Source organism: Limnohabitans sp. TS-CS-82, assembly GCF_002943475.1.
Genome location: NZ_PTQX01000008.1, coordinates 113,145 through 167,172, shown reverse-complemented (window position 1 = coordinate 167,172; position 54,028 = coordinate 113,145). Strand labels below are relative to the sequence as shown.

Sequence of the window (54,028 nt, the reverse complement as noted above, 5' to 3'; positions counted from 1 at the left end):
GTCTTGACAGGCGCCGTGCATGCGGCTGACAGCGTGTGTTGTGCGGAATATTTGGCTTTGCCTGAGGGCTGCGTGACGCAGGGTCAACTGGTGCAACCTCAGGTTTTGGGGCTTTGGTTCAAAGACTGGCTGCATGGGCGAGACCTTCACATAGACGCCTTGTATGTGGCCGTTCCCGATGCCGAAGTGGTCCGCGGTACTTTGCGCCTGTCGTCTGATTTACAAGCCGACGACGTGGCGTTTCAGATGGCCGCAGAGCTGCAAGCGGCACCTGACGCCCCTGCGGTGTGTTGGGATTACGCGGCAGACGACCGCGTGCTTCATGCCTCCCCCGTCATGCCCGCCCCCGAGCCCGACATCACGTCGGCATCTGATCCGCGCATGTATGCGTGGGCAACTGCGCCGCGTGCGCGTGTGGACGCTTGGCAGCAATTCGCCTTGGCGGCGGGGTTGCGCGTGTCGGCTGTGATGCCGCGTGACGATGCGCAGGCCTTGACCCAGCACAGTGCGCTGATGGCGCAGTTGTCGCCCGCGCATGCCGGTCTAGCGCTCCAATACGACGTGGCGCTGGGTTTGGCCTTGGGCGCTTGGCATGGCGCTGGTTTTAATTTTTTGCCCCATCGCGCCATGCAGCAGCAGGCGCTGCGTCGTCATTGGTGGCAGCGTATGACGGTGGGCACGCTGTCGGGGGCGCTTGTGGCGGTGGGGGTTGCTGTGTGGATGTCTCACATGGCCGCCAGCCTTCGCGACGAGATCGGCGACATGGCTGCCGCTGAGCAAGTCTTGAAGCAAGCGCGCAGCGCACAAAAAGAAGCACAGGCCGAGCTGGCCGATGCCCAAGCCCTTGGGCAATGGCTGCATGGCCAAGCCTTGGTGCAACCCCACACGCTTCAATGGAGCCGCGTGCTGGCGCAGCACAGCCAAGGGCTGTGGGTGTCTGAGGTCAACCAGCAGCAAGCGCATTGGCAGTTGAAAGGGGAGGCCTTGTCGGCAGCGCAAGCTCAGCATTTGGCGCAGCAACTCAAGGGATTGGACATTTGGGCCCAAGCGCCCGAGTTGCGTCATCTGGAGCTGACCGCGCCCAAATCCGCCGTGGGCCTCTCGGTGTGGCATTTCCGAATTGAAGCAGACCTGAAAGTGGGCGTTTGATGCCCGGGGCGCGTTGGCCCAAACTGAACCCGCGCCAACCTTGGGGGTGGCCCGTGTTTTGGCAACGTGTGAGTTTGGCGCTTGCCATCGTCATCGGTGCGTTGCTGGTCGCGCCGTGGTGGCTGAGTGCGTGGGACGCCTTCACCGACGCGCAAGCGTCGGCCCAAGCCCTGGCGCGCACGCAGGCTGACATCCGCAACGCGCAGCAGCGTCGCGCGCAATTGGCGCAAGACTTGGCGCAACGCCTCGTGGAAACCTCGGTGCTTGTCCAAACGGTGTCGGCCGAGTTGCCCGCCGTTTCTCAAGCCTTGACCCATTTGGCCGAACGCGAAAGTTTGTCTCTGACTTTGGTCGATTGGTCGACGGCCGTACCCGTGTCAGCCCTGAAAAAAGGCCCTTTGCAACAAGTGCCAGTGCATGTGCAGCTCCACGGCACATGGTCGGCATGGATGCGCTGGTGGACGCAATTGCCCGAGGTTGCGCCACTGGCCACGTTGTCGCGCTTAGATTTGCAAGCGCAACCCCACGGCGGCTGGCGCGCTCAAGTGGTGCTGCATCTTGTTCAGCGCTTGCCTGCGCCTGTCACGCAGCAGGGGTCTTCCGGTTGGCAATTGGCCGGCGTGCCTTCGCCGCCAGAGGGCGAGGTCGGCCTAGTCGACCCCGTCGATGCGCGTGCTTGGCAACACACGCAAAGCCAGCACGCCCAGCAACACCCCAGTTACGCACGCTGGATTGCGCCAGAACTCCAGCGCACGCGCACGCCCTTGGAAGCGCTGCGGCGTGAGCGCTTGCGTTACGTGGGGCAGATTTCGCAAGCGGGCGTTCAGCAGGCTTTGTTGCGCGAATCCGAGGTGACGGGCGCTGCCTCGCACGCCCCGATTTACCGTGTCGCGGTGGGTGATTACGTGGGCCAAGACTTTGGCCGCGTGCAAACCATCACCGCCGACCAACTGACCCTGCGTGAGTTGGTGCGTGACGCCCACGGCGTTTGGCAACCCCGCGATGTGACCCTGCCTTTGGAGGATGGTGCGAAATGACACACAGACACGTCAAGTTGGGCCCGTCACTTGGATCGCACGGGCCATGCGCGTGGCGGCGTGTTTGGGCGTGCGCGCTCGGCATCGTGATGCTTTTTGGCCTGCCTTGTGTGATGGCGCAAAGCAGCGCCCCAAACAATTCCCAGCACAACCCCCAAGGCAGCAGGCCAAATGGTGCTGCTATCAGCGCTCCCATTAGTGCCCCAGGCAGCGTCGCCACCCCAATCGATGCGCCTGCGTTCACCGGCAAGCCCATGTCGCTGAATTTTCAAAACATCGAGGTGCGAACCGCCTTGCAAATCTTGGCCGATTTTACGGGGCTCAACATCGTCACCTCCGACAGCGTGACGGGTTCGCTCACCCTGCGTTTGCACCAAGTTCCTTGGGATCAGGTGCTCGACATCATGGTGCAAGCCAAGGGCCTGAGTCAGCGCCGCCAAGGCAATGTCATTTGGGTGGCCCCGCGCGCGGAGGTGGCTGCACGCGACAAGTTGGCGTTTGAAACCCAAGCGGCGATGCAAAATTTGGAGCCCTTGCAAACCCGCAGTTTCTTGCTGAATTACGCCAAGGCCTTGGATGTGATGGCGCAAATTCAAGGCAACAGCGCCATGTCCAGTGCCGTCGGCGCTTTCCCCGGTGCGACGTGGGGCAGCAGCTTGAGCCCCGGCAGCGCCTATGGCGGTTCGAGCGGCTTGGGTGGTTTAAGTCTTGGAGGATTTGGTAGCCCCTCGGCTTGGGGCAACCCCTCTGCCACAGGCAGCAGCTTGGCGGGCGGTCTGCCGTTCGCATCCAGCGGCACGCGTTTATTGAGCGCACGCGGTGGCGTGATGGCCGAGCCGCGTACCAACCAATTGTTTGTCACCGACGTGGCCTCGCGTTTGACTCAAGTGGCCGAGATGCTGGCCAAGATCGACGTGCCCTTGCGTCAAGTGATGATCGAAGCGCGCATCGTGCAAGCCAGCGACACCTTTGGTCAAACCCTCGGGGTGCGTTTGGGCGGTCTGGGCCAGGTGGGGCCGCAAGCGGTGTGGGGCCCCACCAATGCCAATGTGATGGCCAATGCCAACCCCGTGGCGCAGCAAGCTAACAGCTTCAACATCGCCGACAAAGCCTTAGACACCACCGGCCAATTCGTCAACTTGCCTGCGGCCAGCTTGAACGGGTTTGCGGCTGGAAGTTTTGCCGTGTCGATCTTCAATTCGGCCAAGAACCGGTTTCTCAATTTAGAACTCTCGGCTTTGGAGGCCGATGGCAAAGGCAAGGTCGTGTCTAGCCCGCGCGTGGTCACGGCAGACCAAGCCAAAGCGGTGATTGAGCAAGGTACTGAATTGCCCTACCAAGTGGCTTCCGCCAGTGGCGCGACCACCTTGGCGTTTCGCAAGGCCAACCTCAAGTTGGAGGTCACGCCGCAAATCACGCCCGAGGGCAGCATCGTTTTGGAGCTCGATATTTCCAAAGACAACGTGGGGCAAATCACCCCTGCGGGTTTCGCCATCGACACCAAGCACGTCAAAACCCAGGTGCTGGTGGACAACGGCGGCACGGTCATGATTGGCGGCATTTACGAGACCAGCGAACAAGATGACGAGTACAAAGTGCCGTTCTTGGGCGATTTGCCGGTTTTGGGCTACTTGTTCAAAAACCGCCGACGCGCCACGGCCAAGCAAGAGTTACTCGTTTTCATAACCCCTAAAATGCTGGTCCAAAGTGCACTTGCACGTTAAGAAAGCATATTTTGTTGGTTTTGGTGGGTCTGCCGGGTTCCGGCAAAACAACTGTGGGTCGTCAGCTTGCCAGACGGCTTCGCATCCCTTTCGTGGATTCCGATCACGCGATTGAGCATCGCCTCGGCTGCTCGGTGCGCGAGTATTTCGAGCGCGAAGGGGAAGACCGTTTCCGTGACCTAGAGTCCGAGGTGCTCGACGACCTGAGCCTGCACCACACGGGCGTGTTGTCCACCGGCGGCGGCTCGGTGCTGCGCCCCATCAACCGTGAACGTTTGCGCGAACGCGGCCATGTGTTTTATTTGCGCTCCAGCCCCGAAGAGGTGTTTCGCCGTTTGCGCAACGACCAAAATCGCCCGCTGCTGCAAGTGGCCGACCCGCAAGCGCGTTTGCGCGAACTGTTTGAAAAGCGCGATCCGCTGTACCGCGACTGCGCACATTACGTCATTGAAACGGGGCGACCCAGCGTGTCGACCTTGGTCAACATGATCGTGTCGCAGCTGGAGCTGGCGGGGCATTTGCCCGAGCAGCCCGCCGCGTCCTGAACTTCTCTCTAAGGCAACCATGTCAGACACCCCCCACATCGCGCGCGTGGCCATTGATTTGGGCGATCGCAGCTACCCCATTTTGATTGGCGGCCAGTTGCTCGATGCGCCCAGTACTTGGGCCGATTTGCCCAAGGCCAGCGCCGCCTTCATCGTCACCAACGACACGGTGGGCCCGCTCTACGCGCAGCGTTTGGCCACGGCTTTGGCGGGGCGCTACAGCCACGTGCACACCGTGGTCTTGCCCGACGGCGAAAGCCACAAAGACTGGCAAACGCTCAACCTCATTTTTGACGCCCTGCTGGGCCAAGGCGCTGACCGCAAAACCGTGCTGTTCGCTTTGGGCGGCGGCGTGGTGGGCGACATGACCGGGTTTGCCGCTGCTTGCTACATGCGCGGCGTGCCGTTTGTGCAAGTGCCCACCACCTTGCTGGCGCAGGTGGACTCGTCGGTGGGCGGCAAAACGGCGATCAACCATCCCATTGGCAAGAACATGATTGGCGCGTTTTACCAACCGCACCGCGTGGTCTGCGACCTCGACACCTTGCAAACTTTGCCCCAGCGCGAAATGAGCGCGGGCTTGGCCGAGGTCATCAAATACGGCCCGATTGCGGACATGGCGTTTCTCGACTGGATCGACGATCACCTCGACGCGCTGATGGCGCGCGACCCGCAAGCGTTGGCGCACGCCGTCAAACGCAGCTGCGAAATCAAAGCGTGGGTGGTGAGCCAAGACGAGCGCGAAGGCGGCATCCGCGCCATTTTGAATTTTGGCCACACCTTTGGTCACGCCATCGAAGCCGGTTTGGGTTTTGGCGAATGGCTGCACGGCGAAGCCGTGGGCTGCGGCATGGTGATGGCCTCGCACCTGTCGCAGCGTTTGGGCTTGGTGGACGAGGCGTTTGTCTCGCGCTTCACCGCGCTCATCGCACGCGCAGGCTTGCCCACCGTGGGCCCCAAGTTGGGCGCGGAGGTGTATTTGCACCACATGCGTGTGGATAAAAAAGCCGAGGCGGGCGACATCCGTTTTGTGCTGATCGACAAACCGGGCAGCGCCATCGTGCGCGGGGCGCCTGACGCCTTGGTGTCGCAGGTGATTGACGATTGCTGCGTGGCTTGACTGATTTAGCCGCCTACGCCTGTCAGCCCGAGCGCTCGCGTGGGCGTCTCCACGCTGAGCCCGAGGCGCCCGCTCACGCTGCGAGTTTTCGCAACCCGCATCAGCGGGACCGCGACCGCATCGTGCACTCCACCGCGTTTCGCCGCTTGGTTTACAAAACCCAAGTGTTTTTGAACCACGAAGGCGACTTGTTTCGCACGCGCATGACGCATTCGTTGGAGGTGGCGCAACTCGGTCGTTCTATCGCACGCGCCTTGGGTTTGAACGAAGACTTGGTGGAGGCGGTGGCCTTGGCCCATGACCTTGGGCACACGCCGTTTGGCCACGCCGGTCAAGATGCCTTGAACGAATGCATGACGCCCTACGGCGGCTTCGAGCACAACCTGCAAAGCCTGCGCGTGGTCGATGAGTTGGAGGAGCGCTACCCGAATTTCAACGGTCTGAACCTCAGCTTCGAAACCCGCGAAGGCATCTTGAAGCACTGCGCCCGTCGCAACGCCCAAGCCATTGAGGCCCACGAACCCAATGGCGTGGCCGCTCGGTTTTTGACGGGCACGCAGCCCAGCTTAGAGGCGCAGTTGTGCAACTTGGCCGACGCCATTGCCTACAACGCCCACGACATCGACGACGGCGTGCGCTCCGGTTTGTTGACCCTGGCGCAGTTGCAAGACGTGTCGCTGTTTGCTCGCTACCACGCGCAAACCTTGAGCGAGCACCCGCAGTTGCAAGGGCGTCGCGTGTTGTTTGAAACCATTCGCCGCATGTTGAGCGATCAGGTGTACGACGTGATTCACACCACCCGCGCGGCTTTGGCGCAGCACGCGCCCAACAGCGTGGAGGACGTGCGTCAGTGTCCGCCGCTGGTGCAGTTCAGCGCGGCCATGTTTGAGGAGTCCAAAGCCCTCAAGTCGTTCTTGTTTCACAACTTGTACCGTCACCCGCAAGTGATGCAAACCACCGATTGGGCCCGCGAGGTGGTGCGCGAGTTGTTTGCTGCCTACCTCGCCAAGCCCGAAGAAATGCCTGCGTCCTACGCGCAACGCCACGACTTGCCGCGCGCGGTGGCCGACTATTTGTCGGGCATGACCGACCGCTTCGCCACCCGCGAACACGCACGCCTCACGACCTGAAAGCTGCCATGACACACCACCGCTTTGGCATTCACCCCTCTTGGGTCATCGTCTTGGCGGGTGTGTGCGCTGCGCTGCACATTGGCAAATTGCCGCCCGCGTTGCCGGTGTTGCAAACGGCGTTGAACATCACCTTGGTGCAAGCGGGCTTTTTGCTCTCGGCCGTGCAAGTGGCCAGCATGACCCTCGGGTTGGCGGTGGGCTTGAGTTCCGACAGTTTGGGCCTGCGCCGCAGCATGTTGACGGGCTTATTGCTGCTGTCGTGCGCCAGTTTGGCCGGTGGTTTTGCGGCTGACGCCACCACCTTGCTGGTGCTGCGCGCTTTCGAAGGCTTGGGATTTTTGCTGGTGGTGATGCCCGCGCCTGCGTTGATTCGCCGTACCGTGGCTGCCGATCAACTCAATGGCCGCATGGGTTGGTGGGGCACGTACATGCCCATTGGCAACGCGCTGGCCTTGTTGGCGGGGCCCTTGGTGATGGCGGTGTTGAGTTGGTCTGTGTGGTGGTGGGGCTTGAGCGTTGTGTCGCTGTTGGCCTTGCTTGCCGTGTGGTGCTGCGTGCCTGATGTGGCACCGCCTGCACAAACCCCGCAGCAAGCCGCCAGCGTGGACAACGCATGGCCCAAGCGCTTGGCGCTGACCTTGCGCAGTGCGGGCCCGTGGTGGGTGTCTTTGAGCTTTGCGGTGTACGCCTCGCAATGGATGGCGGTGGTCGGCTTCTTGCCCACCGTCTATGCCGAGATGGGCTTGGCGGCTCGTTTGACGGGCGTGTTGACCGCGTGTGTGGCCGTGGCCAACGTCAGCGGCAACGTCATGTCGGGGCGCTTGCTGCAACGCGGCTGGCAGCCGCAGCGTTTGCTGCAAATCGGTTTTGGCTGCATGGCCCTTGGCGCGGTGGGCGCCTATGCGCAGTGGCAAGGTGTGGGCCTGCCCATGCCTTGGCGGTTTTTCAGCGTGGTGATGTTTTCTGCCGTGGGCGGTTTGATTCCGGGCACCTTATTCTCGATGGCGGTGCGCTTGGCGCCCAGCGAAGGCACGGTGTCGACCACCGTGGGGTACATGCAGCAATGGTCGGCCTTTGGCCAATTTGCAGGGCCTCCGTTGGTCGCATGGGTCGCCGCGGCCGTGGGCGGGTGGCAGTGGACGTGGGTTGTCACCGTCAGCCTGAGCGCTGTCGGTGTGGTGTTGTCGCTCTGCATTGGCCGCGCTTTGGTACAACGCAACGAGGCTGAACATGCGGGATGACGACGCGATGGAGGTGGTCCGCACCGCCATTGAAGACACCCAAACCTGGCTGCTCCAAGCTGTGGTGGGCTTGAACCTGTGCCCCTTTGCCAAAGCCGTGGTCGTGAAAGACATGGTGCGCTATCGCGTGTGCCTCTCCACCGACCCTGCCGATTGGCTGGCGCTGCTGCGCGACGAGTTGCAGCACTTGGCCGAGGCCGATCCTGACACGCTAGACACCACGCTGCTCATCGCCCCCCACCTCTTGCCCGATTTTTTAGACTTCAATGACTTTCTGGCCGACTGCGACGATGTGCTGATGGACCTAGAACTAGACGGCGTGCTGCAAGTCGCCGACTTTCACCCGCGCTACCAATTCGGTGGCACGGCCGAAGATGACATCGAGAACTTCACCAATCGCACGCCATACCCTACGCTGCACTTGTTGCGCGAAGCCAGCCTCGACAAAGCGGTGGAGGCTTATCCCGATGCATCGCTCATCTTTGAACGCAACATCGAGGTGTTGAACACGTTGGGTCATGCGGGGTGGGACAAATTAGGCATCACCTCTCGCCTGCACAATTGAGCCATGTCCAAACAAAAACAAGCTGCTGCGGCCAAGCCCCAAGATCCAAGTTCTCAGCTCGACCTGCGCCCCGGCCAGTCCATCGAGTTGCTCAAAGAGCTGCACATCCTCACCCGCGACGGCAAGCTCAACCAAGATTCACGCCGCAAGTTGAAGCAGGTGTATCACCTGTTTCAGTTCATCGAAAAGCTGCTCAAAGAGCTTCCCCCCAATGACCAAGGCCCCACCTTGGCTGACCACGGTGCAGGCAAGTCGTATTTGGGCTTCATCATTTACGACCTGTTTTTCAAGGCCTTGGGCCAAGGCGCGATTTACGGCATTGAGACGCGCAGCGAACTGGTTGAATCGTCCAAAGCACTCGCGCAGCGTTTGGGCTTTGACCGCATGCACTTTCTCAACCTGAGCGTGGCCGAGTCAGCCCAGAGCGATGCCTTGCCTGCGCAGATCGACGTGGTCACCGCGCTGCACGCCTGCGACACCGCCACCGACGACGCCATTGCCTTTGGCTTGCAAAAGAAAGCCAAATTCATGGTACTGGTGCCTTGCTGCCAAGCCGAACTGGCGCGCGCGCTCAACCAAAACAAAGCGATCAACTTGCAACGCACGCCGCTGGCCGAGTTGTGGCGCCACCCGCTGCACACCCGCGAAGTGGGCAGCCAACTCACCAACGTGCTGCGCTGCTTGTACTTGGAATCGCAGGGCTACCAAGTGACCGTGACCGAGCTGGTTGGCTGGGAGCACAGCATGAAAAACGAGCTGATCTTGGCCAAATACACGGGCCAGAAAAAACGCGCAGCGGGCGAGCGTTTGCAAACCTTGCTCACTGAGTTTGGCGTGGCCGAGTTGATGGGCGAGCGCTACCCGTTGGTGGCGCTTTGACCGCGAAGCATCTGCCCGCGCGATAGGTTTTTTCTACCTTACTGCGCCTCAATCTTCGCGTCGCGAATGGCCTTCGCCCACTTGGCGGTTTCAGCTTTGGAGCGCTGTGCCAGTGCCTCGGGCGAGGCGGGGGCAGTTTCAAAGCCTAGGGCTGCGAAGCGTTCCAGAATGCCCTTATCGGCGGCGGCTGTGTTGATGGCGGCGTTGAGTTTTTGAATGATCTCGTGCGGCGTGCCTGCGGGCGCAAAGATGGCGAAGTAGGCGATCAGCTCATAGTCTTTCAGGCCTAAGGCTTCGTTGACGGTGGGCAACTCAGGGATGGCTTTGGAGCGCTGGGTGGACGTGACAGCCAAGCCGCGGATCTTGCCCGCTTTGACCTGCGGCAAGGTGACGGCAAAGTCGGCGGTGAACAGGTTGACTTGGCCGCCGATCAAATCGGTCATGGCCGCGGGCCCGCTTTTGTAGGGCACATGCGTCATTTGAATACCGGCCATGTTGGCTAGCACTTCGGTGGACACCAGTTGCGAGGTGCTGGCGCTGGCAAAGGTGACATGCGTGGGTTTGGCTTTGGCCAGCTCGACCAGTTCTTTCAGGTTTTTGGCAGGCACGTCGTTATTGACGGCGACGATCAAGGGCACCGACCCCAAGTAGCCCACGGGCGCAAAGGCGGTGTCTTGGTCGTAGGGCAGCTTTTTCATCAGGCTTTTCAGCGCGGCGTTGGTGCTGTTGGTGCCGATGAGCAGGGTGTAGCCGTCGGGGGCGGACTTGGCAACGGCGTCAGCGCCCAGCATGCCGTTCACGCCCGCCTTGTTGTCGACCACGATGGGTTGGCCAAGAATTTCAGACATCTTTTGGGCAAAGGCACGACCAATTTGGTCGGTGGCGCTGCCCGCGGCAAAGGGCACGATGGCTTTGATGGGCTTGTTGGGGTAGGCCTGCGCTTGGGCTGTTGAGGTGACGAGGCCTAGGCCAAGCAAGGCGGCCAGCAGGCCAACGATACGGATGTTTTTCATGGTGTCTCCAAAAAGTAGGCCTATTCGATCACAAGGCTGAGCAGGTGCGCACTCAGGCATTTCCCGTGGGCGTCGAGTGCCAATGAGCGGGTCACGCCGCCGCCCAAGGCCTTGTGCATGACAAAGTTGAGCGCGCCCAATTGCGGCAGTACATAGCGCTCGACGGGGCCGTGGACGATGCCCGCGTAATGCGCCTGCACGCGTTCGGATGTGAGTTGTTGTTCGAGCAGCGCAAAGTCTTTTTTGTCGTAGGCGATGACCGACAGGGTGGACCGGTTGCCTTTGTCGCCAGTGCGGGTGTGGGCGATGTCGCGCAGCAGCATGTCAGTGTCCTTCGGCGTTGAGTAGCACGGTGGATGTGTGAACCGCGCTGCGTGGCATGAGTACGGCGGCCGCGGCGATGACTTCGCGCACCGAACGTGTGGCACCGCCGCCACCTGCTGGGCCATTGAGGTAAAGCGCTTCGACTTCGTGCGCCACATGCTGGGCGTGTTGCAAGGTCGGCACGCGCAGGGTCACGCGGGCTCGGACTTCGGTGGTTGCGTTGCTGCCTTCCGCTGTTCGATGGGGGCTAAGCTCTGTCGACAAGTAGGGCGCTTTAGGTTCGATGGTGTTCTGCGAGCCACCCCCAAAAATGGCGTTCACGCCAATCAAGTCGTAGCGGCCTTCAAACTCGGCGTAACCCGCTTGCGCCAAGCGTTCACGTACCAGGTCCAGCGCCAATTGGCCACGAGCTGGTGCGCCCAGTCCGGCGTAGCTCATCTGGCCTTCGCCGATGAAGCCGTCGCGGTAGCCCAACGTCACCTTCAGCGTGTCGGTGCGCGGATGGCCGTTGCCGTCCGTGATTTGCACGCGATCTGGGCCCACTTGCGTGAGTTGAACCTGAGAAAAATCAGCCACCACATCGGGTTGCAGGTAGCGCGCTGGGTTTTCGATTTCGTACAGCAGCTGTTCGGTGCAGGTGGCCACCGTCACGCAGCCGCCCGAGCCGGCCACTTTGGTGATGACGGCATCGCCCGAGGCGCTGACTTCGGCCAGCGGAAAGCCCAATTGCGCCATGTGCGGCACATCTTTGTAACCGGGGTCGGCAAAGTAGCCGCCTGTGATTTGCGCTGCGCATTCCAGCAAATGCCCAACCAACACGCCTTTGCCCAAGCGCGTCCAGTCGTCGTGTGTCCAGCCGAAGTGGTGCATCAAGGGCGCCAAAAACAGCGCGGGGTCGGCCACTCGGCCGGTGATGATGACGTGGGCGTCGGTTTGCAAGGCGGGCAGCAAAGCATCGGCGCCCAGATAAGCGTTGGCCGAAATCAGTTGGGGTTGCAGGTCTGCCAGCGTTTGGTTGGATTCCAGCACGGGCAGCGACAAACCATCTGCGCAAAGCGTGGTCAGCACATCGTCGCCCAGCACCACGGCTACTTTGACTTGTGGCAGTCCCAACGCTTCGGCCACAGCCAGCACCGCGTAGCCCGCTTGCAGTGGGTTGGCCGCGCCCATGTTGCTGATGATGCGGGTGCCTTGACGTATGCAGGCTGGCAGCACAGCGCGCATGCGGGCCGTGAGCAAGGGGTCAAACCCTGCGTCGGGGTGGTGGCTGCGTTCGAGCTGCGCCAGTGCGATCGTGCGCTCGGCCAAGCACTCGAACACCAGGTAGTCCAGCTGGCCTTTCTCGGCCAGTTCGACGGCGGGCGGGATGCGGTCGCCCGCGTAACCCGCGCCTGCGCCGATGCGAAGCGTTGATGTGTTCATGCGCAGAGCGTAAACCAATTTAATGGGGGTCAGATCCCAATTAAACTGGCGCTTTAGCACTTGCTTTCCACGCATGGCCCGCCAACCTCGCCTCACCCTTACCGGCTATCCGCACCACGTCATCTTGCGCGGTAACAACCGACAAGACATTTTTCGCACGCCTGCAGATTTCCAGCGGATGTTGGATTTGCTGTTTGAGCATGCGCGCGCGCAAGGTGTGGACGTGCATGCGTATGTGTTGATGAGCAACCATTTGCACCTGCTGCTCACGCCACAAAAAGACCAAGCCTTGCCCAAAATGATGCAGGCCGTCGGGCGCAGTTACGTGCAGGTGTTCAACAAAGTGCATGGCCGCACGGGCACCTTGTGGGAAGGGCGCTATCGCTCCACGCTGATTCAAACAGATCGCTACTTGCTGGCGTGCATGGTCTACATCGACCTCAACCCTGTGCGGGCGCACATGGTGGCGCTGCCTGAAGATTACCCGTGGTCCAGCTACGCGCATTACACGGGCAGGCGGACGGACCGGCTGATCACGCCGCACCCCTTGTATTGGGGCTTGGGCAACACCCCGTTTGCGCGTGAAGCGGCCTACGCCGAATTGGTGCAAGCGGGCATTGGCGCGGACCAACAAGGTGCATTGACCGATGCCACGCTCAGCGGTTGGGCATTGGGCGATGCCTCCTTTGTGGCGGGTTTGCAGCCGCTCACGCAGCGGCGCTTGAGCAAAGGCAAGGCGGGCAGGCCTTTTGCTGCGCGTCAAGAGCCACCAGACGCGGCGGTGTGAGCCTTTTTGCGTGCGAGGGTGATGAAAAAGCGCTGGGTGGGGGCTTTTTTTGATGTGTCCCCAATTAATTTTGTCACTCAGCTTTTTCTGAATTAATTGGGATCTGACCCTGATTAATTTTCTTGGCACAGATGCTGCAGTGCAGTATGCTTCCAGTCCCGCTGATTTTTGAGGAATGCGCCATGACCACGGCTGCCGACAAAGCACACATGCAACTCCAGGGTTTGTACGACCCATCCAATGAACACGACGCCTGTGGCGTGGGCTTTGTCGCTCACATCAAGGGCCAAAAGAGCCACGCCATCGTGGGTCAAGCGCTCAAAATTTTGGAAAACCTCGACCACCGGGGCGCTGTGGGTGCTGACGCACTCATGGGTGACGGCGCAGGTATCTTGATTCAGCTGCCTGATGCGCTGTACCGCGAAGAGATGGCCAAGCAAGGCGTGACTTTGCCCCCGATGGGCGAGTACGGCGTGGGTATGGTGTTTTTGCCCAAAGAAAGCGCATCGCGTTTGGCTTGCGAGCAAGAGCTCAACCGTGCTGTGTTGGCCGAAGGCCAAGTGCTGTTGGGCTGGCGCGATGTGCCGGTCAACCTCGATATGCCGATGTCGCCCACCGTGCGCGCCAAAGAGCCGGTCATGCGTCAAATCTTCATTGGTCGCGGCAATGACGTGATCGTGCAAGACGCGCTGGAGCGCAAGCTGTACGTCATCCGTAAGACAGCCAGTGCCGCCATTCAGCATCTGAATTTGAAGCACGGCAAAGAGTATTACGTGCCCAGCATGTCCAGCCGCACGGTCATTTACAAAGGCCTGTTGTTGGCCGATCAAGTGGGCACTTATTTCACCGATTTGACTGACGAGCGCTGCGTGTCCGCACTCGGCTTGGTGCACCAACGCTTCTCGACCAACACCTTCCCCGAGTGGCCCTTGGCTCACCCTTACCGCTATGTGGCGCACAACGGCGAGATCAACACCGTCAAAGGCAACTACAACTGGATGAAGGCCCGCGAAGGCGTGATGTCTTCCCCCGTGTTGGGCGACGACCTCAAAAAGCTCTACCCCATCAGCTTCCCTGACCAGTCAGACACAGCCACGTTCGACAACTGCTTGGAATTGATGACGATGGCGGGTTACCCCATCAGCCAAGCCGTGATGATGATGATTCCTGAGCCATGGGAAAACCACAACACCATGGACGAGCGCCGCAAGGCCTTCTACGAATACCACGCTGCGATGTTGGAGCCATGGGACGGCCCAGCTTCTATCGTGTTCACCGACGGTCGCCAAATCGGCGCCACGCTGGACCGCAACGGCTTGCGTCCTTCGCGCTACTGCATCACCGACGACGACATGGTCATCATGGGTTCTGAGTCGGGTGTGTTGCCCGTGCCCGAGAGCAAGATCGTGCGCAAGTGGCGTCTACAGCCCGGCAAGATGTTCTTGATCGACCTCGAACAAGGTCGCATGATCGACGACGACGAACTCAAAGCGGGCCTGACCAACACCAAGCCTTACAAACAGTGGATTGAAAACGTCCGCGTCAAGCTCGACGACGTCAAAGCCCATGAAGGCGAAACCGCGCAAGCCAGCGACGTGTCGTTGCTCGACCGTCAACAAGCGTTCGGCTACAGCCAAGAAGACATCAAGTTCTTGATGGCGCCGATGGCCATCAACGGCGAAGAGGGCATTGGCTCGATGGGCAACGACAGCCCTCTGGCTGTGTTGTCTGGCAAAAACAAACCGCTGTACAACTACTTCAAGCAGTTGTTCGCGCAAGTGACCAACCCACCGATCGACCCGATCCGTGAAGCCATCGTGATGTCGCTGGTGTCGTTCGTGGGCCCTAAGCCCAACTTGCTCGACATCAACCAAGTCAACCCACCCATGCGTTTGGAAGTCAGCCAGCCCGTGCTGGACTTCGCCGACATGGCCAAGTTGCGTGACATTGAGCAGTACACCCACGGCAAGTTCAAGAGCGCCACGCTCGACATGACTTACCCACTGGCTTGGGGCCACGACGGCGTGGAAGCCAAGTTGGCGTCGTTGTGCGCTGAAGCCGTGGATGCCATCAAAGGCGGCCACAACATCCTCATCATCAGCGACCGCGCTGTGGGCCCCACGCAAGTGGCAATCCCCGCAGTGTTGGCTTTGTCTGCGATTCACCAACACTTGGTGCGCGAAGGCTTGCGCACCACCGCTGGTTTGGTGGTCGAAACAGGCAGCGCCCGCGAAGTGCACCACTTCGCCGTGTTGGCTGGCTACGGCGCAGAAGCTGTGCATCCCTACCTCGCGCTCGAAACCTTGGCCAACTTGCACAAAGAGTTGCCCGCTGATTTGTCGACCGACAAAGCGATCTACAACTACATCAAAGCCATCGGCAAAGGCTTGTCGAAGATCATGTCCAAAATGGGCGTGTCGACCTACATGTCTTACTGCGGCGCACAGTTGTTTGAAGCCATCGGCGTCAACACCGAAACCGTACAAAAGTACTTCACTGGCACACCAAGCCGCGTGGAAGGCATCGGCATTTTCGAAATGGCCGAAGAAGGCATTCGCATGCACAAGGCCGCCTTTGGCGAAGACCCCGTGCTTGCCAACATGCTCGACGCTGGCGGTGAATACGCTTGGCGCGCACGTGGCGAAGAGCACATGTGGACGCCTGATGCGATTGCCAAGTTGCAGCACAGCACACGCTCGAACAACTTCAACACGTACAAAGAGTACGCACAAATCGTCAACGACCAAAACAAGCGTCACCTGACCTTGCGCGGTTTGTTTGAGTTCAAGATTGACCCTGCCAAAGCCATTTCGGTGGACGAGGTGGAGCCAGCCACTGAAATCGTGAAGCGTTTTGCGACTGGCGCGATGTCGCTCGGCTCCATTAGCACAGAAGCACACGCCACATTGGCCGTGGCGATGAACCGCATTGGCGGCAAGTCCAACACGGGTGAGGGCGGTGAAGACCCCGCGCGTTACCGCAACGAACTCAAAGGCATCCCCATCAAAAAGGGCGACAGCCTGAAGTCCATCATCGGTGCCGATGTGGTTGAGGTGGACATGCCTTTGGAAGCGGGTGACAGCCTGCGTTCACGCATCAAGCAAGTGGCTTCGGGTCGCTTCGGTGTGACCGCTGAGTACTTGTCGTCGTCGGATCAAATTCAGATCAAGATGGCCCAAGGTGCCAAGCCTGGTGAAGGCGGTCAGTTGCCAGGCTCGAAAGTGTCGGAGTACATCGGCAAGCTGCGTTACAGCGTGCCAGGTGTGGGCTTGATCTCGCCACCTCCTCACCACGACATTTATTCAATCGAAGACTTGGCTCAGCTGATTCACGATTTGAAGAACGTCGCCCCTCACGCGGACATCAGCGTGAAGTTGGTATCTGAAATCGGCGTGGGCACCATTGCCGCAGGCGTTGCCAAGTGCAAGGCCGATCACGTGGTGATCGCGGGCCATGACGGCGGTACAGGCGCTTCGCCTTGGTCGTCGATCAAGCATTGCGGCTCGCCTTGGGAAATCGGTTTGGCTGAAACACAACAAACCTTGGTGCTGAACGGTTTGCGTGGTCGTATCCGTGTGCAAGCTGACGGCCAAATGAAGACCGGCCGCGACGTGGCTGTGGGTGCTTTGTTGGGCGCTGACGAGTTTGGCTTCGCCACCGCACCGCTGGTGGTTGAGGGTTGCATCATGATGCGCAAGTGCCACTTGAACACCTGCCCCGTGGGCGTGGCCACGCAAGACCCCGAGTTGCGCAAGAAGTTCACCGGCAAGCCTGAGCACGTCGTCAACTACTTCTTCTTCATCGCTGAAGAAGTGCGTCAAATCATGGCGCAGTTGGGCATCCGCAAGTTTGATGATTTGATCGGTCGCGCTGATTTGCTCGACATGCGTCAAGGCATTGAGCACTGGAAGGCTTCTGGCCTCGACTTCGGTCGTTTGTTGGCCGTGCCTCAAGTGGGCAACGACGTGCCTAAGTTCCATGTGGCCCAGCAAGACCACGGTTTGGAAAAAGCACTGGACCAAAAACTCATCGAGAAATCCAAGCCTGCCATCGAGCGCGGCGAGAAGGTGCAGTTCATGGAAGTGGCCCGCAACGTGAACCGCTCAGTCGGTGCCATGTTGTCCGGCGCTGTGACCAAGGTGCACCCAGAAGGTTTGCCCGATGACAGCATCCGCATTCAACTCGAAGGCACGGGCGGTCAATCGTTCGGCGCGTTCTTGTGCAACGGCATCACGCTGTACCTCATTGGCGACGCCAACGACTACACCGGCAAAGGCTTGTCCGGTGGCCGCGTGGTGGTTCGCCCCAGCATCGATTTCCGTGGCGACGCCGTCAACAACATCATCGTGGGTAACACCGTGATGATTGGTGCGACACGCGGCGAGGCGTTCTTCTCCGGCGTGGCTGGTGAGCGTTTTGCGGTGCGTTTGTCTGGCGCGACCGCTGTGGTTGAAGGCACAGGCGACCACGGTTGCGAATACATGACCGGCGGTACGGTGGCGGTGTTGGGTAAAACCGGCCGCAACTTTGCGGCGGGTATGAGCGGCGGTGTGGCGTACGTGTACGACGAAGACGGCCAGTTCAACAAGAAGTGCAACACCGCCATGGTTTCCATGGAAAAAGTGTTGACCGCTGCCGAGCAAGAAGCCTCGTTGCCACGCGCCATTTGGCACCGTGATCAAACCGACGAAGCGCAACTCAAGAAGTTGCTCGAAGACCACCACCGTTGGACGGGCTCCAAACGCGCCCGTGACTTATTGGACAACTGGGAAACCTCGCGTGCCAAGTTCGTCAAAGTGTTCCCCAACGAATACAAGCGCGCATTGGGCGAAATCAACGGCAAAAAAGCCGACGCCGCAGCCAAGGCTAAAAAGCCTGTTGCCGCCTAAACCAACGCCCAAGCAAAAGGATTTGAAATCATGGGAAAAGTCACTGGCTTCATGGAAATTGAGCGTCTCGAAGAGGGCTACAAGCCCGTCAAAGAGCGCCTGAAAAACTACAACGAGTTTGTGATTGGTTTGGACGATGGCCAAGCCAAACAACAAGCTGCGCGTTGCATGGACTGCGGCACACCGTTTTGTAACAACGGTTGCCCTGTCAACAACATCATTCCGGACTTCAACGAGTTGGTGTACCAAAGCGATTGGAAGAACGCGATTGACGTGCTGCACAGCACCAACAACTTCCCCGAGTTCACCGGCCGCATCTGCCCCGCACCTTGCGAAGCGGCTTGCGTGGTGAACGTCAATGGCGACGCGGTGGGCATCAAGTCCATCGAGCACGCGATCATTGACAAAGCTTGGTCCGAAGGCTGGGTGGTGGCTAAACCGCCTAAGCACAAGACAGGCAAGAAGGTTGCGGTGGTGGGTTCAGGCCCCGCCGGCATGGCTGCTGCACAGCAGTTGGCACGCGTCGGTCACGACGTGACCTTGTTCGAAAAGAACGACCGCATCGGTGGTTTGTTGCGCTACGGCATTCCTGACTTCAAGATGGAAAAGTCGCACATCGACCGCCGCGCCAAGCAGCTCGAAGCTGAAGGCGTGACCATCCGCACCAACGTGATGGTGGGCGAGTTGCCTAAGGGTTCTAAGGTCACTAACTGGGCCAAGGAAACCGTCAGCCCCGCTCAACTGCAAAAAGACTTTGACGCGGTGTTGTTGACGGGGGGGGCCGAGCAGTCCCGCGACTTGCCCGCACCCGGCCGCGACTTGGCTGGCATTCACTTCGCGATGGAGTTCTTGCCCCAACAAAACAAGGTCAACGGCGGCGACAAGGTCAAAGAGCAATTGCGCGCTGACGGCAAGCATGTGGTGGTCATTGGCGGTGGCGACACCGGCTCTGACTGCGTGGGCACCAGCACACGTCACGGCGCTGCTGGCGTGGTTCAGTTCGAGGTGATGCCTATGCCACCCGAGCACGAGAACAAGCCAATGGTGTGGCCTTACTGGCCACTGAAGCTGCGCACCAGCTCTAGCCACGACGAGAGCTCTGAAAAAGGTTTGCTCAAGCGCGAATTCGCCATCTCCACCAAAGAGTTTGTCGGTGAAAACGGCAAAGTCACAGGGGTCAAAACCGTTCGCGTGGAATGGAAAGACGGCAAGATGGTCGAAGTGGCGGGCAGCGAAGAAATCATCAAAGCCGACCTCGTCTTGCTGGCGATGGGCTTTGTGAACCCTGTGGCCACCATTTTGGAAGGCTTCGGCGTCGAAAAAGACGCACGCGGCAACGCCAAGGCAACCACCGAGTTCACCGGTGGCTACGCCACCAACGTGCCCAAAGTGTTTGCCGCTGGCGACATCCGTCGTGGCCAATCGTTGGTCGTGTGGGCCATCCGCGAAGGCCGTCAGGCAGCGCGTTCAGTGGATGAGTTCTTGATGGGCGCGAGCGATCTGCCACGCTAACTTTGAGCGAAAGCCCTATCTTTACAAGCCTGTGACGGCTTGGTTCTAAAATAGCAAAAGCTGGTCTGTTTCATCAACAGGCCAGCTTTTGTTTCTATGACTATCACTTCCCCCTTAAATACAAACCCTGACGCGTTGGTCGAGCTGCGCGATATTCGCTTTGGCTATGGCGAGCGTGTCATCTTGGATGGCATCACCTTGACGGTGCCACGCGGCAAAGTCACGGCTTTGATGGGCGCCTCTGGCGGTGGCAAAACCACCGTGTTGCGCCTGATCGGTGGCCAATACCGCGCCCAGTCTGGCAGCTTGACATTTGATGGCCAAGAGATTGCCTCACTTGACCCCGCCGGTTTGTACGCCGTGCGTCGTCGCATGGGCATGCTGTTTCAGTTTGGCGCCTTGTTCACCGACTTGAGCGTGTTTGACAACGTGGCGTTCCCGCTGCGCGAGCACACCGACTTGAGCGAATCGATGATCCGTGACATCGTGTTGATGAAGCTCGAAGCCGTGGGTCTGCGTGGCGCACGCAATTTGATGCCCAGCGAGGTGTCGGGTGGCATGGCCCGTCGTGTGGCCTTGGCCCGCGCCATGGCCCTAGACCCACAACTGGTGATGTACGACGAGCCCTTTGCTGGGCTGGACCCCATTTCGCTCGGTACCGCCGCGCGTTTGATTCGCCAACTCAACGACACCTTGGGCTTGACCAGTGTGATCGTGTCGCACGATTTGGATGAAACCTTCCACATCGCCGACCAAGTGATCGTGCTGGCCAACGGCAAGATTGCCGCACAAGGCACCCCCGAGGAGGTACGTCACAGCACCGACCCGTTGGTGCATCAGTTTGTCAGCGCAGCGCCTGATGGCCCTGTGCGCTTTCATTACCCAGGTCCGTCGGTGGCACAAGACTTTGGCGTGGAGGGCAAGGCATGACATTCGTCGCTAATTTAGGCTTTGCGGTGCGCAGTTATTTGGCCGGCTTGGGCCAAGCTACGCGACTGTTCATGCGCTTGGTGGCGCTGTTTGGCAGCAATATGCGCCGCTTTGGGCTGGTGCGCGATCAGGTGCATTTTTTGGGTAACTACTCGCTGGCCATCATTGCCGTGTCGGGTTTGTTTGTGGGTTTTGTGCTCAGTTTGCAGGGCTACTACACCTTGCAGCGCTACGGTTCGTCCGAGGCTTTGGGTCTGTTGGTGGCGTTGAGCTTGGTGCGCGAACTCGGGCCCGTGGTGAGCGCTTTGCTGTTTGCTGGGCGTGCGGGTACGTCACTGACGGCTGAGATCGGTTTGATGAAAGCGGGCGAACAACTCAGCGCCATGGACTTGATGGCTGTCGACCCCGTGCAACGCATTTTGGGTCCCCGTTTTTGGGGCGGCATCATCGCTTTGCCTTTGCTCTCTGCTGTGTTCAGCGCGGTGGGCATTTTGGGCGGCTGGATGGTGGGCGTGTTGATGATTGGCGTCGATGCGGGTTCGTTCTGGAGCCAAATGCAGGGCGGCGTTGACGTTTGGAAAGACGTGGGCAACGGCGTGATCAAAAGCGTGGTGTTTGGTGTCACGGTCACGTTTGTGGCCTTGCTGCAAGGGTATGAAGCGCAGCCCACGCCCGAAGGCGTGTCGCGTGCGACCACCCGCACGGTGGTGGTGGCCTCGTTGGCCGTGTTGGGTTTGGACTTTGTCCTCACAGCCCTGATGTTCAGTATTTGAGAAAGAAGGAACGCGATGCAACGCTCCAAAAATGATGTGTGGGTCGGTCTGTTTGTGCTGTTGGGCGCCGCGGCTATTTTGTTTTTGGCCTTGAAGTCGGCCAACTTGTTGAGCTTGAATTTCCAGTCCAGCTACAACGTCAGTGCGCGCTTTGACAACATCGGTGGCTTGAAGCGTCAAGCCGCGGTCAAAAGTGCAGGCGTGGTGGTGGGGCGTGTGGAGTCGGTCACGTTTGATGACAAAACCTTCCAAGCCACGGTCAACATGGCCCTCCAAAGCCAATACCAGTTTCCCAAAGACAGCAACCTCAAAATCTTGACCAGCGGTTTGCTAGGCGAGCAGTACATTGGCATTGAAGCCGGTGCCGAGGCTGAGAATTTGGCCAATGGCGACCGCATTGCGACCACGCAATCTGCCGTGGTGTTGGAGAACTTGATCAGCCAATTCTTGTTCAGCAAAGCAGCAGAGCCGACGCCGAAAGAAGGTGGCAAATGAGCGCGGCAGTCCTCTTGCGCGGTGTGAAGGCCGTGTTGGTGCTTGCTTTGGCCGCGCTGGCTAGCGGTTGCGCCACAGGCCCCAACGCCAATCCCAAAGATCCTTTGGAGCCGATGAACCGCAGCATTTCGCGTTTCAACGACACCCTAGACGACAACGTCTTGAAGCCTGTGGCGACGGGTTATCGCGATTACACGCCGGACTTGATTCAAACGGGCGTGCACAACGTGTTCAACAACCTGTCTGACATTTCGTCGACGGTGAACAACGGCTTGCAACTGAAGGGGCGTCAGACGGCCTCCTCTTTCATGCGCGTGGTGGTGAATACGACGTTTGGCATCTATGGCATTTTTGACGTCGCGACGGCCATCAAGCTGGAGCGCTACCCCGAAGATTTTGGGCAGACCTTAGGGTTCTGGGGTGTCGGCAGTGGCCCTTATGTGGTGTTGCCGCTGTTGGGCCCTTCGACCGTGCGTGACACCGCGGGCTTGCCGGTTGACTTCGCGCTGGACCCCGTCACCAATTTGAACAATTCCAAAATTCAGACCGAAGCCCAAGGTTTGCGCATCGTAGACAAGCGTGTGAGTTACTTGGCCGCTGGCAATATGCTGGGTGAGGCGTCTATCGACAAGTACGCGTTCTTGCGCGATGCTTATTTGCAGCGTCGTCGTTCCCTCATTTACGACGGCAACCCACCCGAAGAAGACACGCCCGACCTGAGCCAAGAGCCAGCCTCGTCAGCCCAATGAGCCTGTACCGCGTTAGAGATGCCTTGAAGCCATGAATTTGATGACTATGAACCGTTTGACCCCTTTGCTGAACACGCGTCGCGCTTTTGTGCGCTTGGCGTCGTCTTGTTTGTTGGCCGCGTCGGTCGGTTTGACCACGGGCGTTGCCCAAGCGGCCACCGAGGCACCCGATGTTTTTATCAAGCGTCTGACCACCGAGTTGCTGGACATCGTGAAGGCCGATAAGACCATCCTGTCGGGCGATGTGACCAAAATCAGTGTGTTGGTGGACCAGCGCGTGATGCCGCATGTCAATTTCCAACGCATGACCTCGTCGGCGGTGGGTCCCGGCTGGCGTCAAGCCACACCTGAGCAGCAAAAGCGTTTGCAAGACGAGTTCAAGACCTTGCTGGTGCGCACCTACGCTGGCGCGGTGAGCCAAATCAATGACCAAACCATTGTGGTGAAGCCTTTGCGGGCGGCTGCCGATGACAAAGAGGTGATCGTGCGCACGGAAGTGCACGGCAAAGGTGACCCCATTCAATTGGATTACCGTGTTGAAAAATCAGCCGATGCCCCTTCCGGTTGGCGCATTTACAACCTGAACGTGATGGGCGTGTGGCTGGTCGAAAACTACCGCAGTCAATTTGCTCAAGAAATCAACGCCAAAGGTATTGACGGCTTGATCACCAGCTTGGCCGAGCGCAACAAGTCCAATGCCCGCGTGGTGTCGAAATAAACCATGTCTATCGCTTTACCCGCACGTGTGATGCAAGCCCAAGCCCAATCGGTGGCTGATGGCTTGGTGGCGGCTTTGTGCGCGCAAGTTGCCCAAGGCCGTGAGGCTGTGTTGGATGCGTCGGCGCTGCAGCAGTTCGATTCATCGGCTTTGGCGGTGGTCTTGGCCTGTCGACGCGCCGTGCTCGGACGCAACGGGGTGTTTCGTGTGACTGGGTTGCCAGAGCGTGCGCAGGCCTTGGCGAAGGTGTACGGCGTCACGGCGTTGCTCGGCTAACTGAAGGGCGCATGCCGCCTCTGCGGTCATTCCGGCGCTAACCAGTGTGGGCATTGGCGAGGCCTTAAAATCAAAGGCTACTTATGTCCGCTATTTCCTTTCAATCTGTTTCCAAGACCTTTCAAACGCCCCGAGGCCCCTTTCAGGCCTTGGATGGCGTGCGCTTTGACATTGAGTCGGGCGAATTTTTTGGTCTCTTGGGGCCTAACGGCGCGGGCAAGACCACGCTGATCAGCATCTTGGCCGGTTTGGCCCAGGCCACGTCTGGCTCGATCTTGGTGCAGGGCGTGGATGTGGCCAAGCAATCCGCCCAAGCGCGACGTTTGTTGGGTGTGGTGCCACAAGAGCTGGTGTTTGACCCATTTTTCAATGTGCGCGAGGCGCTGAAGTTTCAGTCCGGCTACTTTGGCGTCAAACACAACGACGCTTGGATTGACGAACTCTTGCACAGCCTCGGCCTCGCTGACAAGGCACACCACAACATGCGCCAACTGTCGGGCGGCATGAAACGCCGCATGTTGGTGGCGCAAGCGTTGGTGCACAAACCGCCCGTCATCGTGTTGGACGAGCCCACGGCCGGTGTCGATGTGGAGCTGCGTCAAACCCTGTGGCAATTCATCGCCAAGCTCAACCGCGAAGGCAGCACCGTGCTGCTGACCACGCACTATTTGGAAGAGGCGGAAGCACTTTGCAACCGCATCGCCATGCTTAAAAACGGCAAAGTGGTGGCGTTAGACAGCACCAGTGAGCTGCTGAAAGCCGCGTCTAGCAATGTGCTGCGCTTCAAGTTAAACGCCGAGTTGCCGCCTGAGTTGGCGGCCAAAGCCCGTGTGACGGGCCGCATTGTTCAGTTCCCAGCCAACGATGCGGCAGAAATTGAACGCTACTTGGCCGCTGTACGGCAAGCCGGCTTGACCGCCGAAGATGTCGAAATTCGCAAAGCCGACTTGGAAGATGTTTTCCTCGACGTGATGCACCAACACGAAGAGGCACGCGCATGATGACGGGTTGGACTGCTCTTTTTTACAAAGAGGTGCTGCGTTTTTGGAAAGTCAGTTTCCAAACGGTGGCTGCGCCCGTGTTGACGGCCGTGATGTATTTGATGATTTTTGGCCATGTGCTTGAGTCGCATGTGCAGGTGTATGAGGGCGTCAGCTACACCGCCTTTTTGATTCCGGGTTTGGTGATGATGAGCGTGTTGCAAAACGCGTTTGCCAACAGTTCGTCGTCCATGGTGCAAAGCAAGATCATGGGCAACTTGGTGTTTTTGTTGCTCACGCCTTTGTCGCATTGGAATTGGTTTTTTGCCTACGCGTTGTCCGCCATGGTGCGCGGCTTGGTGGTCGGTTTGGGCGTGTTGCTGGCGGGCGTGTTGTTTGTGTGGCAATCGTCGGTGCTGAACTTTTCGTTGTGGCCAAGCCAGCCTTTGTGGGTGCTGGTGTTTGCGGTAGCGGGCGCTTTCATGTTGGGCACTTTGGGGTTGATTGCAGGACTGTGGGCCGACAAGTTTGACCAAATGGCCGCTTTTCAAAACTTCATCATCATGCCGATGACGTTTTTGAGTGGCGTGTTTTATTCCATCCACTCACTGCCTAGTTTTTGGCAGGGCGTGAGCCACCTCAACCCGTTTTTCTACATGATCGACGGCTTTCGCTACGGCTTTTTTGGACACAGCGATGTGTCGCCTTGGCTGAGCTTGGGCGTGGTGGGTGTGTGCCTGTGTGGCGTGTCCGTGGTGGCGCTGCATTTGCTGCGCACGGGTTACAAGATTCGAGGATGAAGGTTTTTAAATGACAGCAGAAGAACTACAAACCATCATCGCCACAGGCTTGCCCTGCGAGCACCTGCAGGTCGAGGGCGATGGTCGCCATTGGCATGCCACGTTGGTGTCGGCTGAGTTTGAGGGCAAGCGCCTCATTCAACGTCACCAACGCGTGTACGCGACCTTGGGTGAAAAAATCAAAACCGACGAAGTGCACGCTTTGTCGATGAAAACATACTCGCCTGCCGAATGGTTGGCTTTGGGCAGCCAAGCTTCTGACACCGCGCACTGAGCCCCGTGTGGCCTGCGCTTGAAAACTAATTTATGGACAAACTTTTAATCCGTGGCGGTCGTTCTTTGAACGGCGAAGTGCTGATTTCTGGCGCTAAAAACGCGGCCTTGCCCGAGCTGTGCGCGGCCTTGTTGACCGACCAGCCTGTGACCTTGCAAAACGTGCCGCAATTGCAAGACGTGGCCACCATGCTCAAGCTCATCCGCAACATGGGTGTGACGGCCGAGCGTGCCGATGACGGCACCGTGAGTTTGGATGCGGGCGGTTTGAACAACCCCGAAGCCCCCTACGAGTTGGTGAAAACCATGCGCGCTTCGGTGCTGGCGCTGGGCCCCTTGTTGGCCCGCTTTGGTCACGCCAAGGTGTCGTTGCCCGGCGGTTGCGCCATTGGCTCACGCCCTGTGGATCAGCACTTGAAAGGCTTGCAAGCCATGGGTGCCGAAATTGAGGTGGAGCACGGCTATATGGTGGCGAAGTTGGGTGGTGGTCGCACACGCCTCAAAGGCGCACGCATTGCCACCGACATGGTGACGGTCACGGGCACAGAAAACTTCTTGATGGCTGCGGCTTTGGCTGATGGTGAAACCGTTTTAGAAAACGCTGCGCAAGAGCCAGAGATTCCAGACTTGGCCGAAATGCTCATCGCCATGGGCGCGAAGATTGAAGGCCACGGCACCAGCCGCATTCACATCCAAGGTGTGGATCGCTTGCACGGCTGCACCCACAAAGTGGTGGCTGACCGCATTGAAGCCGGCACGTTCTTGTGTGCCGTGGCAGCCACTGGCGGCGATGTGTTTTTGCGCCACGCCCGTGCCGACCATTTGGATGCGGTCATCGACAAGCTGCGCGATGCAGGTGCAATCGTCACTGCCAACGAAGACGGCATTCGCATTCAAGGCACAGCGCCTGCGTATGAATACCTCAAGGCGCAAAACTTTCGCACCACCGAATACCCAGGTTTCCCCACCGACATGCAAGCGCAGTTCATGGTGTTGAACGCGATTGCCAAGGGTGCCTCGAAGGTGACCGAAACGATTTTTGAAAACCGCTTCATGCACGTCAACGAGTTGGTGCGCTTGGGTGCACACATCCAAATCGACGGCAAAGTGGCGGTGCTTGAAGGTGTGCAAAAGCTCTCCGGTGCCACCGTCATGGCCACCGACTTGCGCGCTTCTGCCTCGCTGGTGATTGCTGGCTTGGTGGCCGACGGCGAAACCTTGGTGGACCGCATTTACCACTTGGACCGTGGTTACGACAAGATGGAAGCCAAGCTGCGCGCCATTGGTGCTGATATCGAAAGAGTGAAATGACCGGTAACGAAAAAAATACCATGCTGACCTTGGCGCTCTCCAAGGGCCGCATCTTTGACGAAACCATGCCGCTGCTCAAAGCCGCAGGCATTGAGGTGCTCGAAGATCCAGAAAAATCGCGCAAGCTCATCTTGCCGACCAACCACGCCAACGTGCGCGTGGTGCTGGTGCGTGCGTCTGACGTGCCCACGTATGTGCAATACGGTGGTGCTGATTTGGGCGTGACGGGACTCGACACATTGATTGAGCACGGTGGTGGCGTAGCAGGCGGTGTGGCTACCGCGGGCCTGTACCAACCCCTCGATTTGCAAATCGCCAAATGCCGCATGAGCGTGGCCGTGCGTTCTGATTTCGACTACGCCGCCATGGTGAAGCAAGGTGCACGCTTGAAAGTGGCGACCAAGTACACCACCATCGCGCGTGACTTCTTCGCCACCAAAGGCGTGCACGTCGATTTGGTCAAACTCTATGGCTCCATGGAATTGGCCCCGCTCACCGGCTTGGCCGATGCCATCGTCGACTTGGTGTCCACCGGCAACACGCTCAAAGCCAACCACTTGGTGGAGGTCGAGCGCATCATGGACATCAGCTCGCGCTTGGTGGTCAACCAAGCCGCGCTCAAGATGAAGCAGGCCGACATTCGCCGCATCATCGACGCCTTCTCTGCTGCTTTGTCGGCAAGCAAATAACCTCTCACCACACACGTACACAAGATGGCCAAACCGCTTCGTCTCTCGACCACCAGCCCCACCTTTGAAGCTGATTTCAAAGCGCGTCTGCATTGGTCTGCCGACACCGACGCGGCCATCGAGCAACGCGTGGCAGACATCTTGGCCGACGTGCAAAAGCGTGGCGACGCCGCTGTGCTTGAGTACACCGAGCGCTTTGACGGCCTGAAGGTCGACAACATGGCCGCGTTGGAGCTGACGCAAACCGAACTCAAAGCCGCGTTCGACGGTTTGCCCGCCGATCAACGCGACGCCTTGCAAGCTGCCGCCGCACGCGTGCGCAGCTATCACGAGGCGCAAAAGAAAGCCAGCGGCGAAAGCTGGACTTACCGCGATGCCGATGGCACGTTGCTGGGCCAAAAAGTCACGCCGCTTGACCGCGTGGGTATTTATGTGCCCGGTGGCAAAGCCGCTTATCCATCCAGCGTGTTGATGAACGCCATTCCTGCGCACGTTGCAGGCGTGGAAGAAATCATCATGGTGGTGCCCACGCCCAAGGGTGAGAAAAACCCATTGGTACTCGCTGCAGCCTATGTGGCCGGCGTGAGCCGCGCCTTCACCATCGGCGGCGCACAAGCTGTCGCTGCGTTGGCCTACGGCACAGCCACTGTGCCAGCGGTCGACAAAATCACTGGCCCCGGTAACGCCTATGTGGCCGCTGCCAAGCGCCGTGTGTTTGGCACCGTGGGCATCGACATGATTGCGGGCCCCAGCGAAATCTTGGTGTTGGCCGATGGCTCCACACCCGCCGATTGGGTGGCGATGGATTTGTTCAGCCAAGCCGAGCACGACGAGTTGGCGCAAAGCGTGTTGCTCTGCCCCGATGCCGCGTACATCGATCGCGTGCAAGCCGAGATCGAACGCTTGCTGCCGCAAATGCCGCGCAAAGACATTATCGAAAAATCACTCAATGGCCGTGGTGTGCTCATCCACACACGCAGCATGGAAGAGGCGTGCGCCATCAGCAACCGCATTGCGCCTGAACACTTAGAAGTGTCGAGCAACGAGCCGCACAAGTGGGAGCCACTGCTCAAGCACGCAGGCGCGATCTTCTTGGGCGCGTTCACCAGCGAAAGCTTGGGCGACTACTGCGCTGGCCCCAACCACGTGTTGCCCACCAGCGGCACGGCGCGTTTCAGCTCGCCCTTGGGCGTGTACGACTTTCAAAAGCGCAGCAGCTTGATCGAGGTGAGCGAGCAGGGCGCCCAAACGCTGGGCAAGATTGCCGCCGTGCTGGCCTATGGCGAAGGCTTGCAAGCCCACGCCATGGCGGCTGAGTTCCGTTTGCATCAGAAGTAAATTCAAGCAGAAATAAAAAAGGCCCCGTCAGGGGCCTTTTGCATGGTGTCGACAACGCCCTGCTGTTTAGCTTTGCACCAACGCCTTGAGCGCCTGCACCAACACCTTGCATTGCTCGGGGGTGCCCACGGTGATGCGCAAGAACGCGTCAATGCGGGGCAGCTTGAAGTGGCGCACGATGATGGCGCGCTCGCGCAAACCACTGGCCAGTGCGGCACCGTCGTGTGCGGGATGACGCGCAAAAATAAAGTTGGCGGCAGAGGGCAACACGTCGAAACCTAAGGCCTGAAGGTCTGCCACCAAGGTTTCCCGTGTGGCTATGACCGTGGCGCAGCTCTCGCGGAAATACGCATCGTCCTCGACCGATGCGATGGCACCTGCCAAAGCCAAACGGTCGAGTGGGTAAGAGTTGAAGCTGTTTTTCACACGCTCCAAACCTTCAATCAAAGCGGCCGAGCCCACGGCATAGCCCACGCGCAAGCCTGCCAGTGAGCGGCTCTTGGAGAACGTGTGGCACACCAGCAAGTTGGGGTAGCGGTCAACCAATCCCACGGCACTTTGAGCGCCAAAGTCGACATAGGCCTCATCAATCACGACCACGGCTTGCGGGTTGCCCGCCACGACGCGCTCGACATCGCTCAGAGGCATGGGGCGACCCGTGGGGGCGTTCGGGTTCGGAAAAATGATGGCACCCGCGGCCTGGCCGTTCTTGGGCAGGTAATCATCAGCACAAATGCTGAAGTCCTCGGCCAAGGGTACGGTGCGGTAGTGGATGTCGTACAAGCCGCAGTACACGGGGTAGAAGCTGTAGGTGATGTCGGGAAACAGCAGGTCACCCGAGTGCTTCAGCAGCGCCATGAACGTGTGCGCCAACACTTCGTCCGATCCGTTGCCGACAAAGATTTGAGCAGCGGAGACGTTGTGATGCGCTGCTAATGCGGCTTTGAGCGCGTCAGCGTTTGGGTCTGGGTACAGGCGCAAGCTGTCCGTGGTCGCGTTTTTGATGGCCTCCAACACGCGCGGTGATGGACCCAAAGGATGCTCGTTGGTGTTGAGTTTGACTAAGTTGTCCATTTTGGGCTGCTCGCCCGGGACATAGGGGGTCAAGCTGTGGACGGTAGCGCTCCAGTATTGGCTCATAAGGTCTCGCGTGATAAAAACGTGCAAGCCCCAATTCATGCGGGTTGCGGAGGGGCGATGGTATCATGTAAGCCTTTTTTTACCACACGGTTGAGACGCGTTTTATGCGACAAGCAGAAGTTATTCGTAACACCAATGAGACCCAAATTACCGTCAAAATTAATTTAGACGGCACCGGCCAATCCAAGCTCTCTACCGGCATTGGTTTCTTTGACCATATGCTAGATCAAATCGCACGTCATGGCTTGATCGATTTGGACATCCACGCCTTGGGCGACTTGCACATCGACGGCCACCACACCGTGGAAGACGTGGGCATCACCTTGGGTCAAGCCTTTGCCAAAGCCGTGGGCGATAAAAAAGGCATTCGCCGTTACGGCCACGCCTACGTGCCGCTCGACGAAGCGTTGAGTCGCGTGGTGGTGGACTTCTCGGGTCGCCCAGGTTTGGTCATGCACGTGCCGTTCAAGAGCGGCATGATTGGTGAATTCGACAGCCAATTGGCCTATGAGTTTTTCCAAGGCTTTGTGAATCACGCCTTCGTGACCCTGCACATCGACAACCTGCGCGGCGAAAACGCGCACCACCAAGCTGAGACTGTGTTCAAAGCCTTCGCCCGCGCTTTGCGCTCGGCGCTGGAGCTGGACCCTCGCTCTGCCGGCATGATTCCATCCACAAAGGGCTCGCTTTGAACAACAAGGTCGCAGTCGTTGATTACGGCATGGGCAACCTGCGCTCCGTGGCGCAGGCGGTGATGCATGCCGCTTCGTCGGTGGACCATGCCGAGGTGGTGGTGACGTCTGACCCGCAGGTGGTGCGTGACGCGCATCGCGTGGTCTTGCCCGGCCAAGGGGCCATGCCCGATTGCATGCGTGAATTGCGCGAGTCCGGTCTGCTCGATGCGGTGCTGGATGCCGCTGAGAAAAAGCCTTTGTTTGGCGTGTGCGTCGGCATGCAAATGATGTTGGACCACAGCGCCGAAGGCAATACGCCCGGTCTGGGCCTCATTCCTGGTGATGTGGTGAAGTTTGACCTAGCTGGCCGCACGCAAGCCGACGGCAGCCGTTTCAAAGTGCCTCAAATGGGCTGGAACCAAGTGTTGCAAACCCAAGCCCACGCCATGTGGGAAGGGGTGCCTGACGCCAGCTACTTCTACTTTGTACACAGTTTTTACGCACGACCTCAAAATTCTGCACACAGCGCGGCCCAAACCGATTACGGTGGCCTATTTACATGCGCCGTGGCGCGCGACAACATTTTTGCGACACAATTTCACCCAGAAAAAAGCGCGGCACATGGCTTGGCCTTGTACCGCAATTTTCTGCATTGGAACCCTTGAACTTAACTTGTCATCATGTATTTAATTCCTGCGATTGACCTCAAAGACGGCCATTGCGTGCGCCTCAAACAAGGCGACATGGACCAATCCACCACATTTGGTGAAGATCCCGCGCAAATGGCGCTCAACTGGGTGGCCAAAGGCGCGCGTCGTCTGCACTTGGTGGACTTGAACGGTGCCTTCGCGGGCACGCCACAAAACAAATCGGCCATCAAAGCCATTTTGAAAGCCGTGGGCCACGACATTCCTGTGCAACTCGGTGGTGGCATTCGTGACCTTGACACGATTGAAAAATACATCGATGCGGGCTTGCGCTACGTCATCATTGGCACAGCAGCAGTCAAGAACCCCGGCTTCTTGAAAGATGCCTGCGCCGCTTTTGGCGGTCACATCATCGTCGGCCTCGATGCCAAGGACGGCAAAGTCGCCACCGACGGTTGGAGCAAATTGACCGGTCACGAAGTGGCTGACTTGGGCAAGAAGTTTGAAGACTACGGTGTCGAGTCCATCATCTACACCGACATCGGTCGCGACGGCATGCTCAGCGGCATCAACATCGATGCCACCGTCAAACTCGCACAAGCCGTGACCATCCCCATCATTGCGTCGGGCGGCTTGTCCAACATGGCCGATATCGAACAGTTGTGCGCCGTGGAAGGCGAGGGCGTCGAGGGCGTGATCTGTGGTCGCGCCATTTACAGCGGCGACTTGGATTTCGCCAAAGCACAAGCCCGCGCCGACGAACTCAATGGCTGAATGCATGGCTGCGGGTAGCGCGGCCTGCGCCTAAAACCCCCGCCATGTCTATGTTGACTTCCGAAGTTTTTCAGGGTCTGGCCTGTCAGCGCTTGACCCTGCCTTGCGGCGACACCGTGCTGGTGGCCCTGCAAGGCGCGCATGTGTTGTCGTGGCAGAGCCAAGGCCGCGAGCGTTTGTTTTTAAGCCCCAACAACCTGTGGGATGGCCAATCGGCCATTCGTGGCGGCGTGCCGGTGTGCTTTCCCCAGTTCAACCAACGCGGCACTTTGCCCAAGCATGGCTTTGCGCGCAACATGCTGTGGCATGTCGAAGAGGTGGCACAAATCGGGGAAGCCGAACAAGAGAATGAAGCTGCGGTCAGCCATGAAGGCGCGCACATGGTCTTCACGCTTCAAACCAACACTGCCACCTTGGCCATTTGGCCGCAAGCTTTTGTGGCTCAGCTGCGTGTGGCCCTTGCACTCGGTCAGTTGACCATCACCTTGACTGTCAACAACACTGAGCTGCAAAACGATTTGCACTTCACCGGTGCCTTGCACACCTACCTCGCTGTGGACGATATTGACCTGACCGAGCTGCGTGGCTTGGGCGGCAGCGCTGAGTGGGACTCGACGGTGGATGTGCATGGCGTGGCTGACGACGTGCTTTACTTTGATGGTGAGTTCGACCGTGTGTACGCGCGGGGTGAGGGCGCATCTGCCCAGCCCTTGCACCTGCAAGACGGCACAAGCACGCTGCAAATTGAACAAAGCTCTTCATGGGCCGAGTCGGTGGTGTGGAACCCTGGCGAAAGCAAATGCGCCGCATTGGCCGATATGCCCGCCCACGGCTTTGCGCGCATGCTGTGCGTCGAAGCTGCGCAGGTGTTTGAACCCATCTCTATTCCTACTGGTGGCCAATGGGTTGGCTGGCAGCGTTTGCGGGTGGCTATGTGACACAGGCCACAGCTCAGCCTGAGGTGTTCATCATTGCAGGCCCCAATGGCGCAGGAAAAACTACGTTTGCGCGTGAGTTCTTGCCTCAAGAAGCGAAATGCAAAGTGTTTGTCAACGCCGACTTGATTGCCGCAGGCTTGTCGCCGTTTGCCCCTGAAACAGCTGCTTTGCAAGCGGGGCGTTTGATGCTGGCACAAATTGAACATCACTTTCAAAAGCGAGAAAGCTTTGCTTTTGAAACCACCTTATCGGGCCGTGCTTACTTGCAAGCGATCGCGCGCTGGAAGGCTGCTGGCTACCGCGTGACGGTTATTTTTTTGAAGTTGTCCAGCGTTCAAGAAGCTGTTGCTCGCGTTCGCCAGAGAGTCCTGCAAGGCGGGCATGACATTCCTGATGACGTGATTGCACGTCGTTTTGAAGCGGGCTTTCGTAACTTTGAAAATCTCTACAAAGCTCAAGCGGATGCATGGGCCCTGTACGACAATTCTGGAATTGAACCTGTTTTACTGAACTGGGGCGAAAAATGAATCCAACTCACTCGATTGACCAAGCACACAGCAGCAGCCTGCGCGGCACTGTGGCTGCCATGACGCGAGCTGCCCAGCAAGCGCGCCGTATTGCCGCACAAACCCAAACAGCGGTGGTGGTTGAACGCAACGGTGTGTTAGAGCATTTGCAAATGCCAGCAAACCAAACGTCAGACCTGCCAAGTTTGCAGACCGTACCCACAAAGAAAGATCATTGAAGCATGTTGGCTAAGCGCATCATTCCTTGCCTCGACGTGACCGGCGGCCGCGTGGTCAAAGGCGTCAACTTTGTCGAGCTGCGCGATGCAGGCGACCCTGTGGAAATCGCAGCACGCTACAACGACCAAGGCGCTGACGAGCTCACCTTCTTGGACATCACCGCCACCAGCGACGCCCGCGATGTGATTCTTCACATCATCGAAGCCGTGGCCAGCCAAGTGTTCATTCCCCTCACTGTGGGCGGTGGCGTGCGCGTGGTGGACGACGTGCGCCGCATGCTCAACGCAGGCGCCGACAAAGTGAGCTTTAACTCAGCCGCCATTGCCAACCCCCAAGTCATTCGCGATGCGTCAGCCAAATACGGCGCACAGTGCATCGTGGTGGCCATCGACGCCAAACGCCGCACCGCAGACGACGAACAACGCTTGGGTGCCAACGGCCTGCCCGTCGGCCCCGGTTGGGATGTGTTCAGCCATGGTGGCCGTAAAAACGTCGGCTTTGACGCCGTGGCGTGGGCCAAGCAAATGGCCGACTATGGCGCAGGCGAAATCTTGCTCACCAGCATGGACCGCGACGGCACCAAGAGCGGCTTTGACTTGGCATTGACCCGCGCCGTGTCTGACATCGTGCCCGTGCCCGTGATTGCCTCAGGCGGCGTGGGCAACCTCGACCACTTGGCCGACGGCGTGCAACAAGGCGGCGCTGACGCCGTGCTGGCCGCGAGCATCTTCCACTACGGCGAATACACCGTGCAGCAGGCCAAAGAGCGCATGCGGGAGCGTGGGATTCCGGTGCGCTTGTGATGCACGCAAGCTGCTCGCAATAAAACTCAAGATCCGTTAGCAGCCGCCAACAACACATCGAGTGTTATGGCAAACGGATAGCCTAGATTGACGTTGCTTGGCATGTTGGGAATGGCTTTTAAATTCCACTGCGTGTTTTCAAATGCCTGAGCAGGCGCAACATCGAAAACCAAATAAGCCTCGCGGCTAGGCACGCTTGGGTAGCCATGCTCTGACAGCTTTTGCTTGTTCATCAAGCTCGGGCCTTGATGTGTTTCTTTAACACGCAGCAACCCCGGCAAGGCCAGCCCACCTTCACCATGCAGCAGGACATACTGTGCGCCCACCACTTCGGGCGTTAGGCGCAAGCCGCCTTCGGTGGCACCCATGCGGAAGTTGTAAAGGCCTCGCTCCAAAATCCATTGGAGGTGTGCTGCATCTTTGTACCAACCCACCAGCACATGCGTGTCGGCAGGTGGTGTGTGGCGTTTGCCGCTTTCCCATTGCTCTGGCATGACGTTGTAAACATCACGTCTTTCCTCGTTGAGAGGAGTGCCTTTGCTATTGCCTGTGTCTTTGTAGCTTGTATAGATTCCGTAGGTTTGCCGCTCGCGTGCCGTGGTGCGGTCGCATACATGCTCCACCACGTCACGTAAAAACTTTTGCAAGGCTTCTGTGCCGTTACCAGGGCGAAGTGCAAAAGCACCTAAGCCTGGCAGCACTTCATGAAAGCCTTGGAATGGTGCACCGTCTTGCTTGTCGCCTGGGTACACCACATAAGCGCCGTGCGAGCGGCGAATGGCGTCGCGGTAAGCATGCATCTTGAGCAAATCTGCACGCTTGTAGGTGCCCGATGCTTCTGCCTGTTTGATCTCGTCTTCTTCGGTCGCATCTTTGTCATCGTCTGCGCCCTCTGTATCTGTTGAAGACGATAAAAGATTGGCGGCTTGTTCAAGTCGGTACTTGGCGTCGAAATGCACATGCACCATCAGCTCTTGTGCCTCTGCTTCAACTTCTGCAAACCCCACGGGCCACAGACTTAGCGTGTAGTCGGGGCGCATGTGTTTTGTCCATGAGCCGGGTTGGCTAACCGTCTTGTTGCTGCTGAACGTTCGGTTGTAGCTAAAGCGCACTTCCAGTTCACGCCCTGGTTGCTTGGATGTGCCGCTGACCGGCAAATGCCTGCCCGCACGCAGCTTGAGGCCAAAGCCATCACCTGTTGGAACAATCAAGTTTTTGATGTCTGGCATGTCCAGCTTGAACACATCTTTCACCGTGCGCAGCAACTCAAAGAACACCCAGTACTCATACAACGTGGCCACATCGCGTTGGCCCATGCCGTACACCTTCTCGCCGCCTTCCCACACCAGCTTGGCAGCCATGGCAAAGCTCGTCCATGCTTGCAGCACTTGGCGGTAGCCTTCACGGCGTTGCAGCGTAGGGCTACCCAGCGGCAAAAGGGTGGGCTCGCCCGCGTGGCGCAGGGCATCGCAGCCTAGGGCTTGGTCTAGCTTGTCGGTCAGCGCGTCTAGCTCGGTGCGCAAACGTTCGTGCTTGGTGGTTTGCAAAGCTTCCTTGCTGCGTATCTCGGCCAAGAATTGGCGAAAGCTGCGTAACGCAAACTTCACAAAACGGTTTTCGGGCGTGTCGGTGGTGCGGCTGTTTTGTCGCACGCGAATGCGCTCTGGCAATGTGGGCAGCACCGCATGCAAGCTGTGGCTAGTCGGCACAGCCATGCGGCGGCTGCCCGATGCCAGCTGTCGCATCAGCTTGCCCGATGGCTTAAAACCACGCACCACGGGCTGTTGGGTTTCTTCTTGCGTCCACGTTTCGTGTGGGTGGCTTGCGATGCGCTGCAAAGCGTGTTCAAAACTGGGCGTGTTGAGCAGCGCACGCACAAACGCAAACTGCTGGCCCAGCGTGGCCTCGTCGCCGTCGCCGTCGGCATCGGGCATGGCCTTAAACTGGCTGGCCGCTTGCCAGTCTTGCAGCAAACCCACGCAATGCTCGGTGATGTCGTTGAGCATCAGCTGGTAGTCGGTGCGGTAGCCCAGCTTGCGCGAGCGCACTTCTATGCGCACGGTGCCCAGGAGTTGCTCTGCAGCATCTTGAACCGTTAAGTTGAGCGTGCCGGTGGCTAGCCCTGGGTTGAGCACACCGCAGTGCTGTCGCGATGGCAGCTTGCTTTGCAACACCACATCGGTGCTGGCGCCCCAGCTGGCGGGCGATAGTTTCCATGCAGCGTTAGACAGTGCGTATTCGTAACGCGCACCTTCTAGCACCTGCAGCTCAGCCTCTCCTAATGCTGCGGCCTCAGCTGCTGGCAACTCAACCAAAGCCTCAAGGCCTGCGCCCAAGTCGGCCTTACCTTGCGCAACCAGCTCTAGTTGGCCCATGGCGTTGCCGTGGGGATCAACAATCGTGGCGTATGCCATGTGTGTTGGCCTGTCGATCAGTTTTCAGCGAAGCTGGTGAAGCCTTCGTCCTTCAGGCGCTTTTGCATACGCTTGACCTTATCTTGTGTCAGGGGCAATTCATGCGCGTCGGCAAACTTGTCCAACGCGTCCAACACGCCAGACAACTTACGTGTAGAGCCGTGCAGCTTAGGCATGAGCTTTTGCATCACTTGCGCGTCCAGCGCATCTTTGTAGTTCCATTTGTCATCGCCGCTCAGCTCGCGGTGAATGGCCACAAACCTTGCAATTTCTTTGGCGCTGCGATAGCCAAACTCGGCACCCACCTCAGCCAGAGGTTCAAACAACTCAACCAAGTTTTCTTGTAACTGTGCTGCCACAGCGGGGTCGAGGCTGGCCTCTGCCTGCGCACGGGCCACAAACGCCTCGGCGTAGTGAGCGCCTTTGCCGTTCAAGTCATTCACGCTGGCTGATGTGGGGGCTGCCAAGAACGCGCTCATCTGATCGACTGACACGCGAAACTCAATCACGTTCGCACGGTCCAACACCTTGGGGCTGAACATGTAGGTCGTCTCGTCCACGTTCACCGTGCCAATGATGAAAACGTTGCGCGGCAAATCTAGGCTAGCTGGTACGTCTAACGTGTCAGCCTTGAGCGTGCCTTGACCATGCAGTGCAAGCTTCGGCTCTGCCGATTCCATGGCCGACAAAAAGTCAGCGAAATAACGCTCCACATGCGAGAGGTTCATCTCGTCAAGAATCAAAAAATGCGGCGCCTTGGGGGTCTTTTGCGCATGGTCTAGCAGCTGCAAAATTCCGCTGGCTGGCACGCAATAGCGCCCCTCATTAATTGCATCTGCATAGCCCAGCAGCGGCTCGTTGTTGGTCCAGTCGGCGCCCACGGCCACCATGCAAACTTGGCTCCTTGGATCTTCCGAGAACCAATAAGCCATCGCTTCGGCAAGTTTGGTTTTGCCAGAGCCAGAGAGGCCTGTGAGAATGACGAAGGGCTTTGTGGCTTGCGCTGCTAGCAATCGATTAATTTGGTTAAGCGAAAAGCTGAGGCCAACTTGGTGGGTTGACTCAAGTAATTGCTGCGTCAGTTCGTCCATCTTTACGCTTTTTAGCTTGCCTAAGTCAGGCGGAATTTGAGCCAACATTTGCAAGAAAAGATGAATGATTTTTAAAAAATCAGCGGCGATTGCTTCTGCGTCAATATTTGAAGAGCAATCAAATTCACTGAGTACTTTCGCGTTTTCATATTTGCTGTGAGGAAAGTAGGAGAGTTGTGCAATGACGTCACTTGGCCATTGAGTGGGCCAATGACCAAATTTCTCAATAGCTGTTTCACTAACACCGTAAGTAACGTAAAGCCGGTTTGTCTCAGTGTGAAAAAGTAAGACTGGATACACACCTTCTACGCTGGCCCCTTGACCGTTTGCTAGGCATGCAAGCCATGGAATATGAGTGCGACTACCTTGCCCAAAGCTGGTCTTTAATTTGAATCCAAGCTCGTCACTGTGGGCTATCAGGCTGGCTGGTATTTCAATCTGCTTGAGATCTGACTGCGAATTCTTTGCTTTTTGAATGAATTTGGCGATGTATTCAGATAAGGCAGACTGCTGAGATGCACTAAACATTTAATTTCTCTTGCGATAAAACTTTAGGGGTAAATGTTAAACGCTAATTTTTTAACTATTCCAGACGACACCCCCCCCCGCTGGCACATTTACTTTTTCGACTGCATAAAGAAAGCCGCACCAATCAGTTGGTCAGATTGAAAGAGTGACATCGCGTGTCCCTGCGTCTTTGTGAACAATGACACCTTCAGCGCAAGCGAGATACTTTTTGTACAATAAGTGGTACATATAAAGAGGTGTTTGATGGATGCAATGACCTACAGCACAGCTCGCGCCAATTTGGCTGGCGTGATGAACCGTGTGTGCGAAGACCACGAGCCTCTGATCATCACGCGCAATGGTGATCAATCCGTGGTGATGCTCTCTCTCGACGATTACAAGGCGTTGGAAGAAACCGCCTATTTGCTGCGCACGCCCGCCAATGCTCGCCGCTTGCTGGCGTCTATTACCCAGCTCAATGCGGGGCAGGCTGTTGAGCGCGAGTTGATCAAGTGAAGCTGGTTTTTGCTGAGCTGGCCTGGGAAGATTACCTCTACTGGCAAAAGCAAGACCGCAAGATGGTGGAGCGCATCAACAAGCTGATTGAGGCTACAGCGCGTGAGCCATTCATGGGCATAGGCAAGCCCGAGCCTTTGAAGCATGCGTTTGCAGGCTTTTGGTCCCGCCGAATCAATGACGAGCACCGCATGGTGTACCGCGTCACAGGCGATCAGTTGGAAATTGCCCAATTGAGGTTTCACTACTGAGCAAGATTGCAAGGCACACGGACAGGTCGCTCACTTTTTTGGCGGCTTTGCTTTTACGTTGGCTTGAGGTTGGGCAGTTAGTACACCCAGATAGTTGATCTTGCTCACCACCTTCTTGCCAGTTTTGGCTTCCAGCGCTTTGCGTGCGTTGCCAGCAATCTTTCCGCCTTCTTTGGCGGATGTTCGGTTTTCATCAAAGCCCAAAGCGTCACTGCGGCGGGCAATCTCGGTGGTGCTTGCTTCGCCCAGCATGGTGAAGATCAGCTCTAGGTCGGTCATGTGGTCGCGCAGGTTGTTGCCAGTTTTGACCACGTCTAAGCCTTTAAGCTGGCTGTGTTCAACAGGTGTTACGCCAAAGGTGGCTCGGGCGATTTCAGCGGTCAGGATGGAATATTCTTTTCCTTCAGCCACGCCACGGGCTTTCCATTCGTCGGTCAGTTCTCCGCGTACCGAGATGGAGCGCAAGCGCTTTTCAATCCACGCTTGTGGGTATCCTTTGGCTTGGTAAAGCTCGCGTGCGCGAGTGCTGGCGAGTTCGGGGTTTTCGATTTCCTTGACCCGCTCGTAGCCCACCTGCGCCAACCAGCGTTTGAATGGTTCGGCCTTAGGTGAAGGGATGGACTGGATGATGCGAAACAGGCCTTCGGTGTTGGCGCAGTTGGTCTTACGCATCTTGCCGTCTGGGGCCAACAGCGCAAGGGGGGTACAAGTTGTCCCCCAGTTGGCATCGAGCGCCGCATCGCGGCTGCGCATCTTTTTGATGTATTGCTTTGGATCGGCAGAGTCGGTGAGTACAACGATGACATCGCTGAGTGCAAACCACCACTCGTCGTTATGCCAAACACGGCGGATGTTTGTTTCTTGAAAAACGGCGATGTGGTTGGCCGAGTCGATATGTGTGGATGTGTTTGGCATGGTGTACCCATCAGAAGGCTGTAATTTTATACAGCGTATTGTTTGAAGCCTATTTTGGGCGTGAGTAAACAACGGGAAATTGCAAAGCTGGGCTTGCCCTACTGGGTAAGATCACCCCCCTATGAATTGGCTAGACAACATCAAATGGGACGACAAGGGGCTGGTGCCCGTGATTGCCCAAGAAAAAGACAGCGGTGACGTGCTGATGTTTGCGTGGATGAACCGCGAGGCGCTGCAAAAAACGGCGGAGTTGAAGCGTGCGGTGTATTTCAGCCGCTCGCGCAACAAGCTGTGGTTCAAAGGCGAAGAGTCGGGCCACGTGCAAACGGTGCACGACATGCGCATCGACTGCGACAACGATGTGGTGTTGCTCAAGGTGACGCAAGAGGGTCATGAGCCGGGCATTGCCTGCCATACTGGCCGCCACAGTTGCTTTTACCAACGCTTAAACCAAAGCTCAGAGGGTACAGAGTGGCAGGCTTGCGAGCCTGTGCTCAAAGACCCTGAATCTATTTACAAATGACGTTTGACAAGCCACTGACATGAGCTCTATCGACACCCTGCAACGTCTGGCCGACGTGATTGAAAGCCGCAAGCCCGCCAATGGTGGCGACCCCGAAAAAAGCTACGTCTCGCGCTTGCTGCACAAAGGGCCTGATGCCTTTTTGAAGAAGATCGGCGAGGAAGCCACCGAGACCGTGATGGCCGCCAAAGACGTGGACCACGGCGGCGACCCCGCCAAGCTGGTGTACGAAGTGGCGGACTTGTGGTTTCACAGCATGATCGCGCTGGCGCATTACGGCTTGACGCCTGCCGATGTGGTCAATGAGTTGGCCCGGCGTGAAGGCCTGAGTGGGCTGGAAGAGAAAGCGCTGCGCAAAGCGCAAGCGCGTGAGTTGTCGGGCGATTGAGGTGGGTATGACAGATCAAAATTGTATTTTTTGCAAGATCATCGCGGGCCAAATTCCCTCACGCAAGGTGTACGAAGACGAAGAAGTCTTCGCGTTTCACGACATCAATCCTTGGGCGCCTGTGCATTTTTTGATCATCCCGAAATTGCACATTCCGTCGATGGCGCATGTCACCCCTGAGCATGAAGGGTTGTTGGGCCGCATGATGTTGCTGGCGCCTAAGCTTGCTATTCAAGAAGGTGCGCGACCTTATCCAGAGGGCGGCTTTCGTATCGTGACGAACACGGGTGCAGAGGGCGGCCAAGAGGTGCATCATTTGCATTGGCATGTCATGGGCGGTGCGCGTCCGTGGCTGCGTGGCTGATTAGAATTCGTTCAGTAATTTAGGAGTTAGACATGGGTTCATTTTCAATTTGGCATTGGCTGATCGTGTTGTTGATCGTCATCATGGTGTTCGGCACAAAAAAGCTGAAAAACATCGGCTCAGACTTGGGCGGTGCGGTCAAGGGCTTTAAGGACGGCATGAAAGATGGCGGTGCTGCCGCTGACGACAAAGCTGCTCCACCCGCTGCTGTGTCTGCTGACAAAACGACGATTGACGTCGAAGCCAAGCAGAAGTCTTAATTCACATTTGATCGCTTGCTTTGATTGACCTTGGTATTTCCAAAATTGCGCTGATCGGCGCGGTGGCGTTGATCGTCATCGGCCCCGAGAAGCTGCCGGGTGTGGCGCGCACCATTGGCACCTTGATTGGCAAGGCGCAGCGCTATGTGGCCGATGTGAAGGCCGAGGTCAACCGTTCGATGGAGCTCGACGAGCTCAAGAAGATGAAAGAGACGATGGAGACTGCTGCACGCGATGTGGAGCAGTCTGTCCACACGGCCAGCAGCGACTTTGAAAAAGACTGGGCCGAGACCACGGCTGGCATCAGCAGCGATGGGTACACGCAAGCGGCTTTTTTGCCGCCGGTGCCGCAATACCAGCATCCCAAAAAGAAATGGCGCCTCAAGCGCGGCTCAACGCCGCATTGGTACAAGGTGCAAAACGGCGTGCGTACCAAGGCGCAATCGAGCGCCGCGCGTGTGGCGCGTTTTCGTCCTGTTGTGAAGCGTTCTGTTGATGTCTGATATTCCTAAAGACGAACTGGCTGGCACTGAGCAGCCTTTTGTGCAGCATTTGATGGAGTTGCGTGACCGTTTGGTCAAAGCGGTCATCGGTGTGGCAGTGGCTGCGGCTGTGTTGGCTATTTACCCCGGGCCCGCTGAGTTGTACGACTTGTTGGCGGAGCCTTTGGTGGCGCAACTGCCGGTGGGCGCCACGTTGATTGCCACCTCGGTGATTTCTCCGTTCTTGGTGCCCTTGAAGATTTTGTTGATGGCGGCTTTCTTGCTCGCCTTGCCCGTGGTCTTGTATCAGGTGTGGGCGTTTGTGGCGCCGGGGCTTTACTCGCACGAGAAGAAGTTGGTGTTGCCACTGGTGGTGTCTAGCACCTTGTTGTTTTTCATGGGGGTGGCGTTTTGTTACACCTTTGTGTTTGGACAGGTGTTCAAGTTCATTCAGAGCTTTGCGCCCAAAAGCATCACGGCTGCACCTGACATTGAGGCTTACTTGAGCTTTGTGCTGACCATGTTCATTGCGTTTGGCATGGCGTTTGAAGTGCCGATTGTGGTGATTGTGTTGGCACGTTTGAATGTGGTGTCGATTCAAAAGCTCAAAGACTTTCGCTCTTACTTCATCGTGCTGGCGTTCATCATCGCGGCCATCGTGACGCCGCCGGATGTGGTGTCGCAACTCGCGCTGGCCATTCCCATGTGTGTCTTGTACGAGGTGGGTATTTGGGCGGCCCAGCTGTTCATCAAGCACACACAGGCGCCTGACGCTGACGACGCCTCTGGCGCGTCTTAACGCATCGGAGGACACCCAATGAAACGTCACTGGTTGTTGTTCTCGCAAGTCGTCACCGTTTTGCTGGCGATTTGGTTTGTGGTGGCGACGTTGAAGCCAGATTGGTTGAACCGTCGCGCTGGTGTGGCGGGCGTCACGTTGCTAGAGGCTGCGCCCAGCACGCCCGGTGCTTTGATGCCGGGGAGTTTGAGCCCTGCGGCCAAGCGGGCGTCTCCTGCGGTGGTCAGCATTGCCACGACGCAGGCCAAGTCGGCCAACCCTCAGTCCAACGATCCGTTGTTTCGCTATTTTTACGGTGATCGTGAAGACGACAGCCCCCAGCAGGGCTTGGGCAGCGGTGTGATCGTCAGCCCCGAGGGTTACATCTTGACCAACAACCATGTGGTGGATGGCGCGGATGAAATCGAAGTCACGCTGAGCGACAGCCGCCGCGTGATTGCCAAAGTGATTGGCACAGACCCCGAAACTGATTTGGCTGTTTTGCGAATTACTTTGGACCGCTTGCCTGTCATTGCCTTGGGTAATTCAGACACGCTCCAAGTCGGCGACAAGGTGTTGGCCATTGGCAACCCCTTTGGCGTGGGGCAAACGGTGACCAGTGGCATCGTCTCTGCGTTGGGGCGCAACCAGTTGGGCATCAACACGTTTGAGAACTTCATCCAAACCGATGCAGCCATCAACCCTGGCAATTCCGGCGGTGCGTTGGTGGATGTGAATGGCAGTTTGTTGGGGATCAATACCGCGATTTATTCACGCTCGGGCGGCAATATGGGCATTGGCTTTGCCATTCCTGTGTCGACCGCGCGGCAAGTGTTGGAAGGCATCGTGCGCGATGGCCAAGTCACGCGGGGATGGGTGGGGGTTGAGCCTGCCGAGTTGACGGCCGAATTGGCAGAGACCTTTGGCCTAAAGCAAACCGAAGGCGTGATCATCATTGGCGTGTTGCAAAACGCACCCGCAGCCAAAGCAGGCTTAAAGCCTGGCGATGTCTTGCTCAGCGTGGCTGGTCAAGATGTGCGCAGTGTGGGTGAGCTGTTGACAGCGATTGCCGCGCTCAAGCCTGGCGAACCCGTCAAGCTGGCAGTGATGCGTCGTAACCAAGCGCTGACCTTGGATGTCACACCGTCCCAGCGCCCTAAAACCAAACCACCAGCCCCATGAGCACCACTTTCGTCATCCGCCAAGATGTGTTGAGCGCGTGCAACACCTTGCTACAGCCTGAGCGTTTCAAAGATTACGGACCCAACGGCTTGCAGGTCGAGGGACGTGCTGAGATTGGGCATATGGTGTCAGGTGTGACGGCCAGCTTGGCCTTCATCGAGGCTGCGATTGCTGCGAAGGCGGATGCCATTTTTGTGCACCACGGCCTGTTTTGGCGCGGCCAAGACGGCAGCGTGACGGGCTGGATGAAGCAACGCTTGAAGTTGTTGCTGGCGCATGACATCAATGTGTTGGCTTACCACTTGCCGTTGGATGCTCACCCGGCTTTGGGTAACAACGCGCAACTCGGATTGCGCTTGGGGCTGGCTGGCGCCCCCGCGTTTGGCGAGCAAAATTTGGGTTGGTTGGCGGAATGTGGCAGCGATCAAGTCTTTAAAAATTCTGATGCTTTGGCGCACAAGGCCGGCAACGCCTTAGGCCGTACGCCTGTGTTGCTTGCGGGTGACGGGCGGGTGATTCGGCGTGTTGCTTGGTGCACAGGCGGTGCGCAAGGTTATTTCGAGGCGGCCATTGCCGCGGGGGCGGACGCGTTCATCACGGGTGAAATTTCAGAACCACAGGCACACATTGCCCGCGAGACGGGGGTTGCCTTTTTGGCTTGCGGTCACCATGCCACGGAGCGCTATGGCGCGCCCGCGGTGGCGGCTCAAGTGGCGCAGCAGCTGGGGCTGACGCATCAGTTCATCGACATTGATAACCCAGCGTGAGCATGTCTAACGCTTTCAAACCTATTGCCCTGACTTTGGGTGATGTGGCGGGCATTGGCCCAGAAATCATTGCCAAGTCTTTTCTTGAAGCGTCCGATCAAATAGCGGGTTGCGTGGTGGTGGGCGATGTGTCGGCCATGCAGCGTGCCATTCAGGTTGTGCATGATGCGCACCCAGATCAGCCGCGTTTGAGCTTGCTGCCTTTGTCTCGGTTGCAAGATTTGCCGCGCGATGTGTCTGCGTTGACGGTGCCTGTTTTGCCAGTGTCGCCAGCGGGTGTTGCGGCGACTTTGCCAGCATGGGGGCGCGTCAGTGGCGTCGCTGGTCAATGGGCGGCCGATGCAGTGACGTGGGCGGCTCACGCAGCCTTGCGTGGCGAGGTCTCGGCCATCGTGACGGCACCCTTACACAAAGAGGCTTTGGCTGCGGCGGGTGTGCCGTTCCCGGGGCACACTGAATTGTTGCAAGCATGCGCGGCCATGCACGCGGGCGTAGCCGTGTCGGACATGCCTGTGCGCATGATGTTGGCCAATGACGAGCTGCGAACGGTGTTGGTGAGCATCCATGTGTCGTTGCGGGATGCGATTGAGGCCGTGACGGTCGACAATATTTTGCAGACGTTACGCATCACCCACGAGGCGCAGTTACGTGCGACGGGCCAAGCGCCACACATGGGCGTTGCCGGCTTGAATCCGCATGCAGGCGAGGGTGGTTTGTTGGGGCGTGAAGAGCTCGACATCATCATTCCTGCCTTGCAGCAAGCGCGTGCCGAGGGTATGTGGGTGAGTGGCCCTTTTGCGCCTGACACGGTTTTCATGCGGGCGAGAAGCACGCCTGACAAGCGGGGCGAGTTTGATGTGGTCATTGCGATGTACCACGACCAAGGCTTGATTCCCGTGAAGTATTTGGGCGTGGACGAGGGGGTGAATGTGACGCTCGGCCTGCCTTTGGTGCGAACCAGTCCAGACCACGGCACTGCTTTTGATTTGGCTGGAACTGGCAAAGCCAGCCCCGCCAGTTTCTTAGCCGCGCTGGCCATGGCGCGCAAGCTGGCGGGATAAGGTTTACTTTTTGAGGCTGTCGCGGATGTCGCGCAGCAACAAGACTTCTTCGCTGGTCACGGGGGCTGGTGCAGGCACTGCTTCTGCTTCACCTTTGATGCGGTTGATTTGCTTGATCATCAAGAAAATGATGAATGCCAAGATCAAAAAGTTCACGGCAACGGTGATGAAGTTGCCATAAGCAAACACCGGCACGCCCGCCTTTTTCATGGCCTCTAAGGTGGTGGCTGTTCCTTCAGGGACAGCGGCCAAAGCGATGAAAAAGTTAGAGAAATCGATCTTGCCAATCACGGCAGAGATCAGCGGCATGATCAAGTCATTGACCGCTGATTCGACGATTTTTCCAAAGGCTGCACCGATGATGACGCCAACGGCCAAGTCCATCACATTGCCTTTGACGGCAAACTCTTTGAATTCACGCAACATACATTTTCCTTTTTGTTAAATATAAAGTTTCTAAAATCTTAACAAGAAATCGACAAGACAGGCAACCAATAAACTGAAAGCATTGGGCAAGAAACGGTCAGCTACAATGCGCGGCTAACCCAACCAGTGACAATTGCTTGAGGAATTCCATGAGTGACACCCCAGTAGACACCAGCAAACGCACGTGGCTTATCGCCTCGACTTGCGCGGGTGCAATGGGCGGCGCAGCAGTTGCTGTCCCGTTCGTAAGTACGTTTCAACCTTCTGAACGAGCAAAAGCCGCTGGCGCTGCCGTAGAGGTTGATATTTCGGCGATGAAGCCAGGCGAAAAGATCACTGTCGAGTGGCGCGGCAAGCCTGTTTGGGTGGTCAAGCGCACACCTGAGCAGCTTGAGTCGTTGAATAAAACAGAATCTCAGCTGGCTGACCCGAAGTCGGAGCGCAAGCCCGACGAGTTCACGCCCGTGTACGCACGCAATCAAGCCCGTTCGATCAAACCCGAAGTCTTCGTGGCTGTGGGTATTTGCACGCACTTGGGTTGCTCGCCGTCTGACAAGTTCCAAACCGGTGCCCAGCCTTCATTGCCCGATGATTGGAATGGCGGCTTTTTGTGCCCTTGCCACGGTTCTACCTTCGATATCGCAGGTCGCGTGTTTAAGAACAAGCCCGCACCTGACAACCTCGAAATTCCGCCTCACATGTACCTCTCCGACACAAAGTTGTTGATCGGTGAAGACAAGAAAGCCTGATAGGACGCACCATGGCTGAATTTAAAGAAATCTCTGCAGACGCCAGCGCTGGCGCCAAGCTGCTCAATTGGGTGGACAACCGCTTTCCAGCTTCCAAGCTGTACAAAGAGCATTTGTCTGAGTACTACGCACCCAAAAACTTCAACTTCTTCTACTTTTTTGGCTCGCTGGCGCTGTTGGTGCTCGTGATCCAAATCGTGACTGGTATTTTCTTGGTCATGCACTACAAGCCAGATGCCGCCTTGGCGTTTGGTTCTGTGGAATACATCATGCGTGATGTGCCATGGGGTTGGTTGATTCGCTACATGCACTCCACAGGCGCCTCTGCGTTCTTTGTTGTGGTTTATATGCACATGTACCGCGGCTTGATCTACGGTTCATACCGCAAGCCACGCGAGTTGGTGTGGGTGTTCGGTTGCGCGATCTTCTTGTGCTTGATGGCCGAGGCGTTCATGGGCTACTTGTTGCCATGGGGCCAGATGTCCTATTGGGGCGCTCAAGTGATCGTGAACTTGTTCGCTGCTGTGCCTTTCGTGGGTCCCGACTTGGCTTTGCTGATTCGTGGTGACTACGTGGTGGGCGATGCCACCTTGAACCGCTTCTTCAGCTTCCACGTGATTGCTGTGCCTTTGGTTCTGTTGGGCTTGGTGGTTGCGCACATCATTGCGTTGCACGAAGTGGGTTCGAACAACCCCGATGGTGTGGAAATCAAAGGTCCTAACGCACCGAAAGATGCGAATGGTCATCCTTTGGACGGTATTCCTTTCCACCCCTACTACACCGTGCACGACATCTTGGGTGTGAGCGGTTTCTTGTTGGTGTTCACCGCGATCATTTTCTTCGCGCCTGAATTCGGTGGTTACTTCCTCGAATACAACAACTTCATCCCAGCGGACCCATTGAAGACACCGTTGCACATTGCACCCGTGTGGTACTTCACGCCCTTCTATTCGATGTTGCGTGCGATCACCAGCGAGATGATGTATGCCTTGATCGCTTGCGTCTTGGCTGGTGCGTTCTTGGGTGCAACCCGTGCCAAGTTGGCTCCCATGTTCAAGGCTGGCATCGTCGGTGCTGCTGTGGCTGTGACCTTGATGATGCTCTCCATTGATGCGAAATTCTGGGGCGTGGTCGTCATGGGTGGCGCTGTGGTCATCTTGTTCTTCTTGCCTTGGTTGGACAACTGCGCGGTCAAATCGATCCGCTATCGTCCTGACTGGCACAAGTACATGTATGGCGTGTTCGTCATCAACTTTGTGGTGTTGGCTTACTTGGGTGTGCAACCCCCATCAGCCATCGGCGAGCGCGTGTCACAAGTGGGTACCTTGTTTTATTTCGGTTTCTTCTTGTTGATGCCTTGGTGGAGCCGTTTGGGTCAAACCAAACCCGTGCCTGACCGCGTGACATTTGCTGCTCACTGAGATTCACGGAGAACATAAACCATGAAAAAAATTATTCTCAGCTTGGCATTGTTTCTCGGTGTGGTGTCGGGTGCGCAAGCATCTGGCGACACCATCGCTTGGGACAAAGCGCCTAACAAAACCAACGATCTGGCTGCATTGCAAAATGGCGCCAAGATCTTTGTGAACCATTGTTTGAACTGCCACTCGGCGGCGTTCATGCGTTACAACCGATTGAAAGACATTGGTTTGACGGAGCAGCAGATCAAAGACAACTTGTTGTTCACGACTGAAAAAGTCGGCGACACCATGAAGGCCAACATTGATCCTAAGCAAGCCAAAGAGTGGTTTGGCGCTAACCCGCCTGATCTGACTGTGATTGCGCGCTCACGCGCGGGTCATGGTGGCACAGGTGCGGATTACCTCTACACCTATATGCGCACGTTCTACCGTGACGAAACCAAAGCAACCGGTTGGAACAACTTGGTTTTCCCGAACGTGGGCATGCCCCATGTGTTGTGGGAATTGCAAGGTGTGCGTCGTCCTATTTATGACACCGTGGAAGAGCATGGTCACGAAGTTCACGTCTTCAAAGGCTGGGAACAAGTGACACCAGGCACCATGACGCCACTTCAGTACGACCAAGCCATGGGTGATCTCGTGGGCTACCTGCAATGGATGGCTGAGCCCGCTCAAAATACCCGTGTTCGCATCGGTGTTTGGGTCTTGATGTTCTTGTTGTGCTTCACGTTCATCGCGTGGCGCTTGAATGCTTCCTTCTGGAAAGACATCAAGTAATTCAAGCCAATTCGACAGTGGGCGTGTCGCGCCTGCTGTCACCTCACGGAGTGACAGGTCAGCCTGTCACTCTTTTTGATTTTTAGGAGTCGCCCATCATGATGGTGCTTTATTCGGGAACCACGTGTCCCTATTCTCATCGTTGCCGTTTTGTCCTGTTTGAAAAAGGCATGGACTTTGAGATTCGCGACGTCGACCTCTACAACAAGCCCGAAGATATCAATGTGATGAATCCCTACGGTCAGGTGCCAATCCTGGTCGAGCGCGATTTGATCTTGTATGAGTCGAACATCATCAATGAATACATCGATGAGCGTTTCCCGCATCCACAACTCATGCCCGGCGATCCTGTGGACCGTGCGCGCGTGCGCTTGTTCTTGTTGAACTTCGAAAAAGAATTGTTCACCAACGTCACTTTGTTGGAAGCTCGCGGCGTGAAGCCGAACGACAAAGCGCTGGAAAAAGCACGCGCTCACATTCGTGACCGTTTGACGCAGTTGGCCCCCGTGTTCTTGAAAAACAAGTACATGTTGGGTGATAACTTCTCCATGCTTGACGTGGCCATTGCGCCTTTGTTGTGGCGCTTGGATCACTACGGCATTGACTTGTCAAAGAACGCAGCGCCGTTGCTCAAGTACGCAGAACGCATCTTTTCGCGTCCCGCCTACATTGAGGCATTGACGCCGTCTGAAAAGGTCATGCGCAAGTAATTACTATGTTGAACGCCCCTGACGCTACATCGACCCGACCGTACCTCTTGCGTGCTTTGCATGAGTGGTGCACTGATAACGGCTACACACCTTATGTGACTGTGTTGGTCGATGAAACCGTTCAGGTGCCGATGGAATATGTGAAGAACGGCGAGATTGTGTTGAACGTGAGTTATGACGCCACAAGCGGCATGACGCTCGGTAATGAGTTCATTGAATTCAAAGCGCGCTTTGCAGGCAAGCCCCGCGAAATCATGGTGCCTATTCACCGTGTGCAAGCGATTTATGCCAGAGAAAACGGACAAGGTATGGCGTTTCCAACGTCCGCCTTGCGTCCCTCTGATGTGACGGCAACGTCGCCTGTTGCCGCTGCGCGACCTGCATTGAGTTCGGTCGATTCTTCACGCACGGTTGATGCGCAAGACGACACGGATGGATCGCCAACGCCACCCACAAATCCAACGCGTCCAACACTGACTCGCGTGAAATAAGCACTCGAAATCGGTTAGAATATTGTCCATGCCGCTTTAGCTCAGTTGGTAGAGCACCCGCCTTGTAAGCGGTAGGTCGTCAGTTCGATTCCGACAAGCGGCACCACTTGAAAAGCCTCGATATCCTCGAGGCTTTTTCTTTTGGTGCGAAGCCCCAGTGTGTGCGGGGTTCGAGCAGGGGATGCGTTTTCACACCCCTCACACATCCAAGCAAAAAGGGCTGCCATGCAGCCCTTTCTCGTCTCTGTTCTCTGTTTTGCGTTGGTCGTCCCCCTTTGAGATGCCCTATCTATGCGGCTTTGCGAGCATCGTGTTTGGGCTCAGAGGTGGTGAGCTCAGGCGATTTGAACTTCGTGGATAAACCCGCGATTAAGGCCTCTTGTTCCTCCCAGCTGTCTGGCAGTTGCTTTCGCATAAAGAACTCAAAGGAGAGGCCTACAGGCCCCTTAGCGCAGGCAACTCGCTCGGCGATAGAGGGCGACAAACGCGCCAGTTTCAAGATCTTGTGCACACGCACCTTGTCCATCCCTTCGGCGCGCGCAAGCTCAGTCATGTTGGCCACACGCCCCGTGTCGATGAGATGCTGCCAATAAACAGCTCTACCCAACGCTTTGATGAGCTTGGCATCCAAAGTCGCCTGCCACGGTTTGGCATTGGCTCTGGGGTCTTCATCTTCAGGGCTGATGATGACCTTGGTTGAATGGTGGCGCTCAATGCGCATTGGAATGACAGTTGTGAGTCGAAGCCCTTCCTTCTTCCCACCACGGACCGTCTTCGCGTTGCCCATCTGGCTCAGAATCGTTTTGACTCGGTTCATGCTTGCTCCATTTCTGCCAACTCAGCGCCGATGCTGTTGGGCGCAAGCTCACACGACAGTTGCAACCAGCCTGAGTGCAGCCAATCAATCTCAATCGCTGTGTCTGTGATTTGGACACGTTCGATGAGCAAACGAACAATTCGAATTTGCTCTTGCGGGAACATCTCAGACCACATTTCGCCCATGTTGCGCATCGCCAAGAGCACGTGCCCTTCATCAATGTCTGGGTGCTGCTTACGAATCTCATCCCAAACCGCTTGGATGGATTCAGGCGATTGCAATGCGGCGACGACATGCTTGATCACGATTCCTTCAATCTGTGAGGCCGTAATCAAACCGAACCCATCTGCGGTTTTTCCAAACCGCACGGTGTGCAGGTCTTGGTAGTACTGATAGCGGTGACCGCCATTGGCTTTCTTAACAGTGAAGCCGGGTGTCATGCGGTGACCGTTCGGTGCGAACAACAACCCACGCAACAGCGCTGGTGGGTTGTGGCGTGATTGTGCCAACGAGCGCAGATCGGAGGGTTCCAGATCCAATATTGGGCGCACCGCATCCACCATCTCTTGGGTGACGATTGCATCGTGCAGACCCGGATAGGTTTTGCCCTTGTGAGCCATCAAGCCTTGATACAAGGGATTGCGCAAAATCGCAAAAATGGACTGTCGCGAATACGCTTTGCCCTTGCGTGTCTTGATGCCCTTTTGTTCAAGTGCTTGCAACACATCAACAGTGCGGCGCACGCGGGCGTACTCTTCGAAGATGAAGCGTATGACTTCGGCCTCTTCTGGAATCACCCACAGCTTGCGGTTTTCAACACGGTAGCCCAGCGGTACCGCGCCACCCATGAAGATGCCTTTGGCCTTGCTGGCCGCAAACTTATCGCGGATGCGCTCGCTGGTGACCTCGCGCTCAAACTGAGCAAATGACAGCAGCACGTTGAGCATCAAGCGCCCCATCGATGTTGCCGAGTTGATTTGCTGGGTGACCGCACTGAAGCTCACCTTGTGCTCATCAAACACTTCGACCATCTTCGCAAAGTCAGCCAGCGAGCGTGATAAGCGATCGATCTTGTAGACCACGATCATGTCGATGCGACCTGCTTTGATGTCTTTGAGCAGACGCTGCAGGGCAGGGCGCTCCATATTGCCGCCTGAGTAAGCTGGATCGTCATAGTCATCTTTGACTGAGATCCAACCCTCATGGCTTTGGCTCTTGATAAAAGCGTGACCAGATTCTTTTTGAGCATCAATGGAGTTGAACGCTTGGTCCAGACCTTCATCGGATGAGACGCGGCAATAGACAGCGCAGCGCTTGGGTTTTATTTTTTGAACTTCATTCATGTTGTTGCCTTTCAATCTTTGACTAAACCAAAAAACTTAGGACCCGACCATTGGGTGCCGGTGATGTGTCGTGCTGCAGCACTGAGACTCTTGAACTCTTTGCCATCGAGTTCGAAGCGACCTTCGGGTGTGACGGTCACGCGATATGAGTTGGGGCCAAAGTCACGCACAAATACCGTGCCGGGAAGTACTTCATGCAAGGGGTAGATGCGGTTGCCCAACTTGGATTGGCTTTCACCCAAACGCATGAGGCGGCGTTTGATATCAGGAGTCATGCCGCCAAAGGCTTGCTCCTGAATCTTGTAGGCAAGGCGCGAGCTGAGATAGTCACGCGTTGTGGTGGTGGGACGTTTGGCGTAGAACTTGTCCCACATCAGCCAGAGCTCTTTGATGGGCATGGTGCGCAACGCTGCGACTTGGGAGATGACCGATGGTGTTGTTTGTTCCATCTCAGTCCTCCCAGATGCAAGTGGCATCGAGCGTGATCCACAACCGTGCGTCAGAGGGCGTTGCCATCTCACGTACGGCAAATCCGGTTTCTGAGTTCACGCCAGATTTGTGGGTGAAGACATAGTGCTGACCATCGTGGCTCAGCAGGTAAGGGCCGACGTCATCGAAATCGATGTCGACGGACATCAGGCCGCGAGACCTGTTGTTGGTGTCAGTCACATGGACCTGGTGGGTAGTTGTCATGAGGGGCTCCTTCAATGGTTTATTTACGGGTCTCTATGAACGCTCTGTTTGGGCCAGAAGCCAAGTCATAAATTGCTATTCGCCCATTAAGAAGCGGGCGATTTGCGCAATTCGGACAGCCTGTGGCCGATACCGGGCGACTTAGTGAACAACTCCCTTGCCGTGACCGCTGGTTCCGTAGGTCACCACCTCGCCTGTATCGGGATGTGTCATCAACATGAATGCGACTTCACCATCCCAATAACCGCACACCACGAACGTGTCGCCATGCCCGCTGGGCATCAACCATCCGGTTAGGCCTTCGGGTAAGTTGTGAAGGTCCATGGGCGTGTGAAGAATCCATGGCGCGTGTTCATTGCACAGGTGTTCGAAGTAGTTTGTAAAACTTGGTGTCGCGATTTCTGTGTAATCAAGCGGAATCCATTCGATGGACAGGCCCGTCTTGAACCAGTTGATGACGAGGTTTTCCATCTGCTTAGGAGTGGGTGCGTTGGGCATCGGTGACGCCACGGTGTCTGTTGTTTCTTTCATGTTCGGTCTTTCAAAAATTAGGGGTTGCCGGTTTTCTGCAATGCCTTTCACAGTCAGCACCGGCGGGCTTTACGTCGCATGGCTCTAAGGAGTGGTGCAAGTGCGCAACCAAATGCACCAATGGATGACAGCTATGCCTCGCCTCGCTGTCATCCAAGTTCTTATGAGGTAGATGAC

Annotated in this window: 61 protein-coding genes, 1 tRNA gene and 1 pseudogene (2 of these 63 only partly in view); 48 read left to right on the top strand and 15 right to left on the bottom strand. The window is 57.3% G+C overall.

Annotated features, from left to right (window positions below):
- The 9 genes from C5F52_RS16740 to C5F52_RS16700 all read left to right on the top strand — a co-directional run.
- On the top strand, window positions 1–1,149 hold the 3' portion of the coding sequence (locus C5F52_RS16740; protein ID WP_146100103.1) for a PilN domain-containing protein. The gene continues 87 nt to the left of window position 1, outside the view; the window shows 1,149 of its 1,236 coding nt (coding positions 88–1,236); its start codon lies off the left edge, out of view; its stop codon occupies window positions 1,147–1,149.
- 53 nt (window positions 1,150–1,202) lie between these two features.
- Window positions 1,203–2,186: a pilus assembly protein PilP gene (locus C5F52_RS16735; protein WP_161499718.1), complete on the top strand. Its 984-nt coding sequence runs from the start codon at window positions 1,203–1,205 to the stop codon at window positions 2,184–2,186.
- A gap of 254 nt (window positions 2,187–2,440) precedes the next feature.
- Window positions 2,441–3,910 carry a type IV pilus secretin PilQ gene (locus tag C5F52_RS16730; protein ID WP_161499717.1) on the top strand — a complete coding sequence of 490 codons (1,470 nt, stop codon included), beginning with the start codon at window positions 2,441–2,443 and terminating at the stop codon, window positions 3,908–3,910.
- 8 nt (window positions 3,911–3,918) lie between these two features.
- A complete protein-coding gene (locus tag C5F52_RS16725; protein WP_104799494.1) occupies window positions 3,919–4,455 on the top strand; it encodes a shikimate kinase in 537 nt (178 codons plus the stop codon).
- A 19-nt stretch (window positions 4,456–4,474) separates the two neighbouring features.
- Complete coding sequence (aroB, locus tag C5F52_RS16720; RefSeq protein ID WP_104799493.1) at window positions 4,475–5,575, top strand: 3-dehydroquinate synthase; 1,101 nt, start codon at window positions 4,475–4,477, stop codon at window positions 5,573–5,575.
- Window positions 5,572–6,705: a deoxyguanosinetriphosphate triphosphohydrolase gene (locus C5F52_RS16715; RefSeq protein WP_369952540.1), complete on the top strand. Its 1,134-nt coding sequence runs from the start codon at window positions 5,572–5,574 to the stop codon at window positions 6,703–6,705. The genes aroB and C5F52_RS16715 overlap by 4 nt, the downstream gene beginning before the upstream one ends.
- A gap of 8 nt (window positions 6,706–6,713) precedes the next feature.
- Window positions 6,714–7,949: a CynX/NimT family MFS transporter gene (locus tag C5F52_RS16710; protein WP_104799492.1), complete on the top strand. Its 1,236-nt coding sequence runs from the start codon at window positions 6,714–6,716 to the stop codon at window positions 7,947–7,949.
- A complete protein-coding gene (locus C5F52_RS16705; protein ID WP_236657895.1) occupies window positions 7,939–8,514 on the top strand; it encodes a DUF1415 domain-containing protein in 576 nt (191 codons plus the stop codon). The genes C5F52_RS16710 and C5F52_RS16705 overlap by 11 nt, the downstream gene beginning before the upstream one ends.
- Before the next feature lie 3 nt (window positions 8,515–8,517).
- On the top strand, window positions 8,518–9,393 hold the full coding sequence (locus C5F52_RS16700; protein WP_104799491.1) for an SAM-dependent methyltransferase: 876 nt from the start codon (window positions 8,518–8,520) through the stop codon (window positions 9,391–9,393).
- A 38-nt stretch (window positions 9,394–9,431) separates the two neighbouring features.
- On the opposite strand, the gene C5F52_RS16695 is transcribed toward C5F52_RS16700, so the two are convergent.
- From C5F52_RS16695 to C5F52_RS16685, 3 genes are read right to left on the bottom strand one after another with little or no spacing between them, the layout of a single operon-like run.
- The gene (locus tag C5F52_RS16695) at window positions 9,432–10,406 is read right to left on the bottom strand and encodes a tripartite tricarboxylate transporter substrate binding protein (protein WP_104799490.1); all 975 of its coding nucleotides are present in this window, start codon (window positions 10,404–10,406) and stop codon (window positions 9,432–9,434) included.
- 20 nt (window positions 10,407–10,426) lie between these two features.
- On the bottom strand, window positions 10,427–10,729 hold the full coding sequence (locus C5F52_RS16690; protein WP_104799489.1) for a hypothetical protein: 303 nt from the start codon (window positions 10,727–10,729) through the stop codon (window positions 10,427–10,429).
- Window position 10,730: 1 nt separating this feature from the next.
- On the bottom strand, window positions 10,731–12,152 hold the full coding sequence (locus C5F52_RS16685) for an acyclic terpene utilization AtuA family protein (RefSeq protein WP_104799488.1): 1,422 nt from the start codon (window positions 12,150–12,152) through the stop codon (window positions 10,731–10,733).
- A gap of 73 nt (window positions 12,153–12,225) precedes the next feature.
- On the opposite strand from C5F52_RS16685, the gene C5F52_RS16680 reads away from it, so the two are divergent.
- From C5F52_RS16680 to hisD, 15 genes are all read left to right on the top strand, one after another.
- Entirely contained in the window at window positions 12,226–12,939 is a 714-nt protein-coding gene (locus C5F52_RS16680; RefSeq protein WP_104799487.1) for a transposase, read from the top strand.
- Window positions 12,940–13,121: 182 nt separating this feature from the next.
- Window positions 13,122–17,828: a glutamate synthase-related protein gene (locus C5F52_RS16675; protein WP_104799486.1), complete on the top strand. Its 4,707-nt coding sequence runs from the start codon at window positions 13,122–13,124 to the stop codon at window positions 17,826–17,828.
- Window positions 17,829–17,858: 30 nt separating this feature from the next.
- Window positions 17,859–19,340: a glutamate synthase subunit beta gene (locus C5F52_RS16670; protein WP_104799485.1), complete on the top strand. Its 1,482-nt coding sequence runs from the start codon at window positions 17,859–17,861 to the stop codon at window positions 19,338–19,340.
- A 96-nt stretch (window positions 19,341–19,436) separates the two neighbouring features.
- On the top strand, window positions 19,437–20,270 hold the full coding sequence (locus C5F52_RS16665; protein WP_201747035.1) for an ABC transporter ATP-binding protein: 834 nt from the start codon (window positions 19,437–19,439) through the stop codon (window positions 20,268–20,270).
- Entirely contained in the window at window positions 20,267–21,043 is a 777-nt protein-coding gene (gene mlaE, locus C5F52_RS16660; protein WP_104799484.1) for a lipid asymmetry maintenance ABC transporter permease subunit MlaE, read from the top strand. Before C5F52_RS16665 ends, mlaE begins: the two co-directional genes overlap by 4 nt.
- A gap of 15 nt (window positions 21,044–21,058) precedes the next feature.
- Window positions 21,059–21,538, top strand: a complete 480-nt coding sequence (gene mlaD, locus C5F52_RS16655) for an outer membrane lipid asymmetry maintenance protein MlaD (protein ID WP_104799483.1) — start codon at window positions 21,059–21,061, stop codon at window positions 21,536–21,538.
- Entirely contained in the window at window positions 21,535–22,287 is a 753-nt protein-coding gene (locus C5F52_RS16650; protein WP_104799482.1) for a VacJ family lipoprotein, read from the top strand. Before mlaD ends, C5F52_RS16650 begins: the two co-directional genes overlap by 4 nt.
- A 46-nt stretch (window positions 22,288–22,333) precedes the next feature.
- Window positions 22,334–23,005, top strand: coding sequence for a phospholipid-binding protein MlaC (locus tag C5F52_RS16645; protein ID WP_104799481.1), 672 nt, complete (start codon window positions 22,334–22,336; stop codon window positions 23,003–23,005).
- A 3-nt stretch (window positions 23,006–23,008) separates the two neighbouring features.
- The gene (locus C5F52_RS16640; RefSeq protein WP_236657894.1) at window positions 23,009–23,281 is read left to right on the top strand and encodes a lipid asymmetry maintenance protein MlaB; all 273 of its coding nucleotides are present in this window, start codon (window positions 23,009–23,011) and stop codon (window positions 23,279–23,281) included.
- Window positions 23,282–23,364: 83 nt separating this feature from the next.
- Window positions 23,365–24,282, top strand: coding sequence for an ABC transporter ATP-binding protein (locus tag C5F52_RS16635; protein ID WP_104799479.1), 918 nt, complete (start codon window positions 23,365–23,367; stop codon window positions 24,280–24,282).
- Complete coding sequence (locus C5F52_RS16630; protein ID WP_104799583.1) at window positions 24,282–25,061, top strand: ABC transporter permease; 780 nt, start codon at window positions 24,282–24,284, stop codon at window positions 25,059–25,061. Before C5F52_RS16635 ends, C5F52_RS16630 begins: the two co-directional genes overlap by 1 nt.
- A gap of 10 nt (window positions 25,062–25,071) precedes the next feature.
- Entirely contained in the window at window positions 25,072–25,335 is a 264-nt protein-coding gene (locus tag C5F52_RS16625; protein ID WP_104799478.1) for a BolA family protein, read from the top strand.
- 32 nt (window positions 25,336–25,367) lie between these two features.
- A complete protein-coding gene (gene murA / locus C5F52_RS16620; RefSeq protein ID WP_104799477.1) occupies window positions 25,368–26,645 on the top strand; it encodes a UDP-N-acetylglucosamine 1-carboxyvinyltransferase in 1,278 nt (425 codons plus the stop codon).
- Window positions 26,646–26,665: 20 nt separating this feature from the next.
- On the top strand, window positions 26,666–27,334 hold the full coding sequence (gene hisG, locus C5F52_RS16615; RefSeq protein ID WP_104799582.1) for an ATP phosphoribosyltransferase: 669 nt from the start codon (window positions 26,666–26,668) through the stop codon (window positions 27,332–27,334).
- 24 nt (window positions 27,335–27,358) lie between these two features.
- Window positions 27,359–28,672 carry a histidinol dehydrogenase gene (gene hisD, locus C5F52_RS16610; protein ID WP_104799476.1) on the top strand — a complete coding sequence of 438 codons (1,314 nt, stop codon included), beginning with the start codon at window positions 27,359–27,361 and terminating at the stop codon, window positions 28,670–28,672.
- A 66-nt stretch (window positions 28,673–28,738) separates the two neighbouring features.
- On the opposite strand, the gene hisC is transcribed toward hisD, so the two are convergent.
- Window positions 28,739–29,812, bottom strand: a complete 1,074-nt coding sequence (gene hisC / locus C5F52_RS16605) for a histidinol-phosphate transaminase (protein ID WP_104799475.1) — start codon at window positions 29,810–29,812, stop codon at window positions 28,739–28,741.
- A gap of 104 nt (window positions 29,813–29,916) precedes the next feature.
- Here hisC and hisB point away from each other — a divergent pair, with 104 nt between their 5' ends.
- The 7 genes from hisB to hisF are packed head-to-tail and all read left to right on the top strand — an operon-like array spanning window position 29,917 to window position 34,394.
- Window positions 29,917–30,504 (top strand): imidazoleglycerol-phosphate dehydratase HisB, encoded by a 588-nt coding sequence (gene hisB / locus C5F52_RS16600; RefSeq protein ID WP_104799474.1) that lies wholly within the window; start codon window positions 29,917–29,919, stop codon window positions 30,502–30,504.
- The gene (gene hisH / locus C5F52_RS16595) at window positions 30,501–31,151 is read left to right on the top strand and encodes an imidazole glycerol phosphate synthase subunit HisH (protein ID WP_104799473.1); all 651 of its coding nucleotides are present in this window, start codon (window positions 30,501–30,503) and stop codon (window positions 31,149–31,151) included. The genes hisB and hisH overlap by 4 nt, the downstream gene beginning before the upstream one ends.
- Before the next feature lie 15 nt (window positions 31,152–31,166).
- Window positions 31,167–31,907, top strand: a complete 741-nt coding sequence (gene hisA, locus C5F52_RS16590) for a 1-(5-phosphoribosyl)-5-[(5-phosphoribosylamino)methylideneamino]imidazole-4-carboxamide isomerase (protein WP_104799472.1) — start codon at window positions 31,167–31,169, stop codon at window positions 31,905–31,907.
- A 44-nt stretch (window positions 31,908–31,951) separates the two neighbouring features.
- Window positions 31,952–32,845: a D-hexose-6-phosphate mutarotase gene (locus tag C5F52_RS16585; RefSeq protein ID WP_369952444.1), complete on the top strand. Its 894-nt coding sequence runs from the start codon at window positions 31,952–31,954 to the stop codon at window positions 32,843–32,845.
- Window positions 32,809–33,372 carry a zeta toxin family protein gene (locus C5F52_RS16580; protein WP_104799470.1) on the top strand — a complete coding sequence of 188 codons (564 nt, stop codon included), beginning with the start codon at window positions 32,809–32,811 and terminating at the stop codon, window positions 33,370–33,372. The genes C5F52_RS16585 and C5F52_RS16580 overlap by 37 nt, the downstream gene beginning before the upstream one ends.
- Window positions 33,369–33,590 carry a hypothetical protein gene (locus C5F52_RS16575; RefSeq protein WP_104799469.1) on the top strand — a complete coding sequence of 74 codons (222 nt, stop codon included), beginning with the start codon at window positions 33,369–33,371 and terminating at the stop codon, window positions 33,588–33,590. The genes C5F52_RS16580 and C5F52_RS16575 overlap by 4 nt, the downstream gene beginning before the upstream one ends.
- Before the next feature lie 3 nt (window positions 33,591–33,593).
- Window positions 33,594–34,394, top strand: a complete 801-nt coding sequence (hisF, locus tag C5F52_RS16570; RefSeq protein ID WP_104799468.1) for an imidazole glycerol phosphate synthase subunit HisF — start codon at window positions 33,594–33,596, stop codon at window positions 34,392–34,394.
- A gap of 26 nt (window positions 34,395–34,420) precedes the next feature.
- On the opposite strand, the gene C5F52_RS16565 is transcribed toward hisF, so the two are convergent.
- The 3 genes and pseudogenes from C5F52_RS16565 to C5F52_RS30425 form a co-directional block, all read right to left on the bottom strand.
- Window positions 34,421–36,808: a DUF2357 domain-containing protein gene (locus C5F52_RS16565; protein WP_104799467.1), complete on the bottom strand. Its 2,388-nt coding sequence runs from the start codon at window positions 36,806–36,808 to the stop codon at window positions 34,421–34,423.
- Window positions 36,809–36,825: 17 nt separating this feature from the next.
- Window positions 36,826–37,899, bottom strand: a complete 1,074-nt coding sequence (locus tag C5F52_RS16560) for an McrB family protein (RefSeq protein ID WP_236657893.1) — start codon at window positions 37,897–37,899, stop codon at window positions 36,826–36,828.
- A gap of 252 nt (window positions 37,900–38,151) precedes the next feature.
- Window positions 38,152–38,427 (bottom strand): annotated as a pseudogene (locus C5F52_RS30425) (MrcB family domain-containing protein); the annotation flags it as partial.
- A gap of 243 nt (window positions 38,428–38,670) precedes the next feature.
- Here C5F52_RS30425 and C5F52_RS16555 point away from each other — a divergent pair.
- Entirely contained in the window at window positions 38,671–38,922 is a 252-nt protein-coding gene (locus tag C5F52_RS16555) for a type II toxin-antitoxin system Phd/YefM family antitoxin (protein WP_104799465.1), read from the top strand.
- Window positions 38,919–39,173, top strand: coding sequence for a Txe/YoeB family addiction module toxin (locus tag C5F52_RS16550; protein WP_104799464.1), 255 nt, complete (start codon window positions 38,919–38,921; stop codon window positions 39,171–39,173). The genes C5F52_RS16555 and C5F52_RS16550 overlap by 4 nt, the downstream gene beginning before the upstream one ends.
- Window positions 39,174–39,203: 30 nt before the next feature.
- Here the strand turns inward: C5F52_RS16550 and C5F52_RS16545 are convergent, their stop codons facing one another.
- Window positions 39,204–40,088 carry a Bro-N domain-containing protein gene (locus C5F52_RS16545; RefSeq protein ID WP_104799463.1) on the bottom strand — a complete coding sequence of 295 codons (885 nt, stop codon included), beginning with the start codon at window positions 40,086–40,088 and terminating at the stop codon, window positions 39,204–39,206.
- 121 nt (window positions 40,089–40,209) lie between these two features.
- Here C5F52_RS16545 and hisI point away from each other — a divergent pair, with 121 nt between their 5' ends.
- Genes hisI through pdxA form a run of 9 tightly spaced genes read left to right on the top strand, consistent with a single transcriptional unit; the run spans window position 40,210 to window position 45,893 of the window.
- Window positions 40,210–40,611 (top strand): phosphoribosyl-AMP cyclohydrolase, encoded by a 402-nt coding sequence (gene hisI / locus C5F52_RS16540; RefSeq protein ID WP_100131678.1) that lies wholly within the window; start codon window positions 40,210–40,212, stop codon window positions 40,609–40,611.
- Between the two features lie 19 nt (window positions 40,612–40,630).
- Entirely contained in the window at window positions 40,631–40,999 is a 369-nt protein-coding gene (locus tag C5F52_RS16535) for a phosphoribosyl-ATP diphosphatase (protein ID WP_104799462.1), read from the top strand.
- 7 nt (window positions 41,000–41,006) lie between these two features.
- Window positions 41,007–41,363: a histidine triad nucleotide-binding protein gene (locus tag C5F52_RS16530; RefSeq protein WP_104799461.1), complete on the top strand. Its 357-nt coding sequence runs from the start codon at window positions 41,007–41,009 to the stop codon at window positions 41,361–41,363.
- A gap of 32 nt (window positions 41,364–41,395) precedes the next feature.
- A complete protein-coding gene (gene tatA / locus C5F52_RS16525) occupies window positions 41,396–41,623 on the top strand; it encodes a Sec-independent protein translocase subunit TatA (protein WP_104799460.1) in 228 nt (75 codons plus the stop codon).
- Between the two features lie 20 nt (window positions 41,624–41,643).
- Window positions 41,644–42,126, top strand: a complete 483-nt coding sequence (gene tatB / locus C5F52_RS16520; RefSeq protein ID WP_104799459.1) for a Sec-independent protein translocase protein TatB — start codon at window positions 41,644–41,646, stop codon at window positions 42,124–42,126.
- Window positions 42,119–42,904 carry a twin-arginine translocase subunit TatC gene (tatC, locus tag C5F52_RS16515; protein WP_104799458.1) on the top strand — a complete coding sequence of 262 codons (786 nt, stop codon included), beginning with the start codon at window positions 42,119–42,121 and terminating at the stop codon, window positions 42,902–42,904. The genes tatB and tatC overlap by 8 nt, the downstream gene beginning before the upstream one ends.
- 18 nt (window positions 42,905–42,922) lie before the next feature.
- Window positions 42,923–44,065, top strand: a complete 1,143-nt coding sequence (locus tag C5F52_RS16510; RefSeq protein WP_104799457.1) for a Do family serine endopeptidase — start codon at window positions 42,923–42,925, stop codon at window positions 44,063–44,065.
- Window positions 44,062–44,832, top strand: coding sequence for a Nif3-like dinuclear metal center hexameric protein (locus tag C5F52_RS16505; protein WP_104799456.1), 771 nt, complete (start codon window positions 44,062–44,064; stop codon window positions 44,830–44,832). The genes C5F52_RS16510 and C5F52_RS16505 overlap by 4 nt, the downstream gene beginning before the upstream one ends.
- Before the next feature lie 2 nt (window positions 44,833–44,834).
- Window positions 44,835–45,893, top strand: a complete 1,059-nt coding sequence (pdxA, locus tag C5F52_RS16500; RefSeq protein ID WP_104799455.1) for a 4-hydroxythreonine-4-phosphate dehydrogenase PdxA — start codon at window positions 44,835–44,837, stop codon at window positions 45,891–45,893.
- 3 nt (window positions 45,894–45,896) lie between these two features.
- Here the strand turns inward: pdxA and mscL are convergent, their stop codons facing one another.
- A complete protein-coding gene (gene mscL, locus C5F52_RS16495) occupies window positions 45,897–46,319 on the bottom strand; it encodes a large conductance mechanosensitive channel protein MscL (protein WP_104799454.1) in 423 nt (140 codons plus the stop codon).
- 149 nt (window positions 46,320–46,468) lie between these two features.
- On the opposite strand from mscL, the gene petA reads away from it, so the two are divergent.
- The 6 genes from petA (at window position 46,469) to C5F52_RS16465 (ending at window position 50,573) form a co-directional block, all read left to right on the top strand.
- On the top strand, window positions 46,469–47,068 hold the full coding sequence (gene petA / locus C5F52_RS16490) for a ubiquinol-cytochrome c reductase iron-sulfur subunit (protein ID WP_104799453.1): 600 nt from the start codon (window positions 46,469–46,471) through the stop codon (window positions 47,066–47,068).
- Window positions 47,069–47,079: 11 nt separating this feature from the next.
- Window positions 47,080–48,489, top strand: a complete 1,410-nt coding sequence (locus C5F52_RS16485) for a cytochrome bc complex cytochrome b subunit (RefSeq protein ID WP_104799452.1) — start codon at window positions 47,080–47,082, stop codon at window positions 48,487–48,489.
- 21 nt (window positions 48,490–48,510) lie between these two features.
- Window positions 48,511–49,266: a cytochrome c1 gene (locus C5F52_RS16480; protein WP_104799451.1), complete on the top strand. Its 756-nt coding sequence runs from the start codon at window positions 48,511–48,513 to the stop codon at window positions 49,264–49,266.
- Window positions 49,267–49,364: 98 nt separating this feature from the next.
- Window positions 49,365–49,976 carry a glutathione S-transferase N-terminal domain-containing protein gene (locus C5F52_RS16475; protein ID WP_104799450.1) on the top strand — a complete coding sequence of 204 codons (612 nt, stop codon included), beginning with the start codon at window positions 49,365–49,367 and terminating at the stop codon, window positions 49,974–49,976.
- Window positions 49,977–49,981: 5 nt separating this feature from the next.
- Window positions 49,982–50,467, top strand: a complete 486-nt coding sequence (locus C5F52_RS16470) for a ClpXP protease specificity-enhancing factor (RefSeq protein WP_104799449.1) — start codon at window positions 49,982–49,984, stop codon at window positions 50,465–50,467.
- A 30-nt stretch (window positions 50,468–50,497) separates the two neighbouring features.
- Window positions 50,498–50,573, top strand: a tRNA-Thr gene (locus C5F52_RS16465).
- Window positions 50,574–50,756: 183 nt separating this feature from the next.
- On the opposite strand, the gene C5F52_RS16460 is transcribed toward C5F52_RS16465, so the two are convergent.
- The 6 genes from C5F52_RS16460 to C5F52_RS16435 form a co-directional block, all read right to left on the bottom strand.
- On the bottom strand, window positions 50,757–51,284 hold the full coding sequence (locus C5F52_RS16460) for a hypothetical protein (protein WP_146100102.1): 528 nt from the start codon (window positions 51,282–51,284) through the stop codon (window positions 50,757–50,759).
- On the bottom strand, window positions 51,281–52,627 hold the full coding sequence (locus C5F52_RS16455; RefSeq protein WP_104799581.1) for a recombinase family protein: 1,347 nt from the start codon (window positions 52,625–52,627) through the stop codon (window positions 51,281–51,283). Before C5F52_RS16455 ends, C5F52_RS16460 begins: the two co-directional genes overlap by 4 nt.
- A gap of 11 nt (window positions 52,628–52,638) precedes the next feature.
- Window positions 52,639–53,076, bottom strand: a complete 438-nt coding sequence (locus C5F52_RS16450) for a DUF2924 domain-containing protein (protein ID WP_104799447.1) — start codon at window positions 53,074–53,076, stop codon at window positions 52,639–52,641.
- A gap of 1 nt (window position 53,077) precedes the next feature.
- Window positions 53,078–53,320: a hypothetical protein gene (locus C5F52_RS16445; protein ID WP_104799446.1), complete on the bottom strand. Its 243-nt coding sequence runs from the start codon at window positions 53,318–53,320 to the stop codon at window positions 53,078–53,080.
- Between the two features lie 141 nt (window positions 53,321–53,461).
- The gene (locus C5F52_RS16440; protein ID WP_104799445.1) at window positions 53,462–53,851 is read right to left on the bottom strand and encodes a hypothetical protein; all 390 of its coding nucleotides are present in this window, start codon (window positions 53,849–53,851) and stop codon (window positions 53,462–53,464) included.
- 161 nt (window positions 53,852–54,012) lie between these two features.
- Window positions 54,013–54,028, bottom strand: the 3' end of a protein-coding gene (locus C5F52_RS16435) for a hypothetical protein (protein WP_104799444.1). 821 nt of this gene lie beyond the right edge of the window; only the last 16 of its 837 coding nucleotides appear in the window; its start codon lies beyond the right edge, outside the window; it ends in the stop codon at window positions 54,013–54,015.

What these genes read in the sequence shown, in the direction of transcription:
- C5F52_RS16730 (WP_161499717.1), top strand. Translation starts at nt 2,441, where the DNA reads ATGTCGCTGAATTTTCAAAACATCGAGGTGCGAACCGCCTTGCAAATC.
- aroB (WP_104799493.1), top strand. Translation starts at nt 4,475, where the DNA reads ATGTCAGACACCCCCCACATCGCGCGCGTGGCCATTGATTTGGGCGAT.
- C5F52_RS16710 (WP_104799492.1), top strand. Translation starts at nt 6,714, where the DNA reads ATGACACACCACCGCTTTGGCATTCACCCCTCTTGGGTCATCGTCTTG.
- C5F52_RS16705 (WP_236657895.1), top strand. Translation starts at nt 7,939, where the DNA reads ATGCGGGATGACGACGCGATGGAGGTGGTCCGCACCGCCATTGAAGAC.
- C5F52_RS16700 (WP_104799491.1), top strand. Translation starts at nt 8,518, where the DNA reads ATGTCCAAACAAAAACAAGCTGCTGCGGCCAAGCCCCAAGATCCAAGT.
- C5F52_RS16695 (WP_104799490.1), bottom strand. Translation starts at nt 10,406, where the DNA reads ATGAAAAACATCCGTATCGTTGGCCTGCTGGCCGCCTTGCTTGGCCTA.
- C5F52_RS16690 (WP_104799489.1), bottom strand. Translation starts at nt 10,729, where the DNA reads ATGCTGCTGCGCGACATCGCCCACACCCGCACTGGCGACAAAGGCAAC.
- C5F52_RS16685 (WP_104799488.1), bottom strand. Translation starts at nt 12,152, where the DNA reads ATGAACACATCAACGCTTCGCATCGGCGCAGGCGCGGGTTACGCGGGC.
- C5F52_RS16680 (WP_104799487.1), top strand. Translation starts at nt 12,226, where the DNA reads ATGGCCCGCCAACCTCGCCTCACCCTTACCGGCTATCCGCACCACGTC.
- C5F52_RS16675 (WP_104799486.1), top strand. Translation starts at nt 13,122, where the DNA reads ATGACCACGGCTGCCGACAAAGCACACATGCAACTCCAGGGTTTGTAC.
- C5F52_RS16670 (WP_104799485.1), top strand. Translation starts at nt 17,859, where the DNA reads ATGGGAAAAGTCACTGGCTTCATGGAAATTGAGCGTCTCGAAGAGGGC.
- C5F52_RS16665 (WP_201747035.1), top strand. Translation starts at nt 19,437, where the DNA reads ATGACTATCACTTCCCCCTTAAATACAAACCCTGACGCGTTGGTCGAG.
- mlaE (WP_104799484.1), top strand. Translation starts at nt 20,267, where the DNA reads ATGACATTCGTCGCTAATTTAGGCTTTGCGGTGCGCAGTTATTTGGCC.
- mlaD (WP_104799483.1), top strand. Translation starts at nt 21,059, where the DNA reads ATGCAACGCTCCAAAAATGATGTGTGGGTCGGTCTGTTTGTGCTGTTG.
- C5F52_RS16650 (WP_104799482.1), top strand. Translation starts at nt 21,535, where the DNA reads ATGAGCGCGGCAGTCCTCTTGCGCGGTGTGAAGGCCGTGTTGGTGCTT.
- C5F52_RS16645 (WP_104799481.1), top strand. Translation starts at nt 22,334, where the DNA reads ATGAACCGTTTGACCCCTTTGCTGAACACGCGTCGCGCTTTTGTGCGC.
- C5F52_RS16640 (WP_236657894.1), top strand. Translation starts at nt 23,009, where the DNA reads ATGTCTATCGCTTTACCCGCACGTGTGATGCAAGCCCAAGCCCAATCG.
- C5F52_RS16635 (WP_104799479.1), top strand. Translation starts at nt 23,365, where the DNA reads ATGTCCGCTATTTCCTTTCAATCTGTTTCCAAGACCTTTCAAACGCCC.
- C5F52_RS16630 (WP_104799583.1), top strand. Translation starts at nt 24,282, where the DNA reads ATGACGGGTTGGACTGCTCTTTTTTACAAAGAGGTGCTGCGTTTTTGG.
- C5F52_RS16625 (WP_104799478.1), top strand. Translation starts at nt 25,072, where the DNA reads ATGACAGCAGAAGAACTACAAACCATCATCGCCACAGGCTTGCCCTGC.
- murA (WP_104799477.1), top strand. Translation starts at nt 25,368, where the DNA reads ATGGACAAACTTTTAATCCGTGGCGGTCGTTCTTTGAACGGCGAAGTG.
- hisG (WP_104799582.1), top strand. Translation starts at nt 26,666, where the DNA reads ATGCTGACCTTGGCGCTCTCCAAGGGCCGCATCTTTGACGAAACCATG.
- hisD (WP_104799476.1), top strand. Translation starts at nt 27,359, where the DNA reads ATGGCCAAACCGCTTCGTCTCTCGACCACCAGCCCCACCTTTGAAGCT.
- hisC (WP_104799475.1), bottom strand. Translation starts at nt 29,812, where the DNA reads ATGAGCCAATACTGGAGCGCTACCGTCCACAGCTTGACCCCCTATGTC.
- hisB (WP_104799474.1), top strand. Translation starts at nt 29,917, where the DNA reads ATGCGACAAGCAGAAGTTATTCGTAACACCAATGAGACCCAAATTACC.
- hisA (WP_104799472.1), top strand. Translation starts at nt 31,167, where the DNA reads ATGTATTTAATTCCTGCGATTGACCTCAAAGACGGCCATTGCGTGCGC.
- C5F52_RS16585 (WP_369952444.1), top strand. Translation starts at nt 31,952, where the DNA reads ATGTCTATGTTGACTTCCGAAGTTTTTCAGGGTCTGGCCTGTCAGCGC.
- C5F52_RS16580 (WP_104799470.1), top strand. Translation starts at nt 32,809, where the DNA reads ATGGGTTGGCTGGCAGCGTTTGCGGGTGGCTATGTGACACAGGCCACA.
- C5F52_RS16575 (WP_104799469.1), top strand. Translation starts at nt 33,369, where the DNA reads ATGAATCCAACTCACTCGATTGACCAAGCACACAGCAGCAGCCTGCGC.
- hisF (WP_104799468.1), top strand. Translation starts at nt 33,594, where the DNA reads ATGTTGGCTAAGCGCATCATTCCTTGCCTCGACGTGACCGGCGGCCGC.
- C5F52_RS16565 (WP_104799467.1), bottom strand. Translation starts at nt 36,808, where the DNA reads ATGGCATACGCCACGATTGTTGATCCCCACGGCAACGCCATGGGCCAA.
- C5F52_RS16560 (WP_236657893.1), bottom strand. Translation starts at nt 37,899, where the DNA reads ATGGACGAACTGACGCAGCAATTACTTGAGTCAACCCACCAAGTTGGC.
- C5F52_RS16555 (WP_104799465.1), top strand. Translation starts at nt 38,671, where the DNA reads ATGGATGCAATGACCTACAGCACAGCTCGCGCCAATTTGGCTGGCGTG.
- C5F52_RS16545 (WP_104799463.1), bottom strand. Translation starts at nt 40,088, where the DNA reads ATGCCAAACACATCCACACATATCGACTCGGCCAACCACATCGCCGTT.
- hisI (WP_100131678.1), top strand. Translation starts at nt 40,210, where the DNA reads ATGAATTGGCTAGACAACATCAAATGGGACGACAAGGGGCTGGTGCCC.
- C5F52_RS16535 (WP_104799462.1), top strand. Translation starts at nt 40,631, where the DNA reads ATGAGCTCTATCGACACCCTGCAACGTCTGGCCGACGTGATTGAAAGC.
- C5F52_RS16530 (WP_104799461.1), top strand. Translation starts at nt 41,007, where the DNA reads ATGACAGATCAAAATTGTATTTTTTGCAAGATCATCGCGGGCCAAATT.
- tatA (WP_104799460.1), top strand. Translation starts at nt 41,396, where the DNA reads ATGGGTTCATTTTCAATTTGGCATTGGCTGATCGTGTTGTTGATCGTC.
- tatC (WP_104799458.1), top strand. Translation starts at nt 42,119, where the DNA reads ATGTCTGATATTCCTAAAGACGAACTGGCTGGCACTGAGCAGCCTTTT.
- C5F52_RS16510 (WP_104799457.1), top strand. Translation starts at nt 42,923, where the DNA reads ATGAAACGTCACTGGTTGTTGTTCTCGCAAGTCGTCACCGTTTTGCTG.
- C5F52_RS16505 (WP_104799456.1), top strand. Translation starts at nt 44,062, where the DNA reads ATGAGCACCACTTTCGTCATCCGCCAAGATGTGTTGAGCGCGTGCAAC.
- pdxA (WP_104799455.1), top strand. Translation starts at nt 44,835, where the DNA reads ATGTCTAACGCTTTCAAACCTATTGCCCTGACTTTGGGTGATGTGGCG.
- mscL (WP_104799454.1), bottom strand. Translation starts at nt 46,319, where the DNA reads ATGTTGCGTGAATTCAAAGAGTTTGCCGTCAAAGGCAATGTGATGGAC.
- petA (WP_104799453.1), top strand. Translation starts at nt 46,469, where the DNA reads ATGAGTGACACCCCAGTAGACACCAGCAAACGCACGTGGCTTATCGCC.
- C5F52_RS16485 (WP_104799452.1), top strand. Translation starts at nt 47,080, where the DNA reads ATGGCTGAATTTAAAGAAATCTCTGCAGACGCCAGCGCTGGCGCCAAG.
- C5F52_RS16480 (WP_104799451.1), top strand. Translation starts at nt 48,511, where the DNA reads ATGAAAAAAATTATTCTCAGCTTGGCATTGTTTCTCGGTGTGGTGTCG.
- C5F52_RS16475 (WP_104799450.1), top strand. Translation starts at nt 49,365, where the DNA reads ATGATGGTGCTTTATTCGGGAACCACGTGTCCCTATTCTCATCGTTGC.
- C5F52_RS16470 (WP_104799449.1), top strand. Translation starts at nt 49,982, where the DNA reads ATGTTGAACGCCCCTGACGCTACATCGACCCGACCGTACCTCTTGCGT.
- C5F52_RS16460 (WP_146100102.1), bottom strand. Translation starts at nt 51,284, where the DNA reads ATGAACCGAGTCAAAACGATTCTGAGCCAGATGGGCAACGCGAAGACG.
- C5F52_RS16455 (WP_104799581.1), bottom strand. Translation starts at nt 52,627, where the DNA reads ATGAATGAAGTTCAAAAAATAAAACCCAAGCGCTGCGCTGTCTATTGC.
- C5F52_RS16450 (WP_104799447.1), bottom strand. Translation starts at nt 53,076, where the DNA reads ATGGAACAAACAACACCATCGGTCATCTCCCAAGTCGCAGCGTTGCGC.
- C5F52_RS16445 (WP_104799446.1), bottom strand. Translation starts at nt 53,320, where the DNA reads ATGACAACTACCCACCAGGTCCATGTGACTGACACCAACAACAGGTCT.
- C5F52_RS16440 (WP_104799445.1), bottom strand. Translation starts at nt 53,851, where the DNA reads ATGAAAGAAACAACAGACACCGTGGCGTCACCGATGCCCAACGCACCC.